Source organism: Clostridioides sp. ES-S-0010-02 (genome assembly GCA_020641055.1).
Taxonomy (GTDB): Bacteria; Bacillota; Clostridia; order Peptostreptococcales; family Peptostreptococcaceae; genus Clostridioides.
In genome coordinates, this window is record CP067345.1 from 22,501 (window position 1) to 80,034 (window position 57,534).

At 33.8% G+C, this 57,534-nt stretch carries 65 protein-coding genes, 15 tRNA genes, 3 rRNA genes and 1 other annotated feature (2 of these 84 cut by a window edge); all 83 genes read right to left on the minus strand.

The annotated features are described in order from the left end of the window. Positions 1-73: transfer RNA gene (locus JJC01_00160), tRNA-Ile, on the minus strand; it reaches 1 nt to the left of the window's first position. A 4-nt stretch (positions 74-77) separates the two neighbouring features. Further along, a tRNA-Pro gene (locus JJC01_00165) sits at positions 78-154 on the minus strand. Between the two features lie 10 nt (positions 155-164). Further along, positions 165-255, minus strand: a tRNA-Ser gene (locus tag JJC01_00170). Positions 256-278: 23 nt separating this feature from the next. Further along, positions 279-367, minus strand: a tRNA-Ser gene (locus tag JJC01_00175). A gap of 2 nt (positions 368-369) precedes the next feature. Next, positions 370-445, minus strand: a tRNA-Lys gene (locus JJC01_00180). A gap of 11 nt (positions 446-456) precedes the next feature. Then, positions 457-532, minus strand: a tRNA-Gln gene (locus JJC01_00185). Between the two features lie 9 nt (positions 533-541). Then, positions 542-618, minus strand: a tRNA-Arg gene (locus JJC01_00190). Between the two features lie 8 nt (positions 619-626). Beyond that, positions 627-700: transfer RNA gene (locus tag JJC01_00195), tRNA-Gly, on the minus strand. A 14-nt stretch (positions 701-714) separates the two neighbouring features. Then, a tRNA-Tyr gene (locus tag JJC01_00200) sits at positions 715-799 on the minus strand. Between the two features lie 14 nt (positions 800-813). Next, positions 814-888, minus strand: a tRNA-Thr gene (locus JJC01_00205). 18 nt (positions 889-906) lie between these two features. Continuing rightward, positions 907-983: transfer RNA gene (locus JJC01_00210), tRNA-Asp, on the minus strand. A gap of 5 nt (positions 984-988) precedes the next feature. Then, positions 989-1,064: transfer RNA gene (locus JJC01_00215), tRNA-Val, on the minus strand. Between the two features lie 5 nt (positions 1,065-1,069). Continuing rightward, positions 1,070-1,144: transfer RNA gene (locus tag JJC01_00220), tRNA-Glu, on the minus strand. 6 nt (positions 1,145-1,150) lie between these two features. Then, positions 1,151-1,225 (minus strand) — tRNA-Asn (locus JJC01_00225). Between the two features lie 7 nt (positions 1,226-1,232). Then, positions 1,233-1,349 (minus strand): 5S ribosomal RNA (gene rrf / locus JJC01_00230). A gap of 135 nt (positions 1,350-1,484) precedes the next feature. Beyond that, positions 1,485-4,378, minus strand: a 23S ribosomal RNA gene (locus tag JJC01_00235). 269 nt (positions 4,379-4,647) lie between these two features. Next, positions 4,648-4,723, minus strand: a tRNA-Ala gene (locus tag JJC01_00240). Between the two features lie 55 nt (positions 4,724-4,778). Further along, positions 4,779-6,278, minus strand: a 16S ribosomal RNA gene (locus JJC01_00245). The 16S, 23S and 5S rRNA genes sit together here with 15 tRNA genes alongside, the layout of an rRNA operon. A gap of 284 nt (positions 6,279-6,562) precedes the next feature. After that, a complete protein-coding gene (gene cwlD / locus JJC01_00250; GenBank protein UDN58389.1) occupies positions 6,563-7,267 on the minus strand; it encodes an N-acetylmuramoyl-L-alanine amidase CwlD in 705 nt (234 codons plus the stop codon). A gap of 505 nt (positions 7,268-7,772) precedes the next feature. Beyond that, positions 7,773-8,165 carry a 30S ribosomal protein S9 gene (rpsI, locus tag JJC01_00255; GenBank protein ID UDN58390.1) on the minus strand — a complete coding sequence of 131 codons (393 nt, stop codon included), beginning with the start codon at positions 8,163-8,165 and terminating at the stop codon, positions 7,773-7,775. A gap of 28 nt (positions 8,166-8,193) precedes the next feature. Then, complete coding sequence (gene rplM, locus JJC01_00260; protein ID UDN58391.1) at positions 8,194-8,625, minus strand: 50S ribosomal protein L13; 432 nt, start codon at positions 8,623-8,625, stop codon at positions 8,194-8,196. Positions 8,626-8,744: 119 nt separating this feature from the next. Beyond that, entirely contained in the window at positions 8,745-9,476 is a 732-nt protein-coding gene (truA, locus tag JJC01_00265; protein ID UDN58392.1) for a tRNA pseudouridine(38-40) synthase TruA, read from the minus strand. Positions 9,477-9,501: 25 nt separating this feature from the next. Then, positions 9,502-10,305 carry an energy-coupling factor transporter transmembrane protein EcfT gene (locus JJC01_00270; protein ID UDN58393.1) on the minus strand — a complete coding sequence of 268 codons (804 nt, stop codon included), beginning with the start codon at positions 10,303-10,305 and terminating at the stop codon, positions 9,502-9,504. After that, positions 10,299-11,165 carry an energy-coupling factor transporter ATPase gene (locus JJC01_00275; GenBank protein UDN58394.1) on the minus strand — a complete coding sequence of 289 codons (867 nt, stop codon included), beginning with the start codon at positions 11,163-11,165 and terminating at the stop codon, positions 10,299-10,301. The genes JJC01_00270 and JJC01_00275 overlap by 7 nt, the downstream gene beginning before the upstream one ends. After that, the gene (locus JJC01_00280) at positions 11,153-11,986 is read right to left on the minus strand and encodes an energy-coupling factor transporter ATPase (GenBank protein UDN58395.1); all 834 of its coding nucleotides are present in this window, start codon (positions 11,984-11,986) and stop codon (positions 11,153-11,155) included. The genes JJC01_00275 and JJC01_00280 overlap by 13 nt, the downstream gene beginning before the upstream one ends. A gap of 119 nt (positions 11,987-12,105) precedes the next feature. Continuing rightward, entirely contained in the window at positions 12,106-12,447 is a 342-nt protein-coding gene (gene rplQ, locus JJC01_00285) for a 50S ribosomal protein L17 (GenBank protein UDN58396.1), read from the minus strand. 20 nt (positions 12,448-12,467) lie between these two features. Continuing rightward, a complete protein-coding gene (locus tag JJC01_00290) occupies positions 12,468-13,415 on the minus strand; it encodes a DNA-directed RNA polymerase subunit alpha (GenBank protein UDN58397.1) in 948 nt (315 codons plus the stop codon). Between the two features lie 77 nt (positions 13,416-13,492). Then, a complete protein-coding gene (rpsD, locus tag JJC01_00295) occupies positions 13,493-14,116 on the minus strand; it encodes a 30S ribosomal protein S4 (protein UDN58398.1) in 624 nt (207 codons plus the stop codon). Positions 14,117-14,148: 32 nt separating this feature from the next. After that, a complete protein-coding gene (gene rpsK, locus JJC01_00300) occupies positions 14,149-14,547 on the minus strand; it encodes a 30S ribosomal protein S11 (protein UDN58399.1) in 399 nt (132 codons plus the stop codon). Positions 14,548-14,582: 35 nt separating this feature from the next. Continuing rightward, a complete protein-coding gene (rpsM, locus tag JJC01_00305; GenBank protein ID UDN58400.1) occupies positions 14,583-14,954 on the minus strand; it encodes a 30S ribosomal protein S13 in 372 nt (123 codons plus the stop codon). 152 nt (positions 14,955-15,106) lie between these two features. Next, a complete protein-coding gene (rpmJ, locus tag JJC01_00310) occupies positions 15,107-15,220 on the minus strand; it encodes a 50S ribosomal protein L36 (protein ID UDN58401.1) in 114 nt (37 codons plus the stop codon). A gap of 35 nt (positions 15,221-15,255) precedes the next feature. Beyond that, a complete protein-coding gene (gene infA / locus JJC01_00315; protein UDN58402.1) occupies positions 15,256-15,474 on the minus strand; it encodes a translation initiation factor IF-1 in 219 nt (72 codons plus the stop codon). A gap of 37 nt (positions 15,475-15,511) precedes the next feature. Beyond that, positions 15,512-15,781: a KOW domain-containing protein gene (locus JJC01_00320; protein ID UDN58403.1), complete on the minus strand. Its 270-nt coding sequence runs from the start codon at positions 15,779-15,781 to the stop codon at positions 15,512-15,514. A gap of 21 nt (positions 15,782-15,802) precedes the next feature. After that, entirely contained in the window at positions 15,803-16,549 is a 747-nt protein-coding gene (gene map / locus JJC01_00325) for a type I methionyl aminopeptidase (GenBank protein ID UDN58404.1), read from the minus strand. Then, positions 16,550-17,200: an adenylate kinase gene (locus tag JJC01_00330; GenBank protein ID UDN58405.1), complete on the minus strand. Its 651-nt coding sequence runs from the start codon at positions 17,198-17,200 to the stop codon at positions 16,550-16,552. A 16-nt stretch (positions 17,201-17,216) separates the two neighbouring features. Next, positions 17,217-18,485 carry a preprotein translocase subunit SecY gene (gene secY, locus JJC01_00335; GenBank protein ID UDN58406.1) on the minus strand — a complete coding sequence of 423 codons (1,269 nt, stop codon included), beginning with the start codon at positions 18,483-18,485 and terminating at the stop codon, positions 17,217-17,219. A 43-nt stretch (positions 18,486-18,528) separates the two neighbouring features. Continuing rightward, positions 18,529-18,972 carry a 50S ribosomal protein L15 gene (rplO, locus tag JJC01_00340; GenBank protein ID UDN58407.1) on the minus strand — a complete coding sequence of 148 codons (444 nt, stop codon included), beginning with the start codon at positions 18,970-18,972 and terminating at the stop codon, positions 18,529-18,531. Between the two features lie 32 nt (positions 18,973-19,004). Next, entirely contained in the window at positions 19,005-19,190 is a 186-nt protein-coding gene (gene rpmD / locus JJC01_00345; GenBank protein UDN58408.1) for a 50S ribosomal protein L30, read from the minus strand. 14 nt (positions 19,191-19,204) lie between these two features. Then, a complete protein-coding gene (gene rpsE / locus JJC01_00350; GenBank protein UDN58409.1) occupies positions 19,205-19,714 on the minus strand; it encodes a 30S ribosomal protein S5 in 510 nt (169 codons plus the stop codon). 20 nt (positions 19,715-19,734) lie between these two features. Next, positions 19,735-20,103 carry a 50S ribosomal protein L18 gene (rplR, locus tag JJC01_00355; GenBank protein ID UDN58410.1) on the minus strand — a complete coding sequence of 123 codons (369 nt, stop codon included), beginning with the start codon at positions 20,101-20,103 and terminating at the stop codon, positions 19,735-19,737. Positions 20,104-20,138: 35 nt separating this feature from the next. Beyond that, entirely contained in the window at positions 20,139-20,681 is a 543-nt protein-coding gene (gene rplF, locus JJC01_00360; GenBank protein ID UDN58411.1) for a 50S ribosomal protein L6, read from the minus strand. 30 nt (positions 20,682-20,711) lie between these two features. Continuing rightward, positions 20,712-21,110, minus strand: coding sequence for a 30S ribosomal protein S8 (rpsH, locus tag JJC01_00365; GenBank protein ID UDN58412.1), 399 nt, complete (start codon positions 21,108-21,110; stop codon positions 20,712-20,714). Positions 21,111-21,142: 32 nt separating this feature from the next. Next, positions 21,143-21,328 (minus strand): type Z 30S ribosomal protein S14, encoded by a 186-nt coding sequence (locus JJC01_00370; protein UDN58413.1) that lies wholly within the window; start codon positions 21,326-21,328, stop codon positions 21,143-21,145. 17 nt (positions 21,329-21,345) lie between these two features. Further along, on the minus strand, positions 21,346-21,888 hold the full coding sequence (gene rplE / locus JJC01_00375; GenBank protein UDN58414.1) for a 50S ribosomal protein L5: 543 nt from the start codon (positions 21,886-21,888) through the stop codon (positions 21,346-21,348). Positions 21,889-21,917: 29 nt separating this feature from the next. Continuing rightward, positions 21,918-22,223: a 50S ribosomal protein L24 gene (rplX, locus tag JJC01_00380; GenBank protein ID UDN60103.1), complete on the minus strand. Its 306-nt coding sequence runs from the start codon at positions 22,221-22,223 to the stop codon at positions 21,918-21,920. A gap of 23 nt (positions 22,224-22,246) precedes the next feature. Continuing rightward, positions 22,247-22,615 carry a 50S ribosomal protein L14 gene (gene rplN / locus JJC01_00385; GenBank protein UDN58415.1) on the minus strand — a complete coding sequence of 123 codons (369 nt, stop codon included), beginning with the start codon at positions 22,613-22,615 and terminating at the stop codon, positions 22,247-22,249. 25 nt (positions 22,616-22,640) lie between these two features. Continuing rightward, positions 22,641-22,895, minus strand: coding sequence for a 30S ribosomal protein S17 (gene rpsQ, locus JJC01_00390; protein ID UDN58416.1), 255 nt, complete (start codon positions 22,893-22,895; stop codon positions 22,641-22,643). Between the two features lie 23 nt (positions 22,896-22,918). Then, the gene (gene rpmC, locus JJC01_00395; protein UDN58417.1) at positions 22,919-23,122 is read right to left on the minus strand and encodes a 50S ribosomal protein L29; all 204 of its coding nucleotides are present in this window, start codon (positions 23,120-23,122) and stop codon (positions 22,919-22,921) included. A gap of 1 nt (position 23,123) precedes the next feature. Then, a complete protein-coding gene (rplP, locus tag JJC01_00400; protein ID UDN58418.1) occupies positions 23,124-23,555 on the minus strand; it encodes a 50S ribosomal protein L16 in 432 nt (143 codons plus the stop codon). A 35-nt stretch (positions 23,556-23,590) separates the two neighbouring features. Further along, entirely contained in the window at positions 23,591-24,424 is an 834-nt protein-coding gene (gene rpsC, locus JJC01_00405; GenBank protein ID UDN58419.1) for a 30S ribosomal protein S3, read from the minus strand. Positions 24,425-24,446: 22 nt separating this feature from the next. Then, positions 24,447-24,782: a 50S ribosomal protein L22 gene (gene rplV, locus JJC01_00410; protein UDN58420.1), complete on the minus strand. Its 336-nt coding sequence runs from the start codon at positions 24,780-24,782 to the stop codon at positions 24,447-24,449. Positions 24,783-24,813: 31 nt separating this feature from the next. Next, complete coding sequence (gene rpsS / locus JJC01_00415) at positions 24,814-25,095, minus strand: 30S ribosomal protein S19 (protein UDN58421.1); 282 nt, start codon at positions 25,093-25,095, stop codon at positions 24,814-24,816. A 34-nt stretch (positions 25,096-25,129) separates the two neighbouring features. Continuing rightward, a complete protein-coding gene (rplB, locus tag JJC01_00420) occupies positions 25,130-25,960 on the minus strand; it encodes a 50S ribosomal protein L2 (protein ID UDN58422.1) in 831 nt (276 codons plus the stop codon). A gap of 29 nt (positions 25,961-25,989) precedes the next feature. Beyond that, complete coding sequence (gene rplW / locus JJC01_00425; protein ID UDN58423.1) at positions 25,990-26,280, minus strand: 50S ribosomal protein L23; 291 nt, start codon at positions 26,278-26,280, stop codon at positions 25,990-25,992. Further along, positions 26,280-26,903 (minus strand): 50S ribosomal protein L4, encoded by a 624-nt coding sequence (gene rplD, locus JJC01_00430; protein UDN58424.1) that lies wholly within the window; start codon positions 26,901-26,903, stop codon positions 26,280-26,282. The genes rplW and rplD overlap by 1 nt, the downstream gene beginning before the upstream one ends. Positions 26,904-26,932: 29 nt before the next feature. Beyond that, positions 26,933-27,562 carry a 50S ribosomal protein L3 gene (gene rplC, locus JJC01_00435; GenBank protein UDN58425.1) on the minus strand — a complete coding sequence of 210 codons (630 nt, stop codon included), beginning with the start codon at positions 27,560-27,562 and terminating at the stop codon, positions 26,933-26,935. 93 nt (positions 27,563-27,655) lie between these two features. Then, positions 27,656-27,967, minus strand: coding sequence for a 30S ribosomal protein S10 (rpsJ, locus tag JJC01_00440; GenBank protein ID UDN58426.1), 312 nt, complete (start codon positions 27,965-27,967; stop codon positions 27,656-27,658). A gap of 370 nt (positions 27,968-28,337) precedes the next feature. Next, on the minus strand, positions 28,338-29,531 hold the full coding sequence (gene tuf, locus JJC01_00445; protein ID UDN58427.1) for an elongation factor Tu: 1,194 nt from the start codon (positions 29,529-29,531) through the stop codon (positions 28,338-28,340). Between the two features lie 91 nt (positions 29,532-29,622). Further along, positions 29,623-31,689 (minus strand): elongation factor G, encoded by a 2,067-nt coding sequence (gene fusA, locus JJC01_00450; protein ID UDN58428.1) that lies wholly within the window; start codon positions 31,687-31,689, stop codon positions 29,623-29,625. 48 nt (positions 31,690-31,737) lie between these two features. After that, a complete protein-coding gene (gene rpsG / locus JJC01_00455; GenBank protein ID UDN58429.1) occupies positions 31,738-32,208 on the minus strand; it encodes a 30S ribosomal protein S7 in 471 nt (156 codons plus the stop codon). 127 nt (positions 32,209-32,335) lie between these two features. Further along, positions 32,336-32,758, minus strand: a complete 423-nt coding sequence (rpsL, locus tag JJC01_00460) for a 30S ribosomal protein S12 (GenBank protein UDN58430.1) — start codon at positions 32,756-32,758, stop codon at positions 32,336-32,338. A gap of 287 nt (positions 32,759-33,045) precedes the next feature. Further along, positions 33,046-36,531 carry a DNA-directed RNA polymerase subunit beta' gene (rpoC, locus tag JJC01_00465; protein UDN58431.1) on the minus strand — a complete coding sequence of 1,162 codons (3,486 nt, stop codon included), beginning with the start codon at positions 36,529-36,531 and terminating at the stop codon, positions 33,046-33,048. Positions 36,532-36,572: 41 nt separating this feature from the next. After that, on the minus strand, positions 36,573-40,289 hold the full coding sequence (gene rpoB / locus JJC01_00470) for a DNA-directed RNA polymerase subunit beta (GenBank protein ID UDN58432.1): 3,717 nt from the start codon (positions 40,287-40,289) through the stop codon (positions 36,573-36,575). A gap of 462 nt (positions 40,290-40,751) precedes the next feature. Next, positions 40,752-41,540, minus strand: coding sequence for an SDR family oxidoreductase (locus tag JJC01_00475; GenBank protein UDN58433.1), 789 nt, complete (start codon positions 41,538-41,540; stop codon positions 40,752-40,754). A 405-nt stretch (positions 41,541-41,945) separates the two neighbouring features. Next, the gene (gene rplL / locus JJC01_00480; GenBank protein UDN58434.1) at positions 41,946-42,311 is read right to left on the minus strand and encodes a 50S ribosomal protein L7/L12; all 366 of its coding nucleotides are present in this window, start codon (positions 42,309-42,311) and stop codon (positions 41,946-41,948) included. A 58-nt stretch (positions 42,312-42,369) separates the two neighbouring features. Next, complete coding sequence (locus JJC01_00485) at positions 42,370-42,876, minus strand: 50S ribosomal protein L10 (GenBank protein ID UDN58435.1); 507 nt, start codon at positions 42,874-42,876, stop codon at positions 42,370-42,372. Between the two features lie 42 nt (positions 42,877-42,918). Beyond that, positions 42,919-43,047 (minus strand) — a sequence feature (ribosomal protein L10 leader region). A 51-nt stretch (positions 43,048-43,098) separates the two neighbouring features. After that, on the minus strand, positions 43,099-43,797 hold the full coding sequence (gene rplA / locus JJC01_00490; protein UDN58436.1) for a 50S ribosomal protein L1: 699 nt from the start codon (positions 43,795-43,797) through the stop codon (positions 43,099-43,101). A 70-nt stretch (positions 43,798-43,867) separates the two neighbouring features. Then, complete coding sequence (gene rplK, locus JJC01_00495; GenBank protein ID UDN58437.1) at positions 43,868-44,293, minus strand: 50S ribosomal protein L11; 426 nt, start codon at positions 44,291-44,293, stop codon at positions 43,868-43,870. A gap of 39 nt (positions 44,294-44,332) precedes the next feature. Beyond that, entirely contained in the window at positions 44,333-44,875 is a 543-nt protein-coding gene (gene nusG, locus JJC01_00500; GenBank protein ID UDN58438.1) for a transcription termination/antitermination factor NusG, read from the minus strand. A 19-nt stretch (positions 44,876-44,894) separates the two neighbouring features. Further along, positions 44,895-45,116, minus strand: a complete 222-nt coding sequence (gene secE / locus JJC01_00505; protein UDN58439.1) for a preprotein translocase subunit SecE — start codon at positions 45,114-45,116, stop codon at positions 44,895-44,897. Between the two features lie 23 nt (positions 45,117-45,139). Further along, complete coding sequence (gene rpmG / locus JJC01_00510; protein UDN58440.1) at positions 45,140-45,289, minus strand: 50S ribosomal protein L33; 150 nt, start codon at positions 45,287-45,289, stop codon at positions 45,140-45,142. Positions 45,290-45,538: 249 nt separating this feature from the next. After that, a complete protein-coding gene (tuf, locus tag JJC01_00515; protein ID UDN58441.1) occupies positions 45,539-46,732 on the minus strand; it encodes an elongation factor Tu in 1,194 nt (397 codons plus the stop codon). Positions 46,733-46,805: 73 nt separating this feature from the next. Next, a complete protein-coding gene (gene sigH / locus JJC01_00520) occupies positions 46,806-47,453 on the minus strand; it encodes an RNA polymerase sporulation sigma factor SigH (GenBank protein UDN58442.1) in 648 nt (215 codons plus the stop codon). A gap of 64 nt (positions 47,454-47,517) precedes the next feature. Continuing rightward, positions 47,518-48,045 (minus strand): NYN domain-containing protein, encoded by a 528-nt coding sequence (locus tag JJC01_00525; protein UDN58443.1) that lies wholly within the window; start codon positions 48,043-48,045, stop codon positions 47,518-47,520. 6 nt (positions 48,046-48,051) lie between these two features. After that, positions 48,052-48,786, minus strand: a complete 735-nt coding sequence (gene rlmB / locus JJC01_00530) for a 23S rRNA (guanosine(2251)-2'-O)-methyltransferase RlmB (GenBank protein ID UDN58444.1) — start codon at positions 48,784-48,786, stop codon at positions 48,052-48,054. A gap of 12 nt (positions 48,787-48,798) precedes the next feature. Beyond that, complete coding sequence (locus JJC01_00535) at positions 48,799-49,557, minus strand: FAD-dependent thymidylate synthase (protein ID UDN58445.1); 759 nt, start codon at positions 49,555-49,557, stop codon at positions 48,799-48,801. A 105-nt stretch (positions 49,558-49,662) separates the two neighbouring features. Beyond that, a complete protein-coding gene (locus tag JJC01_00540) occupies positions 49,663-50,058 on the minus strand; it encodes a Mini-ribonuclease 3 (protein ID UDN58446.1) in 396 nt (131 codons plus the stop codon). A gap of 2 nt (positions 50,059-50,060) precedes the next feature. Further along, positions 50,061-51,458 carry a cysteine--tRNA ligase gene (locus JJC01_00545; protein UDN58447.1) on the minus strand — a complete coding sequence of 466 codons (1,398 nt, stop codon included), beginning with the start codon at positions 51,456-51,458 and terminating at the stop codon, positions 50,061-50,063. A 141-nt stretch (positions 51,459-51,599) separates the two neighbouring features. Beyond that, positions 51,600-51,755 (minus strand): hypothetical protein, encoded by a 156-nt coding sequence (locus JJC01_00550; protein UDN58448.1) that lies wholly within the window; start codon positions 51,753-51,755, stop codon positions 51,600-51,602. Positions 51,756-51,976: 221 nt separating this feature from the next. After that, positions 51,977-53,458: a glutamate--tRNA ligase gene (locus JJC01_00555; protein UDN58449.1), complete on the minus strand. Its 1,482-nt coding sequence runs from the start codon at positions 53,456-53,458 to the stop codon at positions 51,977-51,979. Between the two features lie 360 nt (positions 53,459-53,818). After that, positions 53,819-54,346: a hypothetical protein gene (locus JJC01_00560; GenBank protein UDN58450.1), complete on the minus strand. Its 528-nt coding sequence runs from the start codon at positions 54,344-54,346 to the stop codon at positions 53,819-53,821. 191 nt (positions 54,347-54,537) lie between these two features. Then, entirely contained in the window at positions 54,538-55,983 is a 1,446-nt protein-coding gene (locus JJC01_00565; GenBank protein ID UDN58451.1) for a proline--tRNA ligase, read from the minus strand. A 122-nt stretch (positions 55,984-56,105) separates the two neighbouring features. Then, positions 56,106-57,534 carry the 3' portion of a proline--tRNA ligase gene (locus JJC01_00570; GenBank protein UDN58452.1) on the minus strand. It continues 287 nt past the right edge of the window, so the window shows 1,429 of its 1,716 coding nt (coding positions 288-1,716); its start codon lies beyond the right edge, outside the window; it ends in the stop codon at positions 56,106-56,108.

The following is a 57,534-nucleotide window of genomic DNA, read 5'->3' on the forward strand; positions in this document are numbered from 1 at the left end:
GGACCTTCAGGGACTCGAACCCCAGACCTACCGGTTATGAGCCGGGCGCTCTAACCAACTGAGCTAAAGGTCCTGGTTGGTCGAGGTGAAGGGACTCGAACCCCCGGCCCCATGGTCCCAAACCATGTGCGCTACCAAACTGCGCTACACCTCGTTTTTTTAAATGGCGGAGAAGGAGGGATTCGAACCCTCGCACCGGTTACCCAGCCTAATCCCTTAGCAGGGGATCCTCTTGAGCCACTTGAGTACTTCTCCAAATTTAGTCCTATTATTTAGTTTGGCGGAGAGGGTGGGATTCGAACCCACGGCCCCTTTCGAAGTCACTGGTTTTCAAGACCAGCTCCTTAAACCACTCGGACACCTCTCCATTGGTGATCTATCCGCGACTCGAACGCGGGACACCCTGATTAAAAGTCAGGTGCTCTACCGACTGAGCTAATAGACCATGTTTTTATTTGGCTGGGGATGCAGGACTCGAACCTACGCATACATGAGTCAAAGTCATGTGCCTTACCGACTTGGCTAATCCCCAATATATATGTGGTGAGCGCACAGGGATTCGAACCCCGGACACACGCCTTAGAAGGGCGTTGCTCTATCCAGCTGAGCTATGCACCCACGCTTTTTGGAGCGGGTGAAGGGGATCGAACCCTCACAGCTGGCTTGGAAGGCCAGAACTCTACCATTGAGCTACACCCGCATATTTAATTTAATTGGTGGAGGATGGTGGATTCGAACCACCGAAGTCGATGACAACAGATTTACAGTCTGCCCCCTTTGGCCGCTCGGGAAATCCTCCGTATTAATTTTACATGGAGCTGGTGATAGGAATCGAACCTACAACCTGCTGATTACAAGTCAGCTGCTCTACCGTTGAGCCACACCAGCATTTTTCATATTTTATTTTGGCGACCTGGAAGGGGTTCGAACCCTCGACCTCCAGCGTGACAGGCTGGCATTCTAACCAACTGAACTACCAGGCCGCAAATGGTGGGACCAGCAGGGCTCGAACCTGCGACCCCCTGCTTGTAAGGCAGGTGCTCTCCCAGCTGAGCTATGATCCCACAAATGGTGACTCGTAGGGGAATTGAACCCCTGTTACCGCCGTGAAAGGGCGGTGTCTTAACCTCTTGACCAACGAGCCATTTATTGGCTCCAAGGGTGGGGCTCGAACCCACAGCCTACCGGTTAACAGCCGGTTGCTCCACCGTTGAGCTACCTTGGAACATCTAACGTGGCTATGTCCTACTCTCCCAGGCAGTTTCCCACCAAGTACCATCAGCGCTAGAGAACTTAACTTCTGTGTTCGGAATGGGAACAGGTGTATCTTCTCTGCTATTATAACCACATTTCTTTTTTGTTGCTAGGACAAGTATAATATTAACATTTTTTGTTATTTTTGTCAATACTTTTTTCATACTTTTTTTCAGAGTTAACACTCTAAAAACTACATATATATTTTAGTCAATGAACATCAAATAATATTGGTCAAGTCCTCGACCTATTAGTATCGATAAGCTAAATACATTGCTGCACTTACACCTTCGACCTATCAACCAGATAGTCTTTCTGGGGTCTTACCCTTGCGGTGGGAAATCTTATCTTGAAGTTGGCTTCGCGCTTAGATGCTTTCAGCGCTTATCCATTCCGTACATAGCTACCCAGCCATGCCCTTGGCAGAACAACTGGTACACCAGAGGTACGTCCATCCCGGTCCTCTCGTACTAAGGACAGGTCTCCTCAAATTTCCTACGCCTGCGACGGATAGGGACCGAACTGTCTCACGACGTTCTGAACCCAGCTCGCGTACCACTTTAATGGGCGAACAGCCCAACCCTTGGGACCTACTACAGCCCCAGGATGTGATGAGCCGACATCGAGGTGCCAAACCTCCCCGTCGATGTGGACTCTTGGGGAGATAAGCCTGTTATCCCCAGGGTAGCTTTTATCCGTTGAGCGATGGCCCTTCCACGCAGAACCACCGGATCACTAAGTCCGATTTTCATCCTTGCTCGACCTGTATGTCTTGCAATCAAGCTCTCTTTTGCCTTTACACTCTACGTACGATTTCCGACCGTACTGAGAGAACCTTTGAGCGCCTCCGTTACCTTTTGGGAGGCGACCGCCCCAGTCAAACTGCCCACCTGACAGTGTCCCAAGACCAGATTCATGGCCTATGGTTAGAGTCCCAGTACTACAAGGGTGGTATCCCAAGGATGGCTCCGCCAAAACTGGCGTCCTGGTTTCAAAGCCTCCCACCTATCCTGTACATGTAGTACCAAGACCCAATGTCAAGCTACAGTAAAGCTCCATGGGGTCTTTCCGTCCTGTCGCAGGTATCCGGCATCTTCACCGGAATTACAATTTCACCGAGTCTGTTGTTGAGACAGTGCCCAAATCGTTACGCCTTTCGTGCGGGTCGGAACTTACCCGACAAGGAATTTCGCTACCTTAGGACCGTTATAGTTACGGCCGCCGTTTACTGGGGCTTAAGTTCACTGCTTCGATTGCTCTAACAGATCCCCTTAACCTTCCAGCACCGGGCAGGCGTCAGCTCCTATACATCGTCTTGCGACTTAGCAGAAACCTATGTTTTTGGTAAACAGTCGCTTGGGCCTATTCTCTGCGGCCACCGTATGGTGGCACCCCTTATCCCTAAGTTACGGGGTCATTTTGCCGAGTTCCTTAACAACAGTTCTCTCGCGGGCCTTAGGATACTCTCCTCACCCACCTGTGTCGGTTTGCGGTACGGGTACCTTTAACCTCGATAGAGACTTTTCTTGACAGTGTGAAATCAGCTACTTCGCTACTAAATTTCGCTCCCCATCACATCCCAGCATTATCAAAGCGGATTTACCTACTCTGACTGCCTCAATGCTTGGACACACATAACCAACAGTGTGCTTAGCTTATCCTACTGTGTCATCCCATCTCTCAAACGGTTATCGGTAGTACAGGAATATCAACCTGTTGTCCATCACCTACGCCTTTCGGCCTCAGCTTAGGTCCCGACTAACCCAGGGCGGACGAACCTTCCCTGGAAACCTTGGGTTTACGGCCTGTGGGATTCTCACCCACATCTCGCTACTCATGCCAACATTCTCACTCCCATACTGTCCACATGTCCTTACGGTCATGCTTCAACCCGTATGGGAAGCTCCCTACCCATCATTACTGATGCCGTAGCTTCGGTAGTAAGTTTTAGCCCCGGAAATCTTCGGCGCAGGATCACTCGACCAGTGAGCTATTACGCACTCTTTGAATGAGTGGCTGCTTCTAAGCCAACATCCTGGTTGTCTGTGCAATCCCACATCCTTTACCACTTAACTTACATTTAGGGACCTTAGCTGACGATCTGGGCTGTTGCCCTTTCGACTATGAATCTTATCACCCACAGTCTGACTCCCAAGTATAAGATGACGGCATTCGGAGTTTGATAGTCTTCGGTAGGTGCAATACCCCTAGGACATTCAGTGCTCTACCTCCGTATCTCTCACCTTGAGGCTAGCCCTAAAGCTATTTCGGGGAGAACCAGCTATCTCCGGGCTCGATTGGAATTTCACCGCTACCCACAAGTCATCCCCGAGCTTTTCAACGCTCGTGGGTTCGGACCTCCACGAAATTTTACTTTCGCTTCATCCTGCTCATGGGTAGGTCGCCCGGTTTCGGGTCTACGTCAAGTAACTGAACGCTCAGTTAAAACTCGCTTTCGCTACGGCTCCACACCTTAAGTGCTTAACCTTGCTACTTAACGTAACTCGTTGGCCCGTTCTACAAAAGTACGCGGTCACACAAGAAATGTGCTTCCACAGCTTGTAAGTGCAGGGTTTCAGGTTCTATTTCACTCCCCTCCCGGGGTTCTTTTCACCTTTCCCTCACGGTACTATACGCTATCGGTCACTAGGTAGTATTTAGCCTTGGAGGGTGGTCCCTCCTGCTTCCCACAGGGTTTCACGTGTCCCGTGGTACTCTGGATCATATCTGAAGTTTTCTCGTTTGACATACAGGACTATTACCTTCTGTGGTGGGTCTTTCCAAACCTCTTCAATTACGATACCTCTTCGTTTAAGATATGTCCGCAACCCCAATAAAGAAAACTTTATTGGTTTGGGCTATTCCGCGTTCGCTCGCCGCTACTTACGGAATCGAATTTCTTTCTCTTCCTTCAGGTACTTAGATGTTTCAGTTCCCTGAGTTCCCCTCATTAAGCTATGTATTCACTTAATGATACTTAGACATTACTCTAAGTGAGTTTCCTCATTCGGAAATCTTCGGATCAAAGTTTACGTGCAACTCCCCGAAGCTTATCGCAGCTTATCACGTCCTTCATCGGCTCCTAGTGCCAAGGCATCCGCCCTGCACCCTTAATAACTTGACCAGTTAAAAGGTTTGATAGATTAGAAGCTATCAACTTCGATAATTTTTAAAAGTTATCAGCTTTATATATTACAAATTAGATGTCATATCACTAAATATATATATGCAGTTTTCAAAGTGCTAACGCACGTCGCCAACAAACAAACTTCACATGTGTTCAGTTTATTCTGTTGCTTAAAGTGCTAACGCACATAGCTTGTCTAAAGATAAGCTAAAAGTGCATGTAAGAGGCTACTAGATAAATCAAAGATTTAAGTAATATACTCTTAATGGTGGAGATGAGGAGAGTCGAACTCCTGACCCCTTGCTTGCAAGGCAAGTGCTCTCCCAACTGAGCTACACCCCCAAATATGAAGTTCATAAAGAACTTTCAAAATTAAACAGTAGGCAATTCTCCTTAGAAAGGAGGTGATCCAGCCGCACCTTCCGATACGGCTACCTTGTTACGACTTCACCCCAGTTATTGATTCCACCTTCGACGACTTCTTCCAAAAGGTTAGATAATCGGCTTCGGGCGTCTCCAACTCCCGTGGTGTGACGGGCGGTGTGTACAAGACCCGGGAACGCATTCACCGCAGCATTCTGATCTGCGATTACTAGTAACTCCAGCTTCATGTAGGCGAGTTTCAGCCTACAATCCGAACTGAGAGTAGCTTTAAGGGATTAGCTCCACCTTACGGCTTGGCAACCCTCTGTACTACCCATTGTAGCACGTGTGTAGCCCTAAGCATAAGGGGCATGATGATTTGACGTCATCCCCACCTTCCTCCAGGTTATCCCTGGCAGTCTCTCTAGAGTGCCCAACTTAATGATGGCAACTAAAGACAAGGGTTGCGCTCGTTGCGGGACTTAACCCAACATCTCACGACACGAGCTGACGACAACCATGCACCACCTGTCACCAATGTCCCCGAAGGGAACTCTCCGATTAAGGAGATGTCATTGGGATGTCAAGCTTAGGTAAGGTTCTTCGCGTTGCTTCGAATTAAACCACATGCTCCGCTACTTGTGCGGGTCCCCGTCAATTCCTTTGAGTTTCACTCTTGCGAGCGTACTTCCCAGGCGGAGTACTTAATGCGTTAGCTGCGGCACCGAGGGGTAACCCCCGACACCTAGTACTCATCGTTTACAGCGTGGACTACCAGGGTATCTAATCCTGTTTGCTCCCCACGCTTTCGTGCCTCAGCGTCAGTTACAGTCCAGAGAGCCGCCTTCGCAACTGGTGTTCCTCCTAATATCTACGCATTTCACCGCTACACTAGGAATTCCACTCTCCTCTCCTGCACTCAAGTCTCCCAGTTTCAAGAGCTTACTACGGTTGAGCCGTAGCCTTTCACTCCTGACTTGAAAGACCGCCTACGCACCCTTTACGCCCAGTAAATCCGGATAACGCTAGCCCCTACGTATTACCGCGGCTGCTGGCACGTAGTTAGCCGGGGCTTCCTCCTCAAGTACCGTCATTATCTTCCTTGAGGACAGAGTTTTACGACCCGAAGGCCTTCATCACTCACGCGGCGTTGCTGCATCAGGCTTTCGCCCATTGTGCAATATTCCCCACTGCTGCCTCCCGTAGGAGTTTGGACCGTGTCTCAGTTCCAATGTGGCCGATCACCCTCTCAGGTCGGCTACTGATCGTCGCCTTGGTAAGCCGTTACCTTACCAACTAGCTAATCAGACGCGGGTCCATCCTGTACTGGCTCACCTTTGATATTCAAGAGATGCCTCTCAAATATGTTATCCCGTATTAGCATACCTTTCGGTATGTTATCCGTGTGTACAGGGTAGGTTACCCACGCGTTACTCACCCGTCCGCCGCTCTTTACCGAAGTAAATCGCTCAACTTGCATGTGTTAGGCACGCCGCCAGCGTTCATCCTGAGCCAGGATCAAACTCTCAAATAAAAGTTTATCAGGCTCAGATACTATTGTTATCTAAATATCTGGCTTTATGGTTTGTTTCTTGTTTATAAATTAACCTACTGTTTAATTTTCAAAGTTCTTTTGTCTTATTTTTGTGCTCCTTTTGGGCACTCATATATAATACCATCTATGTTATTCCAAGTCAACGCTTTTTTAACTTTTATTTTAATTATTTTTTTGTCAAAACAAAAATAGCTTATATTAGTGCATTTTTAAACACCTCAATACAAGCTATTTACATATTTAGACTTATTTTTATAATTATTTCAACTTAGATATTTCTGTATACCTATGTATATTGCCCATGCTATCTTTTCTTGATATGTTTCATCTGTCAAAAGTTTACATTCTTTTTCATTTGATAGAAAACCACATTCTATTAATACTGATGGAATATTATTTTCTTTCAAAAGGTATATGTCATCTCGTGGCTTAACTTCTCTGTTATTTGTTTTATCTACTACTCTTTTAAGTTCTTCTTGAATACACTTTGATAATTCCTTGCTATCTTGCTTATCTTTAGGATAAAATGTCTGAGCTCCATAGTATTTAGATTGTTCGAATGCATTTAGATGTATGGATACAAACATATTAGCATTGGAATTAGAGATTATTTCTTTTCTATTTTTCAAGTTCTCATTATATTTTTGTCTTGTTGTTTTATTATTTTCTTCTTTATAGAGGCTACTGTCATCTTCTCTAGTTAATATTACAAGACCTCCACTTGATTCTATAAGCTCTCTAAGCTTAAGTGTTATTGCTAAGTTGATATCTTTCTCAGATGTGCTCTTATCCTTGTTTAATGCGCCTGGGTCAATACCTCCATGACCAGCATCTAGAATTATTGTTTTATTTGTTATTGGCATATATTTAATAACATCTTCAGAAATATTTTTCACTTCAAATATTGATACTATTACTAGACATACCATAACAAAACTAAAAATTATATGTTTTATGTACTTTCTCACAACATCACCCTGTATATGTATACTTATAAAAACACTATAATATTCCAAATATTAGTACAAACATTTAAATTTCACTTTAGTATTTATCTATCTCTATTTTTTAATATTAATATATGATTACATAAGTATGCTATATTCACATATACTCTAAATTCCCATTTTTAATTAGTATCGTATAACAGGTATAATAAATTATGACAATTTACATTATGAATTATATTATTTAATAACCTAAATTCTATTACTTATAAAATGTAAAATTTTTAATTATATTTACTGTAAATTTCTTTATCCATTTCTCAATAGAACTATAATCTCAATAACTTTAACATATAATCTTTTATTACAATAAAAAGGATGTTTTTCAATAGAAAAACATCCTAATAAGATATCTTATTATTTTATTGTATATCAATCATTAACTTAAACCCAACATTTCAACATACTTCCATATTTTCTGGATAACAGAAAATAAAGGATTTTGCTTTTCCAAAAAAATAAATAATTATCTTTTTGAGAATTGTGGAGCTCTTCTTGCTGCTTTTAATCCGTATTTCTTTCTTTCCTTCATTCTAGCATCTCTAGTTAAGAAACCTTCTTTCTTTAAGGCAGGTCTTAAATCTAAATCAGCTTTTAATAAAGCTCTAGATATACCATGTCTTATAGCTCCAGCTTGTCCAGTGAATCCTCCACCTTCAACTTTTACTATAACATCATATTTATTTTCATTACCAGTTAAAACTAATGGTTGTTTAACATCTCTTATTAATGTTTCATAGTTAAAATAATTTTCTAATGCTCTTCCATTTACTAATATATTTCCTTCACCTGCAACTAGTCTTACTCTAGCAACAGAACTTTTTCTTCTTCCAGTTCCATAATATTGAACGTTAGCCATTATAAACTCCTCCTTTCACCTATTAATCTTATTTAAAGTTTAAAACTTCTGGATTTTGAGCTGCATGAGTGTGTTCAGCACCTGCAAATACTCTTAATCTAGTCATCATTCTACTTCTTAATTTGTTTTTAGGTAACATACCATTTACAGCATGTGCTATAACTTCTTCTGGTTTTTTATCCATCATATCTCTATAAGATATTTCTTTTAATCCACCTACATAACCAGTGTGGTATCTGTAATATTTTTGATCTAATTTTTTTCCACTTAAAACTACTTTTTCTGCATTTACTACAACAACAAAATCTCCACCATCAACGTGAGGAGTAAATGTTGGTTTATGTTTACCTCTCAATACTGTCGCAATTTCTGTTGCTATACGACCTAATGTTTTTCCTTCAGCATCAACTAAGTACCATTTTCTTTGTACATCAGCTGGCTTAGCTATATAACTTTTCATAACTGTCCCTCCTTAACTACTTTTCATAAAAATTTTTTACCGTTTATGTCAAGTCCGGGGCAAGTGGACTTATTAACACATTCTCATATATTTTAATACATGTAGCCTGGTGTGTCAAGTTAATAATGAACTTTTTTAAGAAATAATCCTTGTGCTGGAGCTGTATGTCCACATCTTGATCTGTTTTTAGATTCTATTATATCTAAAAATGATTCATTAATTCTACCACGTCCTATATCAACAAGTGTTCCAACAATAATTCTCACCATATTATATAAGAACCCATCTCCACTAATTTCTAAAGTAATCAAATCATCTGTTTTTTTTATATTTATATCATATATTGTTCGTATTGTATCTTTTACAGATGAACCAGAACTCATAAAACCTTTAAAATCATGTGTACCCAATAGACTTTTTGATTCTATACACATTTTTTCAAAATCAAGTTCATACTTTACTTGATATGATATGCTGTTAAGTATTGGGTGTCTAAACTTACTGTTATATATTAAATATTTATATGTTTTTCCTTTTGCACTATATCTTGAATGAAAGTCATCATTAACTTCACATGCTTCTATAACTGATATGTCTTTTGGTAATTTAGCATTTAGTGCCATTGGTACACTTTCTATACTTATACTTGAACTAATTTTAAAATTTGCAGTTTGTGCAAGAGCATGAACCCCTGAATCAGTTCTACCTGAGCCTATAAGTTTAACTTCTTCATTCATTATCTCATATATAGCCTTTTCAATTGTACCTTGTATCCCTAGAGAATCTGGTTGCTTCTGCCATCCACAATAATTTCTACCATCATATTGGATTGTAATCTTTATATTTCTCATATTTTACCTCACCTATATGCTTCTATTAAATCGCTATAAATCTAGTAGCTATGATTAATCCTAAATAAATAACTTGAAACACACATGCTATATAATCTGCTTTTACTATAACAGACTCCCTCATTTTTGTTCTATTGTGTCCACCTCTATAACATCTAGCTTCCATGGCCATAGCCAATTCATCAGCTCTTCTAAATGCACTAACAAATAGTGGAACTAAAAGAGGTACTAGATTTTTAGCTCTATTTATAAGATTTTTACTTTCAAAGTCTGCACCTCTAGACATTTGAGCCTTCATTATTTTATCTGTTTCGTCTAATAATGTAGGAATAAAGCGCAAAGCAATTGTCATCATCATTGCAAGCTCATGAACTGGTAAACCAATTTTCTTAAAGGGATTCAATAATCGCTCTATACCATCTGTCAATTCTATTGGTGAAGTTGTTAAAGTAAGTAATGATGTCCCAATTACTAAAAATATAAGTCTTATTGCCATAAAAATTGCTTGTCTCAAGCCTTGACTTGTTATTGTTAAAAATCCAAATGACCATATCTCATCACCTGGTAAGAAAAATATATTTATAATAAATGTAAATAAAATAATCCACTTAAGAGGTTTTACACCCTTAACAATATACTTAACAGGTATATTAGCTAACTTTATCATACCTAATAAACATAATAAAACTATCATATAAGGCCAAAATTTATTTACTACAAATATAGATACCATAAATACAATTGTTGCTACAAGTTTTATCCTTGGATCTAATTTATGAATAGCAGAACTTGTTGGGTAGTATTGCCCTATAGTTATATCTTTTAACATAATCCTCGCCCTCTCACAACTCTTAATATTTCCTGTTTTGCTTCTTCTAAAGTCAATATATCTTCACTAATGTCAAAACCTTGTTCTCTTAATTTCAATGCAAGTTCTAAAACCTGTGGAATATCTAAACCAATTTCTTTTAATTTAATAGCATTTGATTTAAATACATCTCTAGGAGTACCCATAAATTCTATTTTACCATGATTCATAACAATTAACGTTTGTGCCAACTTTGCCATATCATCCATACTATGTGATGACAATATTATAGTCATATTGTTTTTTTCATGTAAGTTTTTTATTAAATTAAAAATTTCATCTCTTCCACCAGGATCAAGACCTGCAGTTGGTTCATCTAATATAAGTACTTCTGGGTTCATTGCTATAACTCCAGCTATTGCAACTCTACGCTTTTGACCTCCTGATAATTCAAATGGAGATTTATCTTTAAATTCCTCATAGTCAAGTCCTACAGCTTCCATCGATGCTTTTACCCTATTATGTATCTCAGCCTCTTCTAAACCTAAATTAGCGGGTCCAAAAGCTATATCCTTATCAATTGTTTCTTCAAATAATTGATATTCTGGATATTGAAATACAACACCTACTCTTTTTCTTATCTCAGTTAAGTTTAAATTCTTATCTGTTATGTTAAAATCATTTATAAAAATCTCTCCTGAGGAAGGTTTTAATAATCCATTTAGATGTTGTATCAGTGTAGACTTTCCTGAACCTGTATGACCTATAAGTCCAACAAAATCTCTATCTTTAATCTCAAAAGATACATCATCAAGTGCTTTACTTGCAAAAGGCATCCCTTCATTATATATATGTGTTAAGTTCTTTACTATAATTGACATAATTCCATCACCATCTCATCCACAGTTAATATATCACTACTAATATTTATACCTTCTTCTATTAATAAACTAGACAACTCTGTCATACAAGGCACATCTAAACCGATTTCCTTTAACATCTCTATTTTACTAAATACTTCTTTAGGAGTCCCTTCTAAAAGTTTCTTACCTTTCTCCATAACGACAACTCTATCAGCTTCCACAGCTTCTTCCATAAAGTGAGTTATATGTAAAACAGTTATATTTTCTTCTTTATTAAGCCTTTTTATTGTTTTCATAACTTCTTTTCTTCCAGATGGGTCTAACATCGCTGTTGCTTCATCAAATATTATACACTTGGGTCTCATGGCAATTATGCCTGCTATTGCAACCCTCTGTTTTTGGCCACCTGATAACAAATGTGGTTGTCTACCTCTCAAATCATACATACCTACACTTTTTAAAGACTCTTCTACAATTCGTCTTATCTCTTTTGGCTCTATACCTAAGTTTTCAGGACCAAAAGCTACATCTTCTTCTACTATTGTGGCAACAATTTGATTATCTGGGTTTTGAAATACCATACCTGCTGTTTGCCTTATATCCCATAATCTTTCTTCTTCTTTGGTGTCCATTCCATCAATGAGAATATTTCCTTCTGTAGGCATAAGAATAGCATTTAAGTTTTTAGATAAAGTAGACTTGCCAGAACCATTATGTCCTATTATCGCAACAAATTCTCCCTTTTTAACATCTAAGCTTAAATTATCTATTGCTTTAAGTTTTGCTTCATCTGTAATATACTCAAATGAAATATTGTTTACTTTTATTATATTATCCATTAATTCATACTCCTTTTAGTAAGCAATAACTTATAAAAATCATTTTACACATTATTATATCACACCTTAGTCAAAAAAATAAAAAAAAGATTAAGCCATCAAGCCTAATCCTTTCCTTACTATACTAATTCTATAAAAGCCATTTCAGCAGCATCGCCTTTTCTTGGCCCTATTTTTATTATTCTAGTGTATCCACCATTTCTCTCAGCATATTTTGGAGCTAAATCTGTGAATAAGTTATTAACTACTGTTTCATCCATAACATAAGCTAAAACTTGTCTTCTAGCATGAAGATCTCCTCTTTTAGCAAGAGTTATCATCTTTTCAGCCATTCTACGAGTTTCTTTAGCTCTAGTTACTGTAGTTTCTATTCTTCCACTTCTTAGTAAACAAGTTACTAAGTTTCTTAACATAAGGTTTCTGTGAGCTGTTTCACGTCCTAATTTACGGTACTTAGCCATTCTTATCCCTCCTTTGCTCGCTATTCTTCACTTGGTTTTAATCCTAGCCCAAGTTCCTCTAGTTTTTGTATTACTTCTTCTAATGACTTTTTACCTAGGTTTCTAACCTTCATCATATCGTCTTCAGACTTATTAGCTAATTCTTCAACTGTATTAATTCCCGCTCTCTTTAAACAGTTGTATGATCTAACTGATAAATCTAATTCTTCTATAGTCATTTCAAGAACTTTTTCTTTTTGATCTTCTTCTTTTTCTACCATGATTTCAACACTACTTACATGTTCAGTTAAGTCTATAAATAGATTTAAATGCTCAACTAATACTTTTGCAGCTAATGATATACCTTCTTGAGGGTTTATACTACCATTAGTCCAAACTTCTAGTACTAATTTATCATAATCTGTTTTTTGACCAACTCTTGTGTTTTCTACATGATAACTAACTTTCTCAACAGGAGTATATATTGAATCCACAGGTAAAACACCTATTGGAACATTCTCTGTTTTATTTTCTTCAGCAGAAACATAACCTCTACCTTTATCTACAAATATTTCCATATTAAACTTGGCATTATCATCTAATGTAGCTATTGCTAAGTCTTTGCTTAATATTTCAACATCTGGAGGACAGATTATATCTGAACCTGTGATAGAGCATGGTCCTTGAGCCTCTATTTTAAGTGTTCTACTTCCTTCACCATCTATAGTTGCTGAAAGCTCTTTTAAAGTTAATATTATCTCTGTAACATCTTCTTTAACACCAGGTATTGTAGAGAATTCATGAAGAACTCCATCTATTTTTATAGCATTTACTGCTACACCTGGTAAAGATGATAATAATATTCTTCTTAGTGCGTTACCTATAGTTATTCCATATCCTCTTTCTAGAGGTTCTATAACAAACTTACCATATCTATAGTCTTCGCTAAGCTCAACTATATCTACTTTTGGCTTTTCTATTTCTATCATGGACAAAACCCTCCTTAAAATTCAGTAATCCACTGAGGGTAAACAAAATTTTAAAATAATTTTTAAAAGTGTGCTTATTATTTAGAGTAAAGTTCTATGATTAAGTGCTCTGCTATTTCAAGATCTATATCTTCTCTTGTTGGAACACCAACTACTTTTGCTGTCATTCCTTCTACATTAGCTTCTAACCATTTAGGAGCTATTCTTGAGTTAACTTCTACTAAATTTTTGAATTTTGCAGAAGATCTTGATTTTTCTTTAACTTCTATCACATCTCCAACTTTAACTGTTAATGAAGCTATATCTACTTTATTTCCATTTAAAGTGAAATGACCATGAGTTACTAATTGTCTAGCTTCTTTTCTAGAAGATGCTAGTCCCATTCTGTAAACTACATTGTCTAATCTTCTCTCTAATAAACTTAATAAATTCTCACCTGATTTTCCAGGCATGTTTTCAGCACGTTCGTATAAGTTTCTAAATTGAGTTTCTAAAACTCCATATATTCTTTTAACTTTTTGTTTTTCTCTTAATTGTAATCCATAGTTAGAAACTTTCTTTCTCCCTTGGCCATGTTGACCTGGAGCATAGTTTCTTTTAACTATAGCACATTTATCTGTATAACATCTATCACCTTTAAGGAATAATTTCATTCCCTCTCTACGGCATTGTCTACATGATGCACCTGTATATCTTGCCATTTATCTACACCTCCTATTTGTACTCTTATTAATTACACTCTTCTTCTCTTTGGTGGTCTACATCCGTTATGTGGGATTGGAGTAACATCTTTTATCATAGTTACTTCTAGTCCAGTTGCTTGTAAAGCTCTTATAGCAGCTTCTCTTCCTGAACCTGGCCCCTTTACGAATACCTCAACACTTTTTAATCCGTGTTCCATCGCAGCTTTTGCAGCTGTTTCAGCAGCCATTTGAGATGCAAATGGAGTTGATTTTCTTGACCCTTTGAATCCTAATTGTCCTGAACTTGCCCAAGATATAGCATTTCCATGAACGTCAGTTAAAGTTATTATTGTATTGTTGAAAGTTGACTGTATATGAGCATGACCACGTTCTATATTTTTACGTTCTCTTCTTCTAACACGTGTAACTTTCTTTTTTGGTTTAGCCATTTTCCTTTTCCCTCCTTCATCTAATTATTATTTAATTATTTTTTCTTTTTACGAGATACTGTTTTTCTAGGACCTTTTCTAGTTCTAGCATTAGTTTTAGTTCTTTGTCCTCTTAATGGAAGACCTTTACCATGTCTAATTCCTCTATAACATTTTATATCTCTTAATCTCTTTATGTTTAAAGCAATTTCTCTTCTTAAGTCACCTTCAACTAAGAAATCGTCATCTATAACTTTTCTTAACTCATTAACTTGATCTTCTGATAAATCTTTTATTCTTGTATCTGGATTTATCTCAGCTTTAGCTAATATTTCGTTAGCAGTTGCTTTACCTATACCATATATATAAGTTAAGCCTATCTCCGCTCTTTTTTCTCTAGGTAAATCTACCCCAGCTATTCTTGCCATGATCGCACCTCCTACACATAGTTTTTAGTGTTTAAAACTTCATATCATATATCAATCCTACGTCAGATTGTTCAACGATTTTAACGTTCTTTTGTTAACATCACAATATAGTATTATACTATAAAATTTAACAAAATACTAGTAATAATTTCTTATCCTTGTTTTTGCTTATGCTTTGGATTTTCACAGATAACCATTACTTTTCCTTTTCTTTTTATTACTTTGCATTTTTCACATATTGGTTTTACTGATGGTCTAACTTTCATTATTAATCCCTCCTTAGACTAAATATCAAGATAGTCTACTTCTTACGCCAAGTGATTCTTCCTCTTGTAAGGTCATATGGAGAAAGTTCAACATTCACCTTATCACCTTCAAGAATTCTTATGAAGTTCATTCTTAGCTTTCCAGAAATGTGGCATAATATCTCATGTCCATTTTCTAGTTTAACTTTAAACATAGCATTAGGTAAAGCTTCTGAAACTGTACCTTCTAATTCTATAACATCTTTTTTGGCCATTAACTAACCAGCCCTCCATTTCAATAAGTTAAATTATCTAATTTAACTTAGTAAGTTCAGCTCTTAAAAAAGAATCTGTAATCTCTTGTCCAGATACTACTCTTTTTCTAACTTCATCATTAATAAAATTATATTTTTTTAAGTGCTTAACTTTCTTTAACTTAGGTTTGTCAAGTTTTCTTTTCTTTCCATCAGCTATTAATACATATTCATTATTAATTATCTTGACTACGAAAAATAAATTTCCTTGATCTCGACCTAATGAAACCTTAACAACTTGACCTATACTTAAATTATCTGATAGCACTTTTTTCACCTACTTCTTAATTTACAACTTTGTCAATATCAAAGGTTCATGTTCAGTAATTGCTATCGTATGCTCATAATGAGCTGATTTTTTTCCATCTATTGTAACAGTCGTCCACCCATCTGATAGAGTCTTTACATGATAACGACCTGCATTAACCATTGGCTCTATAGCAACAACCATTCCTTCTCTAAGTCTTGGTCCTTTTCCTGGGAGTCCATAATTAGGTACCTGTGGATCTTCATGAAGATTTGCTCCAACTCCATGTCCTACCAAATCCCTAACTACTGAGAAACCATGTTTCTCAACGTGTGTTTGTACTGCGTGTGAGATATCCGAAAGTCTATATCCTAATTTAGCAAATTTTATTCCTTCATAGAAGCTTTCTCTAGTTACTTCTATTAATTTCCTATCTTCTTCAGATATCATGCCTACTCCATGAGTTTTCGCAGAATCACCATGATATCCTTTATAATAGGCTCCTATATCTAAGCTTACAATGTCTCCTTCCTTTAATAGAGTCTCACCTGGAATTCCATGTACAACTTCTCTATTGATAGAAGCACATATACTTCCTGGAAAACCTCCATATCCTTTAAAAGAAGGTTCAGCATTGTATTTTCTTATATTCTCTTCAGCTATTTTATCTAATTCTAAAGTAGATATTCCCGGAGAAATAGCTTTTCTTAAAACTTCATGAGTATCAGCAACAATTTTGCCTGCTTCTCTTAAAAGTTCTATTTCTTTCTTTGATTTCAAGATAATCATTTATTTTCCACTTCCTAAAGCTGCAACAATATCTTCAAATACTTTATCTATTGCTTGGTCACCTTTTATATCAGCTATTATACCTTGTTTGCTATAATAATCTACTAAAGGCTTAGTTTCATCTAGATAAACTTGTATTCTCTTAGATACAGTTTCTTCATTATCATCAGCTCTTTGATACAATTCTCCTTGGCATACATCACATACACCTTTTACTTTAGGAGGATTAAACTCAACATGATAAGTAGCTCCACAAGACTTGCATATTCTTCTACCAACTGCTCTAGATACTAATATGCTCTTATCAACTTCAATATTGACAACTTTATCCAGTACTATACCAGCATTTTTTAAGAATACATCTAAATGCTCACCTTGTGCTACATTTCTTGGAAATCCATCCAACATAAATCCATTTTTACAGTCTTCTTGAGATATTCTATCAGTAACTAAACCTACAGTTAACTCATCTGGTACTAATAAACCTTGGTCCATGTATTCTTTAGCTTTTTTTCCAAGTTCTGTTCCCTCTTTTATATTCTTTCTGAATATATCTCCTGTTGATATATGAGGTATATTGTATTTTTCTACTATTCCTGCCGCCTGAGTACCTTTACCAGCACCTGGAGGTCCAAGTAATATTATTCTCATATTATCCATCTCCATTTTATTTTAAGAAACCTTGATAGCTTCTCATAACTAAGTTTGACTCTAACTGTCTCTTAAGCTCCAAAGCAACCCCAACAACGATTAGCAATGAAGTTCCAGCTAGACTCATATTGACATTCATATAATGTGTTGTAAGAGCTGGTACCATAGCAATTATTGCTAAGAAAGTAGCTCCAGCTAAAGTTAATCTTGTTAAGATTCTATTTAAATAATCCATAGTAGGTTCACCTGGTCTAATACCTGGTATAAATCCACCATTATTTTTCATATTTTTAGATATATCTTCTGTATTGAATGATACAGTTGTATAAAAATATGAGAAGAAAATTATAAGTAGAATTTCAATTGATCTGTATGTCCAAAATCCTTGTTCTGTTGCCATACTTAAGTATTTTTGAACAAAAGCTTGAGCATCTGCCCCCATAAACATAGCTATTGTTTGTGGAAAAGCTAAAAGTGAACTAGCAAAAATTATAGGCATAACTCCTGATTGGTTAACTTTCATTGGTATATGAGAACTTTGTCCTCCATACATTTTTCTTCCAACAACTCTTTTAGCATATTGTACAGGTATCTTTCTAGTCGCTTCTTGTATAAATGTAACCCCTGTAACTGTAAGTAATATAACTACAATTAGAAGTATTATTACCCAAGGTGCAACTTGACCAGATTTAACTTGTTGTGCGATTTTAATAACATCTGTTGGTATTCTTGATATAATACCTGCAAATATTATTACTGAACTACCATTACCAATTCCTTTTTCGGTAATTTTGTCCCCAATCCACATTACTAACATACTTGCTGAAACTAATGTTATTACAACAGTTGTGATAAAAAACACACTATTTGATATTAAAGCACTTCTTACAATTCCTAATGTAATTCCCAAAGCTTGTACAACTGCTAGAGCTAGTGCTGTATATTTAGTGTACTTATTGATTTTTTTCTTTCCTTCTTCACCAGATTTTTGAAGTTCTGCTAAACTTTCAAAACCTACTGTTAGAAGCTGTATTATGATTGATGCAGTAATATATGGACTTATACCCAAAGCAAATAGTGAAAAGTTACTAAATGCTCCACCAGTAAACATATTATACAGAGAAAGTAGACTATTGCCGCCTACCATCTTTTGTATAATACTAGTGTCTATACCTGGAACTGGTATTGTAGTACCTATTCTGAATATCACGATCATCATAAGTGTATACATTACTTTTTTTCTTACTGCTTTAATCTTCCAAGCTTGTTTTAATTTTGACAGCACGCTAATTCACCCCGCCTGTACTGGCTAGGAGATTAGCAGGTTATTATACTAACTCTGCTTTTCCACCAGCTTTTTCTATTTTTTCTTGAGCTGAAGCTGTAAATTTAGCAGCTTTAACAGTTAAAGCTTTTTCTAAATTACCTTCACCTAAGATTTTAATTCCATCTTTACCTATTTTGCTTATAGTTTTAGTAGATTTTAATAATTCTGCAGTTATTTCTGTTCCATTTTCAAATCTGTTTAAAACTTCAACATTAACTTCTGTGTAAACTTTCTTAAATATGTTATTGAAACCTCTCTTAGGAAGTCTTCTAGCTAGTGGCATTTGTCCACCTTCGAACCCTACTCTTACTCCACCACCAGAACGAGACCATTGACCTTTTTGTCCACGTCCTGCAGTTTTACCTTGTCCAGTTGCAGTACCTCTACCTAATCTTCTCTTAGCTCTCACTGCACCTTCAGCAGGTTTTAACTCATGTAACTTCATGGATTGCACCTCCTTGCACTACTTTTTAAAAATTATTCAGCTATTTCAGTTACTTCTAATAAATGACTTACTTTTTTTATCATACCTCTTACTTGAGCATTGTCTTCTTTTACAATAACTTGTTCTCTTTTTCTTAATCCTAACGCTTCAACATTCTTTTTTTGGTTAGGAGTAGTTCCTATAACACTTCTAACTAATTTTATTTGTAATTTAGCCATTTTACACTACCTCCTTACCCTAGAAGTTCTTCAACTTTTTTACCTCTAAGTTTAGCTATATCTTCAACTGTTTTTAGAGAATTAAGTCCTTCTATTGTAGCATTTACCATATTTCTTGGATTGTTAGATCCTAAAGATTTAGCTCTAACGTCTTTTAGTCCAGCTAACTCAAGTACGGCTCTAGCAGGTCCCCCAGCTATTACTCCTGTACCTTCTACAGCAGGCATTATTAATATATTTCCAGCACCAAAGTGTCCGCGTACTTCGTGAGGAATTGTAGTCCCAACCATTGGCACTACTATTAGATTTTTCTTAGCATCTTCAACTGCTTTTTTTATAGCATCTGGTACTTCCATTGCTTTCCCAGCACCTATACCAACGTGTCCGTTTTCATCTCCAACAACTACTAACGCTGCAAATCTGAAGTTTCTACCACCTTTTACAACCTTAGTAACACGTCTTACTTCAACAACTTTTTCTTGTAAGTCAAGTTGTCCTGCATCTATCGGCTTACGACGTAGCATGTATTTTTCCCTCCTTCGTATTAGAACTTAAGACCAGCTTCTCTAGCACTTTCAGCTAATTCTTGAATTCTTCCATGATATAAGTATCCACCTCTGTCAAATACAACTTCAGTGATTCCTTTTTCAACAGCTTTTTTAGCAACTAATTCTCCAACTTTCTTAGCTGCTTCCTTATTTCCTGTATGATTAACAGCACTCTTAACTTCTGCTTCTAAAGAAGATGCAGCAACTAGAGTTACTCTGTTTGTGTCATCTATTATTTGAGCATATATATTGTTAGCACTTCTAAATACACATAATCTTGGTCTTTGAGCAGTACCGCTTATTTTTCTACGAACTCTCTTATGTCTTTGAAGTCTATTAGCATTTTTATCAGCCTTTTTTAACACCTAGCTCACTCCTTTCTAGCGTTTAAGTTTTGGTATTATTTTTTACCAGTTTTTCCTTCTTTACGTCTGATTACTTCATCAACGTATTTTATACCTTTACCTTTGTATGGCTCTGGCTTTCTCCAAGCTCTTATTTTAGCAGCATAGTTTCCTACTAATTGCTTGTCTATACCTTTTACTATTAACTCAGTTTGGTTTGGAGCTTCAACAGTTATTCCTTCTGGATCTTCCATTTCAACTGGATGAGAGAAACCTAAGTTCATAACTAATTTTTTCCCTTGTTTTTGAGCTCTGTATCCAACACCTTTTAGTTCTAATTTCTTTTCGAAACCAGTATTTACACCTACAACCATATTATCTAATAAAGTTCTAGTTAATCCGTGTAAAGATCTGTGTTTTTTATTATCAGTTGGTCTTTCAACCATTATTGTATTTTCTTCTTTTTTTATATTTAACTCAGCACTTAATTGTTTAGTTAAAGTTCCCTTTGGACCTTTTACTGTAACTAAATTTCCTTCAGCTATAGTAACTTCAACACCTGCTGGTATTATTATTGGCTTAACACCTATTCTTGACATGGTCGCACCTCCTTACATTGTTCATATTAATTACCAAACGTAGCAGATTACTTCTCCACCAACATTTTCTTTTCTAGCTTGCTTGTCAGTTAATATTCCTTTTGAAGTAGATATTACTGATATTCCTAATCCATTTAATACTTTTGGTATTTCGTGGTTAGCAGCGTAAACTCTCATTCCAGGCTTAGATATTTTCTTAAGACCTGTGATAACTCTTTCGCCTTCTTGTCCGTACTTTAATTGTATTCTTATGATACCTTGTTTTCCATCTTCTATAACATCATAACCTCTTATGAAACCTTCTTCTAATAAGATTCTAGCTAACTCTTTCTTCATATTAGAAGCTGGAACATCTACAGTTTCATGCTTAACAACATTAGCATTTCTTATACGAGTAAGCATATCTGCAATTGGATCTGTCATTGTCATTTTGTAGCCCTCCTTCCATTCTAATCAAGCTTCTACCAGCTTGCTTTTCTAACACCAGGTATTTGACCTTTATAAGCTAATTCTCTAAAGCATATACGGCATATACCAAATTTTTTCAAAACTGAATGCGGTCTTCCGCATATAGTACATCTAGTGTATTCTCTAGTAGCGTACTTTTGCTTTCTTTGTTGTTTAACAACCATCGCTTTTCTAGCCACGGGAATCCCTCCTTTGCTTACTTAGAAAATGGCATTCCTAATAATTTTAATAATTCACGAGCTTCTTCGTCAGTTTTTGCTGTAGTAACGAATATTATATCCATTCCTCTTACTTTATCAATTTTATCATATTCTATTTCAGGGAATATTAATTGTTCTTTAACTCCTAAAGCATAGTTTCCTCTACCATCAAAAGCATTAGGGTTAACACCTCTAAAGTCTCTAACTCTTGGTAAAGAAACTGATACTAATTTGTCCATAAAGTAGAACATTTTGTCAGCTCTTAATGTAACTTTTGTTCCTATTGGCATTCCTTCTCTTAGTTTGAAGTTAGCAACAGATTTTCTAGCTTTAGTTATAACAGGCTTTTGTCCTGATATTATTTCTAATTCTTCAACGCCTTTTTCTAATCCTTTTGGATTTTCTCTAGCGTCACCTATACCCATGTTAATAACTATTTTGTTTAACTTAGGTATCTCCATTACGTTTTTATATCCAAATTTCTCCATTAAAGCAGGAGCAACTTCTTTCATGTATTTTTCTTGTAATCTAGAAGCCATTTAAGGTCCCTCCTTTCAAGCAATATTTATTATAATTCTTTTCCGCTCTTTGCTGATACTCTTACTTTTGTGCCATCTTTTACTTCATATCTTACTCTAACGCCTTTTCCTGTTTCAGGATCAAATGGCATTACATTAGATATGTGTATTGGGGCTTCTTTGTTTATTATTCCACCTTGTTGGTTAATAGCACTTGGTTTTTGATGTTTAGTTATTACGTTTACACCTTCAACTAATACTTTATCAGCTTTAGGGTATACCTTTAAAACTGAACCTTTTTTACCTTTATCTTTACCTGCTATAACTACAACAGTGTCACCTTTTTTAACACGCATCATGTCCTATTGCACCTCCTTAATTATAGTACTTCTGGAGCAAGAGAAACTATTTTCATGAATTCATTGTCTCTTAACTCTCTAGCAACAGGCCCGAATATACGAGTTCCTACTGGAGTTTTATCGTCCTTTATTATAACAGCAGCATTTTCATCAAAAGATATATAGCTTCCGTCATTACGTCTTACGCCTTGTTTGCTTCTTACTATAACAGCTTTAACAACCTTACCTTTTTTTACAACTCCACCAGGTGTTGCACTTTTAACAGTAGCAACTATAACGTCGCCTATGTTACCATATCTTCTTTTACTTCCGCCTAGAACACGTATACATAAAAGTTCTTTAGCTCCTGAGTTATCAGCAACTCTTAGACGTGATTCTTGTTGTATCATATCGTAATCCCTCCTTCTTCAAAAACTACTTAACTTTCTCAACAACTTCAACTAGTCTGAATCTCTTATCTTTAGATAAAGGTCTAGTTTCCATTATTTTAACTCTATCTCCGATGTTACATATATTCTTTTCATCATGAGCCTTAAATTTCTTAGTTCTCTTAACACGTTTATTATATAGTGGATGACGTACGAACTCTTCAACAGCTACTACTATTGTTTTATCCATCTTATCACTAACAACACGGCCTATTCTAACTTTTCTTCTTCCTCTTTCCATGTTTAAAAAGCCTCCTTTCCAAATTAAGCTCTAGTTTCGTATAACTTTCTTTCAGCAAGAACAGTTTTAACTTTTGCTATATCCTTCTTAACAAACTTTATTCTAGCTGTATTTTCTAATTGACCAGTAGCTAATTGGAATCTTAAGCTAAATAATTCACTTTTGAAGTCGTTTAATTTGTTCATTAGCTCTTCGCTTGTTAAATCTCTTAATTCTTTAGCTTTCATCCTATTCACCACCCTTTACTTCTAAATCTTCTTTTTTAACAAATTTACATTTGATTGGTAATTTATGTGCAGCAAGTCTCATAGCTTCTCTTGCTTTATCTTCAGAAACACCTGCTAATTCAAACATAACTCTTCCTGGCTTAACTACAGCTACCCAATATTCTGGAGAACCTTTCCCTGCACCCATACGAGTTTCTGCTGGTTTTCTTGTTACTGGTTTATGAGGGAATATTTTTATCCAAACCTTTCCCCCTCTTTTTATATATCTAGTCATCGCGATTCTGGCAGCTTCTATTTGATTAGAAGTTATCCAAGAAGCTTCTAAAGCTACTAATCCAAACTCACCATAAGTAACTTTGTTACCTTTATGAGCTTGCCCAGCCATACTTCCTCTATGAACTCTACGACGCTTTACTCTTTTTGGCATTAACATGAGTATTTTTCCTCCTTCCTTGAACCTAACTATTATTAATTTCCTTTGTTTTCAGTTCTTTGAGGTCTTGATCCACCTTGAGGTCTTTGTCCACCTTGAGGTTTTTGTCCTCTGTAGTTTCCTCTGTTATCGTTTCCTCTTCTATCATTTCCTCTTCTATCGTTTCTTCTGTTATCTCTCTTGTTGTCTCTTCTGTCGCTCTTTCTGCTTTCTTCTCTTGGATTTACACCATCTCTAGTTGGTAAAACTTCACCATTACATATCCAAACTTTTATACCTATTTTTCCATAAGTAGTATCAGCTTCAGCGAAACCATAATCTATATCTGCTCTTAAAGTTTGTAGTGGCACATTTCCTTCACTATAACCTTCAGTTCTAGCCATTTCAGCTCCACCTAATCTTCCTGAAGCAGAAACTTTTATCCCTTTAGCACCAGATTTCATTGCTCTTTGTATAGCTTGTTTCATTGCTCTTCTGAAAGCAACCCTTCTTTCTATAGCTAAAGCTATATTTTCAGCTACTAATTGAGCATTTTTATCTGTACTTCTTACTTCTACTATGTTAACTATTATACTTTTCTTTGTCATTTTTTCTAATTCAACTTTTAATGCTTCGATTCCAGCACCAGCTCTTCCTATAACTACTCCTGGCTTAGCAACATGTAAGTCCATTTTTATTTTATTAGCTGATCTTTCTATTTCTATTCTAGCAACTCCAGCTGAGTATAATCTTTTCTTTAAGAATTTACGTATATTATGGTCTTCTAATAATAAGTTTCCGAACTCTTTTTTATCAGTAGCGAACCATCTTGAGTCCCAATCTTTTATAACACCGACCCTTAAGCCGTGTGGATTAACCTTTTGACCCATTACTTTCCCTCCTATCTATTAATTATTTTTTTTCTTTCACAACAACCTCTATATGAGAAGTTCTTTTTCTTATTGTAGTTGCACGACCCATAGCTCTAGGCATGAATCTCTTCATTGTTGGCCCTTGATTAGCAACTATTGATGCTATATATAATTTTTCAGTATCCATTTCGTGATTGTTTTCTGCGTTAGCTTTAGCTGACTTTACAACTTTAGCTATTATTGAAGCTGCTCCTCTTGGAGTGAACTTTAATATCGCTAATGCTTCATCAACATTCTTTCCTCTAACAAGGTCACAGATTTGGCCTGCTTTTCTTGGTGATACACGTACATATTTAGCAGTAGCTTTTGCTTCCATTGTTATTCCTCCTTTCTTAGTCATAATTTAATTATTTTCTCTTATTAGATTTTTCGTCATCCTTATGTCCTTTGAAAGTTCTAGTAGGAACGAACTCACCTAATTTGTGTCCAACCATATCTTCTGTTATATATACTGGAACATGTTTTCTTCCATCATGAACAGCTATAGTGTTTTCTACCATTTGTGGAAATACAGTTGAAGATCTTGACCAAGTTTTTATAACTTCTTTATTTCCGCTAGCATTCATAGCTTCTATTTTCTTTAAAAGTCTTGCATGGACAAAAGGTCCTTTTTTAGTTGATCTTGACATTTATATTCCTCCTTTCCGAGCAAAAATAAATTTACTACTTAGTTCTTCTTGATACTATTAACTTATTTGAAGCTTTGTTTTTCTTTCTAGTTTTGTATCCAAGAGCTGGTTTACCCCATGGAGTAACAGGAGATGGTCTACCTATTGGAGATCTACCTTCCCCTCCACCGTGTGGATGGTCATTAGGGTTCATTACAGAACCTCTTACAGTAGGTCTTATTCCCATATGTCTTTTTCTACCTGCTTTACCAATAACTACGTTACCGTGCTCTATATTTCCAACTTGTCCTATAGTAGCTTTACAGTTTATGCTTACTAATCTCATTTCACCTGATGGTAATCTTAATAAAGCATTTTTTCCTTCTTTAGCCATTAATTGTGCAGAAACTCCAGCAGATCTAACTAATTGAGCTCCTTTTCCTGGCTTTAATTCTATATTATGAATGATAGTACCAACTGGCATATCTTTTAATGCTAAACAGTTTCCTGGTTTTATATCAGCACCTAATCCTGATAAGATAGTATCTCCAACGTTGATTCCAACTGGAGCTAATATATATCTTTTTTCTCCATCAGCATAGTTTAATAATGCAATATTTGCAGTTCTGTTTGGATCATATTCTATAGTAGCAACCTTAGCAGGTATACCATCTTTATCTCTTTTAAAATCTATTATTCTATATTTTCTTTTTTGTCCTCCACCTCTATGACGAACAGTTATTCTACCATGTACGTTTCTACCAGCATTTTTCTTTAAGTTAACTAAAAGAGATCTTTCTGGTTGGTTACATGTTATTTCCTCAGAAACTAAAACTGTCATTTGTCTTAAGGCAGGAGAAGTTGGTCTAAACTTTTTTATAGCCATCTGTTTTCCCTCCTTCGTTTGTTATAATATTACATTCCTTGGAAGAATTCTATTTCTTTACTATCAGCAGTTAATTTAACTACTGCTTTCTTAAAGCTTGCTGTTCTTCCTTGAGTTCTACCCATTCTTTTAACTTTTCCATCGTAGTTTAAAGTATTTACTTTATCAACACTAACTCCGAATACTTTTTCTACTGCTTTTTTTATTTCAGTTTTGTTCGCATCTTTAGCCACAACAAAAGTGTATTTTTTTTCACCCATTTCAGCCATACTGTGCTCAGTTACAACTGGTCTTATTATTACATCATGTGGATTAGTCATTATGCGTACACCTCCTCCACTTTTTTAACAGCATCTGTAGTTATTATAAATGAATCATATTTTAATATATCATATACATTCATAGTATTAACTAATGCAGTTTGAACACCTTCTATATTTCTAGCTGATTTTATTACATTATCATTTTTATCAGCTATAACTACTAAAGCTTTTTTAGCAGCATTTATATTATTTAATATTTGAGCAAATTCTTTAGTTTTAGGAGCATCCATGTTTAATGCATCTAATACTATAACTTCACTATTTTGTATTTTTGAAGATAAAGCACTCTTCATAGCTAATCTTCTTACCTTCTTAGGTAATGTATATTTGTAACTTCTTGGTTTAGGTGCAAAAGCAACTCCTCCACCTACCCATTGTACAGATCTTGTAGAACCTTGTCTTGCTCTACCTGTTCCTTTTTGTTTCCAAGGTTTTCTTCCGCCACCTCTAACTTCTGCTCTAGTCTTAGCAGATTGAGTTCCTTGTCTCTTATTTGCTAATTGATTTTTTACAACTTCATATAAAACATGTCCATTAACTTCTACGCCAAATATAGAATCTGATAATTCTATTTCTCCAACGTTTTGTCCACTAACATTTAGTACATTTAATTTTGGCATTGTTATTCCTCCTTTCTCTAGGTTAGTCATTATTTAGAAACCTTTACAGCTTCTTTTATAGTTACTACTGAACCTTTAGCTCCTGGTATAGCTCCCTTAACTAATATAAGGTTCTTATCAGCATCTACTTTAACAACCTCTAAGTTTTGAACTGTTACCTTTACGCTTCCCATGTGTCCAGCTAATTTTTTGTTTTTAAATACTCTACCTGGGTAAGAACAAGCTCCCATTGAACCTGGTCTTCTGTGGTATCTAGAACCGTGAGATTCAGGACCTCTACTTTGTCCATGTCTTTTTATTGGACCTTGGAATCCCTTACCTTTACTTATTCCAGTAACATCTATTTTTGCACCTGCTTCAAATACATCAGCTTTTATTTCTTGTCCAACTGTGTATCCTTCTACAGAATCTACTCTAAACTCTTTTAAATGTTTCTTTAAAACATTAGCAGCAGCTAAGTGTCCTTTTTTAGGCTTGTTTAAAGATTTTTCTTTAGCATCTTCAAAACCTATTTGTATAGCATTGTATCCATCTTTATCAACTGTTTTTATTTGAGTAACGACCATAGGTCCTGCTTCAACAGCTGTTACAGGTATAACTACACCTTTATCAGTGAATATTTGAGTCATACCAACTTTTTTTCCTAATATTCCATTCATATTAGCACCTCCTATAATTCTTACAGCGGATTACATCATTTTAGAAGTAATCATTCTAAGATAGTTACCTATAGGATAATATCTTAGGGGTTCTTATAATTTTATTTCTATATCTACACCTGCTGGTAAGTCTAATCTCATTAATGAGTCAACTGTTTTAGGTGTTGGATTAGCTATGTCGATTAGTCTTTTATGAGTTCTTATTTCAAATTGTTCTCTAGAGTCTTTGTACTTATGTACGGCTCTTAATATAGTTACAATTTGTTTTTCTGTTGGTAGAGGCACAGGTCCTGAAACTTGTGATCCAGCCTTTTTAGCAGTTTCAACTATTTTACCTGCTGAAAAATCTAATAATTTGTGATCATATGATTTTAATCTTATTCTTATTTTTTCATTCTTAGCCATTTTGTTTTCCCTCCTTTATCACGTGTTTAATTTTCAAGTTGCGTACAACTAATACCGATACACTGCTCCGGGTGTGTTGTAACTTTCAAATCGACATCAGTTCGTATTTCACTAGGATTTAATTTTTATTTTCTTAATCTCTCAAGCACACTATTATATTTTATATCATCTGTTACATTTTTTCAAGTTTTTTTTATGTTTTTTTCAATTTTATTTTCTCTTACAACATTATAACCTTAAACTTGATTATGAATCTATCTCAAGGCACTAGTTTAGTATATATGCTTTATTGCTACTTGTCAACAAAAAACAAAAAAGAGAGGTTAAACCCCCTCTTTTTTTATATGAAATCAATTAGCTTAGTAAAAGATTATTCGATTATTGTAGCAACAACTCCTGAAGCTACTGTTCTTCCACCTTCTCTTATTGAGAATCTTAATCCTTCTTCTACAACTATTGAATTTATTAAGTCTACTTCCATTGTTACGTTATCTCCAGGCATTACCATTTCTATTCCATCTGGTAACTTACAAGCTCCTGTTACATCTGTTGTTCTGAAATAGAATTGTGGTCTATATCCATCAAAGAATGGTGTATGTCTTCCACCTTCTTCTTTTTTAAGTACATATACTTCTGCAGTAAATTTTGTGTGTGCTTTTACTGATCCAGTCTTTGCTAGTACTTGTCCTCTTTCTATTTCGTTTCTTTGTACTCCTCTTAATAATGCTCCTATATTATCCCCTGCTTGTGCTTGGTCTAATAATTTTCTGAACATTTCTACTCCTGTTACTACTACTTTTCTTGGTGCTTCTGTTAATCCTACTAATTCTACTTCGTCTTGTACTTTTAATACTCCTCTTTCCACTCTTCCTGTTGCAACTGTTCCTCTTCCTGTGATTGAGAATACGTCTTCTACTGGCATTAAGAATGGTTTGTCAGTATCTCTTTCTGGTGCTGGTATATATTCATCTATTTGCTCGAATAATTCTACTATTTTATTTCCCCACTCACTCTTTGGATCTTCTAATGCCATTAATGCTGATCCTCTTACTATTGGAGTATCATCTCCTGGGAAATCATATTCTGTTAATAAATCTCTTACTTCCATTTCTACTAGTTCTAATAACTCTTCATCATCTACCATGTCACATTTGTTTAAGAATACTACTATATATGGTACTCCAACTTGTCTTGATAATAGTATATGCTCTCTTGTTTGTGGCATTGGTCCATCTGTTGCTGAACAAACTAATATTGCTCCGTCCATTTGTGCTGCTCCTGTTATCATGTTCTTAACGTAGTCAGCATGTCCTGGGCAGTCAACGTGTGCGTAGTGTCTGTTTGGAGTTTCATACTCAACGTGTGCTGTTGATATTGTGATTCCTCTTTCTCTTTCTTCTGGAGCTTTATCTATGTTTGCGAAATCTACTGCTTCTCCTAATTGGTATCTGTCATATAATGTTTTTGTTATTGCTGCTGTTAATGTAGTTTTACCGTGGTCAACGTGTCCTATTGTCCCTATATTAACATGAGGTTTTGTTCTTTCGTATTTAGCTTTAGCCATTTTGAATTTCCTCCCTTTATCTTGTGCAAGACGAGACAAGTCTCGTCTTGCTGATTATTTTTTATATTTATATTATTAATTAATTTTTAAATTATTTTCCTTCAGCTATCTTTTTAGCAACTGAAGCTGGAACTTGTTCATAGTGATCGAATATCATTGTATAAGTTGCACGACCTTGAGTTGAAGATCTTAGGTCTGTAGAGTATCCAAACATTTCTGAAAGTGGAACAAATGCATTTATAACTTGTGCACCACTTCTTGCTTCCATTCCTTGGATTAATCCTCTTCTTGAGTTTAAGTCACCCATAACATCTCCCATGTAATCTTCTGGAGTAACAACTTCTACTTTAAAGTAAGGCTCTAAAAGAACTGCATTACCTTTCTTCATAGCATCTTTGAATGCCATTGAACCAGCCATCTTGAACGCCATTTCAGAAGAGTCAACTTCATGGTAAGAACCATCATATAACTCAACAGCAACGTCTACAACTGGATATCCAGCAACTATACCAGATTGCATAGCTCCTTGTATACCCATGTCAACTGGACCAACATATTCTTTTGGTACAGATCCACCAACAGTTTTGTTTGTGAATTTGTATCCTTCACCTGGCTCTTGAGGAGCAACTCTAATCTTAACGTGACCATATTGTCCTCTACCACCTGATTGCTTAGAGTACTTGTATTCAACATCAACTGGTTGAGTTATAGTTTCTCTATATGCAACTTGTGGAGCACCAACTTTGGCTTCTACTTTAAATTCTCTTAATAATCTATCTACTATTATCTCTAAGTGTAATTCACCCATACCAGATATTATAGTTTGTCCTGTTTCTTGGTCAGTTTTAACTGTGAAAGTTGGGTCTTCTTCAGCTAATTTTTGAAGAGCTATACCCATTTTTTCTTGAGCTGCTTTAGAACTTGGTTCTATAGCAACAGATATAACTGGCTCAGGGAATTCCATAGATTCAAGTATTATTGGATTAGCAGGATCACATAATGTGTCTCCAGTAGTAGTATCTTTTAATCCTACTGCTGCTGCTATATCTCCAGCATAAACTTTAGTTATTTCTTCTCTTGTATTGGCATGCATTTGTAGTATACGACCAATTCTTTCTCTCTTATTCTTAGTTGCATTTAAAACATAAGAACCAGATTCTAATGTTCCAGAGTAAACTCTGAAGAACGCTAGTTTTCCAACAAATGGGTCAGTCATTATTTTGAATGCTAATGCAGAGAATGGCTCTTCATCAGAAGAATGTCTTTCAGCTTCCTCTCCATCTTCCAATATACCTTTTATAGCTGCTATATCAGTTGGTGCTGGTAAGTAATCTAAAACTGCATCTATTACTAACTGAACACCTTTGTTTCTATAAGCTGTACCACAGAAAACTGGGTTCATCTCACACGCTATAGTAGCTTTTCTTATAGCAACTTTTAGTTCATCTATAGTAGGTTCTTCACCTTCAAGATATTTCATCATTAACTCTTCGTCAGTTTCAGCTACTGCTTCAACTAATTTTTCTCTCCACTCTGTAGCTAATTCTTTCATATCCTCTGGTATGTCTGTTTCTTCCATTTCAACACCTAAGTCGTCTTTGTATATAACAGCATCCATTTTTAATAAGTCTATTATACCTATAAATGAATCTTCTTTACCTATTGGTAATTGCATAGGAACTGCATTAGAATTTAATCTAGATTTCATCATGCTTACAACATTGTAGAAATCTGCTCCTAATATATCCATTTTATTTACAAAAGCTATTCTAGGTACTCCATAAGTTTCAGCTTGTCTCCATACATTCTCAGATTGAGGTTCAACCCCACCTTTTGCACAGAATACAGCAACTGAACCGTCAAGAACTCTTAGAGATCTTTCAACTTCAACTGTGAAGTCCACGTGTCCAGGAGTATCTATTATATTTATTCTATGGTCTTTCCATGAAGCAGTAGTAGCGGCAGAAGTTATTGTTATACCTCTTTCCTTTTCTTGCTCCATCCAGTCCATTTGAGAAGCCCCTTCATGAGTTTCTCCTATCTTATGAGTTTGCCCAGTATAAAACAGGATTCTTTCTGTAGTAGTAGTTTTCCCTGCATCTATATGAGCCATGATTCCTATATTCCTAGTTCTTTCCAAAGGAAACTTTCTAGCCATGGTTATCCTCCTTATGATATCCTCAATTTTATAAGATATCTATATATCCTACCATCTATAATGAGCAAATGCTTTATTAGCTTCTGCCATTTTATGAGTATCTTCTTTTTTCTTAACTGAAGCTCCTGTGTTGTTAGCTGCGTCCATTATTTCTTTAGCTAATTTATCAACCATTCCTTTTTCTCCACGAGCTCTAGTGTATTTTACTAACCATCTTAAACCTAATGTTTGTCTTCTTTCAGGTCTAACTTCGATTGGTACTTGGTAGTTTGCCCCACCAACTCTTCTTGCTTTTACTTCTAAAACAGGCATTATATTATCCATTGCCTTATTAAATACTTCTAAAGCATCTTCTCCTGTTTTTTCAGCAATAACTGTGAAAGCATCATAAACTATTGTTTGAGACTTTCCTTTTTTTCCGTCTACCATTAAATTATTTATTAATTTAGTAACTACCTTACTCCCATACATAGGATCTGGTAAAACTTCTCTCTTTGGAACATTACCTTTTCTTGGCATTTCGCTTCCCTCCTTAATTATTTAACTTAAATCATAGGTACTCGACATAAATTATTTAATGCCGTGATGCCATAAATATCTATATATATATTTAAAGCACCGAACTATAATCAATCATTAATTGTTTTTATTTTTTAGCGTCCTTAGGTTTCTTAGCACCATACTTAGATCTTGATTGTCTTCTCTTATCAACACCTGCTGTATCTAAAGTACCTCTTAGTATATGGTATCTAACCCCTGGAAGGTCTTTTACTCTTCCGCCTCTTATAAGAACAACACTATGCTCTTGTAAGTTATGTCCTTCTCCTGGTATATAAGCAGAAACTTCTATACCATTAGTTAATCTAACTCTGGCAACTTTTCTTAAAGCTGAGTTAGGTTTCTTAGGAGTAACTGTTTTTACTGAAGTACAAACCCCTCTTTTTTGTGGAGCACTAGCGTCAGTTACTTTCTTGTTTAAAGAGTTGTAACCTTTTTGTAATGCTGGAGCAGTAGATTTCTTTTCAACTGCTTTTCTACTTTTACGAACTAATTGGTTAATTGTTGGCATCATCTGCACCTCCTTCCAAATTTTCGATCTTATCAGTGACCGCCAACTACATCAATATGAATACTCATACTGACTGATTGTAACATTTGTTACTTACAATTTAATGTCTATAACACATGAATATGTGATATTAGCATTTTTCTAGCTTGATGCTTTTAGTTCTTGTTTATTGCCATTTAAAAGTCACTAAGAGCTCATATAAGCCCTTAGTGTACTTTTAAACAACACACTTTACTATTTTAACACCACAAATAATGGTTGTCAAGATTTCTTTACTCTATCTGCCATTAATCTTCAATTTTTTCAACAGCTATATTTCTATACTTCTTCATTCCTGTTCCTGCTGGTATTAGCTTACCTAATATAACATTCTCTTTAAGCCCTATTAGGTGGTCTTCTTTACCTTTTATTGCAGCTTCTGTTAATACTCTTGTTGTTTCCTGGAATGAAGCTGCTGATAAGAATGAATCAGTTGCAAGAGATGCTTTAGTTATACCAAGTAATACTCTTTTAGCAACTGCTGGTCTTAAGTCTTTAGCTATAGCTTCTTCGTTACATCTATTAAATGTTAATACATCTTCATATCCACCTGGTAATAAATCTGTATCTCCTGGGTCTTCAACTTTAACTTTAGATAGCATTTGTCTTACTATAACTTCTATATGCTTATCGTTAACATCAACCCCTTGAAGTCTATAAACCCTTTGAACTTCTTTAACTATATATTCTTGAACACCTTTAACACCTTTTACTCTTACTATATCATGAGGATTTATAAATCCTTGTGTTAAAGGATCTCCAGCTTCTAATATCTGTCCTTGCTTAACTTTTAATCTAGAACCATATGGTATCACATATGTTTGAGTTTCGCCTTCTTCTGGTATTACATTTACTTCTTTTCTCTTTCCAGTTTCATCTATTTCAACTCTACCAGATACTTCAGTTATTACAGCTAAACCTTTTGGTTTTCTAGCTTCGAATAATTCTTCAACCCTTGGAAGACCTTGAGTTATATCGGCTCCTGCAACCCCTCCAGTATGGAATGTACGCATTGTAAGCTGAGTACCCGGCTCACCTATAGATTGAGCTGCTATTATACCAACTGCTTCACCTATATTAACTTCTTTTCCTGTAGCTAAGTTTCTACCATAGCACTTAGAACAAACTCCATGATTAGTTTTACAGTTAAGAACTGTTCTTATCCTAATTTTTTCAATTCCTAAATCTACTATAGTTTCTGCTTCATCTTCTTGTATCATAGCATCAGCTTCAACTATAACTTCACCAGTTTCAGGATTTAATATAGGGTCTATAGTATATCTTCCTACAATTCTATCATATATTTCTTCTATAACTTCATTTCCTTCTTTTATAGCATAAATTTCTGTAGTATCTTCTGTTCCGCAATCTACTTCTCTTACAATAACATCCTGACTTACATCAACAAGTCTTCTTGTTAAGTATCCAGATTCAGCCGTACGTATAGCTGTATCGGCAAGACCTTTTCTGGCACCATGTGAAGATGTAAAGTATTCAAGTACTGATAAACCTTCACGGAAATTAGATTTAACTGGTATCTCAACTGTTTTACCAGATGCATTGGCCATAAGACCACGCATACCTGCTAGCTGTCTAATTTGGTTTTTAGAACCTCTGGCTCCTGAATGTGCCATTATATATATATTGTTTAATCTATCTAGTCCACCCATAAGAGCATCAGTAACCTTATCAGTTGTTTCTGTCCATGTCTCTATAACTTTTTCATATCTTTCTTCATTAGATATTAAACCTCTTCTGTATGCTTTTTCATATTTATCAACTTTTTCTTCTGCCTCAGCTATAAATACTTTCTTTTCTTCTGGAACACTCATATCAGCAACAGCAACTGTTATACCACCTAATGTAGAATATTTAAATCCTAGAGATTTTATATAATCTAGTAATTCCGCTGTTTCTGTATTTCCATGTTTTCTAAAGCACTTATCTATTATTTTACCAAGAGATTTTTTATCTGCTAAGAAGTCAACTTCTAGAGCAAATGGGTTTTCATTTCTATCTACAAATCCTAAATCTTGAGGTATGCTTTCATTAAATATAAATCTACCAACTGTACTTTCAACTAATGAACTTCTTCCATCTTCAAGAGTCACCTTTAGTTTTACTAACGCATGTAGATGAACTGATTTATTGTAATAAGCAAGTAATAGCTCATTAAAGTCTTTAAATACCATTCCTGTTCCTTTAGCATCATCTTGTGCTTCTATTGTTAGATAATAACAACCTAAAACCATATCCTGAGATGGAGTAGTTATAGGAGAACCATCTTTAGGAGCAAGAATGTTGTTTACAGAAAGCATTAAGAATCTTGCTTCTGCTTGTGCTTCTACTGATAAAGGTACATGGACTGCCATTTGGTCACCATCGAAGTCTGCATTGTAAGCTGTACACACAAGTGGATGTAGCTTTATAGCTTTACCTTCAACCAAGATTGGTTCAAATGCTTGTATACCTAATCTATGCAGAGTCGGCGCACGGTTAAGAAGAACTGGATGGCTTTTTATAACATCTTCTAAAACATCCCAAACTTCTGGCTTAACTTTTTCTACTATAGATTTTGCACTTTTTATATTATGTGCATATCCTTCTTTAACTAGTTTATCCATAACAAATGGCTTAAATAGTTCTAGTGCCATTTTCTTTGGAAGACCACATTGATAGAATTTAAGTTCTGGTCCAACAACTATAACAGAACGTCCTGAGTAGTCAACACGCTTACCAAGTAAGTTTTGACGGAAACGACCTTGTTTACCCTTTAACATATCTGATAAAGACTTAAGTGGTCTATTTCCAGGCCCTGTTACAGGTCTACCTCTTCTACCATTATCTATTAATGCATCAACTGCTTCTTGAAGCATTCTCTTTTCATTTCTTACAATTATATCTGGAGCTCCAAGCTCTAATAATCTCTTAAGTCTATTATTTCTGTTTATAACTCTTCTATATAAATCATTTAAGTCTGAAGTTGCAAATCTTCCACCATCAAGTTGTACCATTGGTCTTAAATCTGGTGGTATTACTGGTATCGCATCTAAAATCATCCATTCTGGTTTATTCCCAGATTTTTTAAATGCTTCTACAACTTCTAATCTTCTTATTGTTCTAACTTTCTTTTGTCCTGTACTGTCTTTTAATTCCGCTCTTAGGTCTTTGCTTTGTTGCTCTAAGTCTATGTTTTGTAACAATATCTTTACAGCTTCAGCACCCATACCTACAGTAAAAGTATATCCATATTTTTCAAGAGCAGTTCTATACTCTTTTTCTGTCAATAACTGCTTCTCATTCAATCCAGTTTCTCCTGGATCAACTACTACATATGAAGCAAAGTATAGTATTTTTTCCAATGATCTTGGTGACATATCAAGTAAAAGTCCCATTCTACTTGGTATACCTTTAAAGTACCAGATGTGAGACATAGGAGCTGCTAGCTCTATATGTCCCATTCTTTCTCTTCTTACTTTCGATTTAGTTACTTCTACTCCACATCTATCACAAACTACACCTTTGTATCTAACTCTTCTATATTTACCACAATGGCACTCCCAGTCTTTTTGTGGTCCAAATATTCTTTCACAGAAAAGACCATCTTTTTCTGGTTTTAAAGTACGGTAATTTATAGTTTCTGGCTTTTTAACTTCTCCTCTAGACCATTGTCTTATTTTTTCTGGAGAAGCCAATGCTATTTTTATCGACTCGAAATTGTTTAATTCAAACAAGGAGTTCTCTCCCTTCTATTTGAGATTTACATTAATTAAATTTACATATCAAAGTCATCACCATCAAAGTCTATTTCTTCTTCAAATAAATCTTCTTCAGCAAATTCTTCTAAATTCTCTATATCCTCATCTTCTACGGTTTCCGTAAAATCATCTTCAATTTCTTCTATTATATTACTTTCTTCAACTTCTCCCATGTTATTTACAACATCTAGTTCAAATTCACCTATTGTGTCATCTTCATCTACAGATTCTCTTACTTCTATTTCTTGATCTTCATCTGTTAATACTTTTACATCTAAGCATAAACTTTGAAGTTCTTTTATAAGAACCTTAAATGATTCTGGGATTCCTGGCTCAGGTATGTTTTCACCTTTAACTATAGCTTCGTAAGTTCTAACACGACCTACAACATCATCAGACTTAACAGTAAGTATTTCTTGAAGTATGTGAGCAGCTCCATATGCTTCTAGAGCCCAAACCTCCATCTCTCCAAATCTTTGTCCACCAAATTGTGCTTTACCACCTAGTGGCTGTTGAGTAACTAATGAGTATGGTCCAGTACTTCTTGCATGTAGTTTTTCATCAACTAAATGATGTAGTTTTAAGTAGTACATATATCCAACAGTTATTCTATTATCAAAAGTTTCACCTGTTCTACCATCATATAAAGTTAATTTACCATCTCTAGGATATCCAGCTTCTTCAAGAGCATCCATTATATCATACTCATTGGCACCATCAAATACTGATGTTGCAACATACCATCCTAAAGTCTTAGCAGCAAGTCCTAAATGAACCTCTAAAACCTGACCGATGTTCATACGTGATGGTATACCTTGTGGGTTAAGTATTATATCTAGTGGAGTTCCATTTTCCATAAATGGCATATCTTCTTCTGGTAATATTCTTGAGATAACCCCTTTATTCCCATGACGACCAGCCATTTTATCTCCAACTTTTATTTTTCTCTTTTTAGCTATATAACATCTTACTAATTCATTTACTCCTGGAGATAAATCATCTCCATTTTCTCTAGTAAATACTTTTACATCAACTATTATACCAGATTCACCATGAGGTACTTTAAGTGAAGTATCTCTAACTTCTCTAGCCTTTTCACCAAATATTGCACGAAGTAATCTTTCCTCAGCAGTAAGTTCAGTTTCCCCTTTTGGAGTTACTTTACCAACTAGTATATCTCCTGAATCTACTTCTGCACCTATTCTTATTATACCTCTGTCATCTAAGTTCTTAATTGCACTATCTCCAACATTAGGTATATCTCTAGTTATTTCCTCTGGCCCTAGTTTTGTATCTCTAGCTTCACATTCATATTCTTCTATATGAATTGTTGATAATCTATCTTCTTTAACTAATCTTTCATTTATTAATATGGCATCTTCGTAGTTATAACCTTCCCAAGTCATGAATGCTATAAGACAGTTTCTTCCAAGTGCTACTTCTCCTAAATCAGTTGCTGGACCGTCTGCTATAACATCTCCTTGCACTATTTGCTCACCTTTAGTTATTATAGGTGTTTGATTTATACAAGTACCTGAGTTTGAACGTTTAAACTTAAGTAGATTATATCTATCTCTGTTTCCATCTTCTCTTTTTATAATTATCTCATCTGCTGTTACTCTTTCTGCTATACCAGAATTTCTAGCAACAACAACTGCTCCAGAGTCTTTTGCAGCTCTATATTCTATACCAGTTCCTATAATTGGTGCTTCTCTTCTAACTAGAGGCACTGCCTGACGTTGCATGTTCGCTCCCATAAGGGCACGGTTGGCATCATCATTTTCTAAGAAAGGTATCATAGCAGTGGCAACAGATACAACCTGCTTAGGAGATATATCCATGTAATCTACTCTGCTTTCAGGAACCATTTCAACAGCACCATTTACAGTTCTACAAACAACTCTATGGTTTACGAATTTACCATTGTCTGTTAATGGCTCATTTGCCTGAGCTCTTACGAATAAATCTTCTTCATCAGCAGTTAAATAATGTATCTCATCAGTAACTGTTGATGTTACTTTATCAAATTTTCTATATGGTGATTCTATAAATCCAAACTCATTTATTTTCGCATAAGTTCCAAGAGAGTTTATAAGACCGATATTTGGTCCTTCTGGAGTCTCTATCGGACACATTCTACCGTAGTGTGAATGGTGAACGTCACGCACTTCGAATCCAGCTCTTTCTCTTGAAAGACCTCCAGGCCCAAGAGCTGATAGTCTTCTCTTATGTGTTAACTCAGATAAAGGATTTGTTTGGTCCATGAACTGAGATAACTGAGAACTACCAAAGAATTCTTTTATTGCAGCTGAAACTGGTCTTATGTTAACTAACGCTTGAGGCGTTATAGCTTCCATATCTTGAACTGTCATTCTTTCTTTTATGACTCTTTCCATTCTTGAAAGACCAATTCTAACTTGGTTTTGTAATAATTCTCCTACAGATCTTATTCTTCTATTTCCTAAATGGTCTATATCATCAATGTTTCCTATATTATAGAAGATATTGAATTCATAACTTATTGAAGCTATTATATCGTCTAATAATATATGTTTTGGTATAAGTTCTTTAATTCTTGATTTTATAGCTTCTTTTATTTCTTCTTCATCACTATATCCATCTAAAATTTCTTTTAATGTTGGATAATGCACTTTTTCTTTTATGTTTAAATCATCTATGTCAAAATCAATATGAGACTTAATGTCTACAAAATTATTTCCTATAACTCTAACTTTCTTATCATCATCCATTAATAGATTTACTACATTTATACCTGCATTTTGTATATCTTTAGCTAACTCATAGCTTATTTTTTCTCCAGCTTTTACAAATACTTCTCCTGTTTCAGGATTTATTATGTCTTCTGCTGAAATTCTATTCATAATTCTATAGCATAAAGCAAGCTTTTTATTAAATTTGTATCTACCAACTTTTGCTAAATCATATCTCTTTGGATCAAAGAATAAAGCATTTAGTAAAGATGATGCACTTTCTACAGTAGGTGGTTCACCTGGTCTTAATTTTTTATATATCTCAACAAGACCTTCCTCTACTGTCTTAGTATTATCTTTTTCTAATGTGGCAGATAATCTTTCGTCTTCTCCTAAAAGGTCAATTATTTCTGCATCTGTCCCTATTCCTAAAGCTCTAAGTAAAACTGTAACTGGTTGTTTTCTTGTTCTATCAACTCTTACAGATATTACATCGTTAGAATCTGTTTCATATTCTAACCATGCTCCTCTATTAGGAATTACAGTAGATGAAATTAATCTCTTACCTGTTTTGTCTCTCTCTTCCGCATAGTAAACACCAGGAGATCTAACTAATTGACTTACGATAACTCTTTCTGCCCCATTTATAACGAAAGTTCCTCTTTCTGTCATTAAAGGGAAGTCACCCATAAATACTTCTTGTTCTTTTATTTCACCTGTTTCTTTATTTATAAGTCTTACCTTAACTTTTAGAGGTGCACAATATGTAGCATCTCTCTCTTTACACTCTTCTATATCGTACTTTGGTTTATCGTCTAAAGAGTAGTCAACAAATTCCAATATAAGATTACCAGTATAATCTTCTATTGGTGAAATATCATCAAACACTTCTTTTAAACCTTCTTTTAAAAACCACTCATAGGAATCTACTTGAATTTCTATAAGATTTGGCACATCAGCTATTTCCTTAATTTTAGAAAAGCTCATTCTAGTTCTTTTACCTATCGTGACAGGATGTGGCATTCACTTTTCACCTCTCAATAATTAAAAATAAAACAATAGTTCATTCTAACGCATCTAATAATTTTAGCATAATGTCAAGTATTTTTCAATATATTTTTTATCTTATATGTAAACTATGCATTATTTTTGATTTTTTGTAAATTATTTTAAGCATATATTATGTATTATGTACAATTCTCCAATATAAAATCCAATTTTTTCATTTATCGGTTTAATTTTCTAGAAAAAGTTACATTCTAATACCATACCCATATTTAATTATAATTTCATAAATAAGTACTAGTAAATAATTATATTTATACAAAAGCTGTTAAATATACAAAATAAAGACCATAAATGAATTTAATCTGGAGTTTTAAATCTTAAACTATTTCCATCATAAATTATATCTACAGTCTTTATAAAAATAGAATTTCTACTATAATTAAGTTTTTTATTTTTACTATTATATTAGTAATATAATTATCCTAATATATTATCTGCAAACTGTGGCGTAGGTAAACCAAATCCTCCAGCTACTTCAAGTAAGTCTCCTGTTATAAAGGATGAATCATCACTAGCATAGAATAAAACAGCTTTTGCTATGTCTTCTGGTTTCCCTATACGATTTAAAGGAACATGCTTTAGGAACTCCTTTATGAATTCTGGAGACATATTATCTAAAGCAGCTTTGGTTGCAATAAGGCCTGGAAGTACAGCATTACATCTAACATTGTCTTTTGCATATTGTGTTGCTATATTTTGAGTTAATGAGTTGATTGCTGATTTTGATACACAATAAGCTATTCTAGATAGGTCAGGCAATACTGAACCTATACTAGATATATTTATTATACTTCCCTTGCCATTCTTTATCATATGAGGAATAGCAGCTTTACATGGTAAATATACACTTTTTAAATTAGTATTTACTGTATCAAAGAAATTATCTGTATCTCCAGTTAAAAGGTCTTTATCAAGTGAGGGATTTGTCGAACCAAAATTATTTACAAGTATATCTATCTTACCTTCTTTTTTAACTACATCTTCTATCATTGAAGTAAACGTTTCTTCTTCACGAGCATTAAAATAAACAAACTTAGCACACCCGCCTTCTGCACTTATTCTGTCTATAACTTCATTAGCCAATTCTTCTGAACGAGCTGCTAAATATACAACTGCTCCATTTTGTGCCAATATTTCAGCTGATGCTAATCCAATACCTTTAGTTGCTGCAGTAACCACTGCAACTTTACCTTGTAATTTTTCCATTATTAACTCCTCCTTAAATGCATTTCTTAAAATCTACATATTTCGATTTTTAGAAGTATTTCACTCATTTTAAATTTGTATTTGTTAATTAATTATTTATTACATTTTATTTTTAAAGTATTTTTGTAAATTTTAAAAACAATATGTAGTTTTATATAATTTGTCTTTTATTATATCACCTTATATATGCACATTACAATAATTGTTTATATTTTAATTTAACATCTGTATTTAACATAGTAAAAACATATTCTTTAATAGTATTAAATTAAAATCTCATTACAAACTATATGATACCCTTAATTTAATACTATTATATAAATTTTTTTTATTTTATAGAAATATTCTATTCACAATTTTTTATAAATAAAAAAAGATACCCAAATGGGTATCTTTTTAAAGAAACTACTTAACTTCTACTTTAGCTCCAGCAGCTTCTAATTTTTCTTTTATTTGATCAGCTTCTTCTTTAGAAGCTCCTTCTTTAACTGTCTTAGGAGCATTGTCAACTACTTCTTTAGCTTCTTTTAATCCTAATCCTGTTATTTCTCTAACTGCTTTTATAACTCCAACTTTTGAAGAACCAACCTCAGCTAATACTACATCAAACTCAGTTTTTTCTTCAGCAGCTGGTCCACCAGCAGCTGCACCAGCTACCATTACTGGAGCTGAAGCTGATACGCCGAATTTTTCTTCAGCAGCTTTAACTAATTCATTTAATTCTAAAACTTTCATATTTTCTATAGCTTCTAATATTTGTTCTATTGTCATTTTTAGCACCTCCGAATTTTCTTTTCAAATTAATATTTATAATTTTTTAGTTAAGCAATTAAGCTTCTTCTTGACCTTCTGCCTTTTTCGCTATTGCATCTATTAAGTATGCAAAGTTTGATATTGGAGCTTTTAAGCTACCAAGTAATTTAGCGATAAGAACTTCTCTTGATGGTATGTTAGCCATTTCAACAATCTTAGCTTCGTCATAGAATACACCTTCTACAACACCCATCTTTAATTTCATCTTTGGATGAGAATCCATGAATCCTTTTAATATTCTAGCTGGAGCAACTGGATCATCATATCCAAATGCTATAGCATTAGTACCAATTAATAATTCTTCATTGAATTGCTCTATACCAACTTCTTTAGCTGCTCTTCTAACTAAAGTATTTTTATATACTTTGTAATCTACACCAGCTTCTCTCATTTGTTTTCTTAACTCAGTTACTTCTTCAACTGTTAACCCTTTGTAATCAACAACAACGGCAGCAGAAGATTTTTGTAACTTTTCAACTATTTCAGAAACAACTTCTGATTTAATTTCTATAGCTTTTCTCATCTAGATGTGCACCTCCTTCACCAAATAGGCTTAGTATTTACCGCAACATTATAAAAAGCTTTTGTTGCCAAAAGTAGACATCAAAAGCTTTAGTAATCTCAATTTATCTAAAACCTCGGTGGGATATTAAGCTTTCGCACCCACTATCTACGGCAAATCTATTCTTTTTTACATTGACAAATGATATGATAACATTTTTGTCAACCTGTGTCAACAGTTTTATTATTCAGCTGTTCTTGCTGGGTTTATTTTAACTCCAGGTCCCATTGAAGAAGCTACAGTTATACTTCTTAAATATTGTCCTTTAGCAGCAGCTGGTTTAGCTTTTATTATAGCATCCATTAATGCAGCAAAGTTTTCAGATAATTTTTCTCCACCAAATGATACTTTTCCTACTGGAACGTGTATTATGTTAGTTTTGTCTAATCTGTATTCAACTTTACCAGCTTTTATTTCATCTATAGCTTTAGCTACATCAAATGTAACTGTTCCTGATTTAGGGTTTGGCATTAAACCTTTTGGTCCTAATACTCTACCTAATCTACCTACTACACCCATCATGTCTGGAGTAGCAACTACTATATCAAAATCAAACCAGTTTTCACCTTGTATTTTTTGAACTAATTCTTCAGCTCCTACAAAATCAGCACCAGCTTGTTCAGCTTCCTTAGCTTTTTCACCTTTAGCAAAAACTAAAACTCTTTTAGTTTTACCAGTTCCGTGAGGTAATACAACTGCACCTCTTACTTGTTGATCAGCATGTCTTGAGTCAACACCTAATTTAATGTGTGCTTCTACTGTTTCGTCAAATTTAGCTCCAGCTATATCTGAAACTAATGTTAATGCTTCTGATGCATCATAGAACTTAGTTCTATCTACTTTTTGTAATGCACCTGCATATCTTTTACCTTTTTTAGCCATTTTATTTTCCTCCTTGTGGTTAATCTCGGCTTTTCGCCTCCCACTTTATAAAAAAAAGTGTATCTTTTAATTAGTCTTCTACTACAACACCCATGCTTCTAGCAGTACCAGCTATCATACTCATAGCAGCTTCTACTGATGCAGCATTTAAGTCAGGCATTTTTAATTCAGCTATTTCTCTTACTTGAGCTGAAGTTATTTTAGCAACTTTCTTTTTGTTTGGTTCTCCAGAACCTGATTTTAAGTTTAATGCTTTTTTAATTAAAACTGCAGCTGGTGGAGTTTTTGTTATAAAACTGAATGATCTATCTTGATATACAGTTATAACAACTGGTATTATCATTCCAGCTTGATCTGCAGTTTTAGCATTAAATTCTTTTGTGAATCCCATTATATTAACACCATGTTGTCCTAATGCTGGTCCAACTGGTGGCGCTGGAGTAGCCTTTCCTGCAGGTATTTGTAATTTTATTTGACCTATAACTTTTTTAGCCATTTTGAGCGCACCTCCTCAGATTTTTCTATAATAATAGTATTAGATTTTTTCTATACCTTCAAGCTCTATTACAAATAGAGTCCTTTTACCAAATGCATTTATGCATACTTTAACTTCTCTGTTTTCTAAGTCAATTTCTTCTATGTTTCCTACTTGTCCACTAAATGGTCCTTGAGATACCTTTACTGTATCTCCTATTTCAAAGTCAATATCACTATTTACTACTTTAGGTTCAGTTGTATCTATACCCATAGCTTTAACTTCTTCTTCACTTAATGGTACTGGTTTTGAACCAGGTCCAACGAAACCTGTAACTCCCTTAGTATTTCTTACTACATACCAAGATTCATCAGTTATTATCATTTTAACCAAAACATAACTTGGATAAACTTTACGTTGTCTAGTTTTTTCTTTTCCAGTTTTAGTAGTTTCCACTACCTCTTCTGTTGGAACAACTACTTGTCTTATGCAGTCTTCCATACTTCTTGTTTTAACTGCTTTTTCTATTGTAGCTTTAACTTTATTTTCATGTCCCGAATAAGTATGAACTACATACCAACTTGCTTCTTGTAATTCTGACATTTAACTTACCTCTTTTCGTCTATTTTAGTAATAACGCTAGTGCACCAGATAATATAGTGTCTATACCCCATACTAATATAGTGCATGAAATAACTACAGTTAAAACTATACCTGTGTTTTTAAACAATTCTTTTTTTGTCGGCCATGTAACTCTTTTCAATTCTTGTTTAGTTTCTTTTAAATAACCAAATAAACTGAATCTCTTTTTAGTTTTTGCACCGTCATTTGTTTGGGCAGCCATTCCATACTCACATCCTTATAAAACTATTTTGTTTCTTTATGAGTTGTATGCTTTTTACAGAATCTACAATATTTTTGTAATTCTATTCTGTCTGGATTATTTTTCTTATTCTTAGTAGTGTTGTAGTTTCTTTGCTTACACTCTGTACATGCTAAAGTTACTTTAACTCTCATCTGATACACCTCCAACTTTGTAATACAATAATATATATTGTTAATATATGTGAATATAATATCTTTAAAATATGTATTTATTAAAAATCTACAGTATTTAAGATATTATTAACTTCCTATAATCATTACCTTGTATAAGTTATCACAAAATCCTATGCTGTGTCAATGTTTTTGTATTTCTATGTTAAAAAAAGAGGAGCATAACCCCTCTTTTTATTATTCTTTAATCCATCAGTTTAGTAATAAGAATTACTCTATTATTGTAGCAACAACTCCTGAAGCTACTGTTCTTCCACCTTCTCTTATTGAGAATCTTAATCCTTCTTCTACAACTATTGAATTTATTAAGTCTACTTCCATTGTTACGTTATCTCCAGGCATTACCATTTCTATTCCATCTGGTAACTTACAAGCTCCTGTTACATCTGTTGTTCTGAAATAGAATTGTGGTCTATATCCATCAAAGAATGGTGTATGTCTTCCACCTTCTTCTTTTTTAAGTACATATACTTCTGCAGTAAATTTTGTGTGTGCTTTTACTGATCCAGTCTTTGCTAGTACTTGTCCTCTTTCTATTTCGTTTCTTTGTACTCCTCTTAATAATGCTCCTATATTATCCCCTGCTTGTGCTTGGTCTAATAATTTTCTGAACATTTCTACTCCTGTTACTACTACTTTTCTTGGTGCTTCTGTTAATCCTACTAATTCTACTTCGTCTTGTACTTTTAATACTCCTCTTTCCACTCTTCCTGTTGCAACTGTTCCTCTTCCTGTGATTGAGAATACGTCTTCTACTGGCATTAAGAATGGTTTGTCAGTATCTCTTTCTGGTGCTGGTATATATTCATCTATTTGCTCGAATAATTCTACTATTTTATTTCCCCACTCACTCTTTGGATCTTCTAATGCCATTAATGCTGATCCTCTTACTATTGGAGTATCATCTCCTGGGAAATCATATTCTGTTAATAAATCTCTTACTTCCATTTCTACTAGTTCTAATAACTCTTCATCATCTACCATGTCACATTTGTTTAAGAATACTACTATATATGGTACTCCAACTTGTCTTGATAATAGTATATGCTCTCTTGTTTGTGGCATTGGTCCATCTGTTGCTGAACAAACTAATATTGCTCCGTCCATTTGTGCTGCTCCTGTTATCATGTTCTTAACGTAGTCAGCATGTCCTGGGCAGTCAACGTGTGCGTAGTGTCTGTTTGGAGTTTCATACTCAACGTGTGCTGTTGATATTGTGATTCCTCTTTCTCTTTCTTCTGGAGCTTTATCTATGTTTGCGAAATCTACTGCTTCTCCTAATTGGTATCTGTCATATAATGTTTTTGTTATTGCTGCTGTTAATGTAGTTTTACCGTGGTCAACGTGTCCTATTGTCCCTATATTAACATGAGGTTTTGTTCTTTCGTATTTAGCTTTAGCCATTTTGAATTTCCTCCCTTATCTTTCGATATAAATTAATTTTGCTCACAATAAGCTTATGGTAAGTATTTTACTATTAATCATTTCTGTTTTCAAGATGTTTTTCTAATTTTCTCTTAACCCTTTGTAAAGCGTTATCTATTGACTTTACATCTCTTTTAAGTTTGTCCGCTATGAACTGGTATGACTTTCCATTCAAATACAATTCTAGGACTTCTAATTCCAAGTCGCTTAATAATTCGTTCATCTTTGATTCTATATTTTTTAATTCTTCTTTACTAATTATAAGTTCTTCTGGATCTGTTACTATACTTGTAGCTATTATATCTAAAAGTGTTCTGTCTGACTCTTCATCATATATTGGTTTATTCAAAGAAACATATGAATTTAAAGGTATATGTTTTTGTCTTGTTGCAGTTTTTATAGCAGTTATTATTTGTCTTGTTATACATATCTCTGCAAAACATTTAAATGAATTTGTCTTACTTCCATCAAAATCTCTAACTGCCTTATAAAGGCCTATCATTCCTTCTTGTATTATATCTTCTTTATCTGCTCCAATTAAAAAATATGACTTTGCTTTTGCCTTTACAAAATTTCTGTATTTGGTAATAATATACTCTAGTGCTATCTTATCCCCTTCACTTGCTTTTAATACAATGTTATACTCATCTTGCTGACAATTGTCTATTAACTCATAACTTTTTTCTTTTGCTACCAACATGTAAATCTCCCCCATATATAAAACAAATTTATAGGTATATTATAGTCTAAAGAACCTAGTAATTTCAACGCTTTCTACGAATGTTCTCAAGTTTCGACAATGTTTCTTCATCTAACCTTTCCTCCAACCAATTTCGCTGAATTTTTTTCCTTAAACCGCTATTTTTTTCCTTCATTTTATTCTTGGAACGATCTAATTCTAACTTTAATTCTCTAGCAGACATTCTCATAGCACCTTTTCCTAAAATCATTTGTTGCTCTGCATAGTCATTAGTAGCTACTTTTACATCATCATATTTTGATAGAGAAGTTATAAATTTTTCTATATAACTATCCGCTGTTTGGTGCTCTCTTGTATAAACTATTGTTATGTGTTTTCTTTTTTCAACTTTTTCTCGGGAATTCTTAACATTATAAGCATCAAAAACTATTATAGTCTTATATCCCATGAACTCAGAAAATTCTATAATATCATCAATAAGTTTTTCTCGAGAATCCTCTAAATCCTCTTTCGCCAGTTCTTTTAAATTATCCCACGCATTTATAATATTATAGCCATCTATTATTAAGTAGTGATTTATGTTTCTTCTCATGCTTATTTACTTTTTATCCAGTCTTTGTCTGAATATTTCATATAAAAGTATACCACCTGCTACAGATGCATTTAAAGATGTAACATTACCTATCATGGGCATTTTTACTATAAAGTCACAGTTTTGTTTAACCAATCTAGATATTCCAAAACCTTCACTTCCAATTACTACACCTAGAGGTCCTGTAAGATTTTGTTTATAAAAAGTTTCTCCATCCATATCAGCAGCTGCAATCCACAGCCCTTCATCTTTCAGTCTTTTTATTGTATTGACTATATTGGTTACCTTACAAACTGGCATATACTCTACAGCTCCAGCAGAAGCTTTTGTAACTACAGGAGTTATGTGCACAGACCTTCTTTTTGGGATAATAACTCCATGTGCTCCTACTGCATCTGCTGTCCTTATTATTGAACCTAAGTTATGTGGGTCTGTTATTTCATCTAGTATAATAAAAAATGGGTCTTCATTTTTACCTTTTACTGAGTCTATTAACTCATCTAATTCATAATACTTATATTCACTTGCATAAGCTATTACACCTTGATGCGAATGACTTGTGCTTACTTCATCTAACTTATGTTTATCAACATATTGTATAATTATATTCTTCTCTTTGGCCATTCCTATTATTTTCTTAATTGAACCTTCTTTAGCTGAGTTTGCAATTAATATTTTGTCTATTTCTCTATCACTCTTTATAGCTTCTATTACAGGATTTCTTCCTTCAATACTTGCCAAACTATTCACCACCTACAAGGATTTAAATTTTTCTCTAACTTGAACTATATCACCACAAGTCATAGTTCCTTCTGGACAACTTCCATTTACACAGCTTGGACCAGTCTTTTTAAATAATATAGGAGCAACTTTTTTAACTTCTCTTAACATTTCTACAGCTAAGTTTCTTATTTCCCATTGTGCTCTTTCACAGCATCTATGTTCAAAGAAATTAAATAAACTTCTAGCGTTTATAGTAAATACCATTTTTGTTTCACATGCATTTGGAAATACATATCTAGCATCCTCTATTGCTTTTTTCTCAGCTTGTCTCTTTGCTGTTTTCTCATTTTTTCCTTCTTTTATTAGTTCATCATAATGCTTATCAAATAATATCTCCACTAATTTGTCATAATCTTCTTGGTCCTTTTTCATTGAGTTAACAAATAACTCTTTTGCTTTTTCTATTTTATCTATTTCAGGAGGAATTATGTACTCAAATTGGTCTAATTTAACATATCTTTGACTTTGTTGTGAAAAACTAGCTATACGATGTCTAACAATTTGATGCGAACAAGCTCTTGAAATACCTTCTATTGAAAACGTAAAAGATGCATGTTCTAATATTGAACCATGCCCTATATTTAATAACATATTTAAAAATTTTTCTATACTTTCTTCTGTTAAGTCTTTTTCTATTTCGTCTGTCCCAACTGGTGAATAACATAACTTAGCTGCCATAGCTATTACTTTTTCGGGTTCAGGTGTATGTGATATTAATTTTACTTTCATAAATTTTTGTCCTTTCTTATTACTAATTTCTATATATTTATTATACATTAGTTATAAAAAAAGTGTTGCCTTATTAATTATTATTAAGACAACACTCTTTAATATTTACATATCTCTTTCAATAATTTTAATTCCTTTATTGATAATATATTGAAGTCTCTCTATTTCATTATTCAAATACAAATATCCAATTAATGCTTCAAATCCAGTTGCATGTTTATAGTCTATAATATCTGCATTTTTAGGAGAAGTGTTTGATTTTTGATTTCTTCCCCTTTTATAAATTTTACTCTCTTCCTCTGTTAATTCACTTTCGATTTCATGAATTATTGATGCTTGAGCTTTAGCCTTTACATACTTTATGGCTAACTTATGCAAATCATTAACTTTTCGCTGTGTATTTTGTCTAATCAAGTGTTCTCTTATATATGTCTCATACACTGTATCACCTAAATATGCTAAAACTAGTGGTGACATAGTAACTAATTCAGTTTTTTCCATTTTTATACCCTTTTCCACTTAACACCTTGTCTTGTGTCTTCTAGTACAATTCCCATATCTAATAATTGTTGTCTTATATCATCCGCTAATTGGAATTCTTTATTTTTCTTTGCGTCAGTTCTCTTTTGTATTAATTCTTCAATGTCTTTATCTAGCACAGTATCCTTTTTCTTATTTACAATATTCAATACTCCTGTAAGCTCATTAAATTCATCTAAACACTTCTTAGCTAACTCTAAAGAAGAATTTTCGTCTACATTAGAATTTATCAACTTAGCCAATTCAAATATAATACTTACTGCATCTGCTGTATTAACATCATCATCCATAGCATCTATAAATCTTTGTCTAAAGTTATCTAATTCTTTAACAAGCTCTACTTCTTTTTCTGTTAGAGATGATTCTTTTAAATTACTTAATGTAAACTCTAATTTTTCTTTGGTATTATACAATCTTTCAAGACCAGCTTTAGCTTGATTTAACATTTCATCACTAAAGTTTACTGGATTTCTATAATGTGCTGATAACATGAAAAATCTCACTATTTCTAAATCATATAGCTTTGATATATCTCTTACTGTAAAGAAATTCCCTTTTGATTTACTCATTTTTTCATCATTTATATTTATATATCCATTATGCATCCAATATTTTGAGAATGTTTTTCCACTTCTAGCTTCACTTTGTGCTATTTCGTTTTCATGGTGTGGGAATGTTAAATCTTGACCACCTGCATGTATATCAATTGTCTCACCTAAGTATCTCTTAGACATAACAGAACATTCTATATGCCACCCTGGTCTACCTTCTCCCCAAGGACTCTCCCATCCTGGTTCTCCTTCTTTTTTTGCTTTCCAAAGAACAAAATCCATAGGATGTCTTTTTTGGTCATTAACTTCAATTCTAGCTCCAGCCTCTAAGTCTTCTTGTTTTTGGCCTGAAAGTTTTCCATATCCTTCAAATTTATTTGTATCAAAATATACATCGCCATTTACTGCATATGCATATCCTTTATCTTCTAATTCTTTTATAAAATCTATAATTTGTTGTATATTATCTGTAACTTGAGGATGAACAGTAGCTCTCTTAATTCCTAATCCATCACAATCTACAAAATACTCTTTTATGTATTTAGTAGCAACTTCTTCTGGAGATATTCCTTCTTCGTGGCTTCTATTTATAATCTTGTCATCAACATCTGTAAAGTTTTGTACATAAGTTACGTCATATCCTCTATACTCTAAATACCTTCTTAGAGTATCAAATATTATAAATGGTCTTGCATTACCTATGTGGATATAGTTATAAACTGTTGGACCACACACATACATTTTTACCTTTCCTTCTTCTAATGGAACAAATTCTTCTTTTGCTCTAGTTAATGTATTATAAACTTTCACACTCATCACCTCACTGTATTTTTATAAATTATTTTCTTAACATCATATATTATATTATAGTTGAAAATTGCAATAAATAATAGTACTACTATCATTTTTCATACTATCCTTCAAATTACATAATAATACTATCACTATTTTCTATTGTTCCTCTAAAAATATCTTTTTTTGAGAAGAACATTTTTCAAAAGTCTCTTCTGTAATCATTTTTTCGTCTTTTAACTTTTCTAAAATTGTAACATATTCTAAGCATAGCTCCTTTAATTCCTTTTTAACATCATCAATATTACTATACATAGTAATTACCCCCTTAATAATTAAATCAAACTAAAATAATAGATTACCTTCTTCTATGCTTAATATTTTTATTAGTTTATTATTCATATTTTATTTATATTTTTGCTTTGCTTTTTATATATTAAATTTATTGACCTAAATACCTTCATTTTGTTAGCCATATCTTTTCACCAAATACTAACACAAAAAAAGTCCGCATCTAAATTAGCGGACTTTTATGACTATAATATATGATTTTTTACATAAGCTATTCTATTTAAGCAAGTTTCTTTTCCTAAAACTTCCATTACTTTTGGTAAATCTGGGCCATGCATTTGTCCTGTCAAAATTATTCTTGACCCCATAAATAAATTTTTCCCTTTTATTTTATACTCTTTTTGTATCTCTTTAAGCATTGTTTGACCAAACTCAGCATTTAATATTTCTGCTTTTTCTATTTTTTCTTGTAAGGCATCTATTAAAGTAGGTATATGTTCTAATTTTAGGAAGTCACTTCCTTCTTCAGTTTCTATCTCTACATTATCTCCAAAGAATATACTCGCATGCTCAGTAACTTCTTTTACATATTGTAATTTTTCTTTAAGCACTGATATCATACTCTTTAAAAATTCATACTTACTAGTAGCTTCTGCTTCTGTTATAAACCCATCTTCTATTAAAAATGGTATAGCTAAATCTGTTAGGTAAGCATCATCACCGTCTTTTATATAATGTTGATTAACCCAGTTTAACTTTTCAGTATCGAATACCCCTCCACTTTTAGATACTCTTTCAACAGAGAAAGCTTTTTCTAACTCTTCCATTGTAAATAACTCTTGATTATCTTCTGGAGACCAACCAACTAATGCTACATAGTTTACTAATCCTTCTGGTAAATATCCTTTTTTCTTAAAATCTTCAACTGCTACATCACCTTGTCTCTTACTTAATTTTTTCTTTTCTTTATTAAGTATATTTGGTAAATGTACAAATACTGGCGCTTCCCATCCAAATGCTTCATATAAATAAACATGTTTTGGAGTAGATGATACCCACTCTTCTCCTCTTATAACATGTGTAATTTTCATTAGATAATCATCTACCACTACTGCAAAATGATAAGTTGGGAATCCATCTGTTTTCATCAAAACTTGGTCATCTAAATCATTAGTATTGAATTCCATGTCTCCTCTAACTAAATCAGTAAATTTAATTATATGATTTTCTGGTAATTTTAATCTTATAACATATGGTACTCCTGCTTTTATATTAGCTTCTACCTCTTCTTTAGATAAGTTTTTGCAGTGACCATCATATTTAGCAGTTTCTCCTGCTGCCTTTTGAGCATCTCTTACTTCATCCAATCTTTCCTTTGTACAGAAACAATAATAAGCTTTTCCACTATCTAAAAGTTGTTTTATATATTCTTGATATATATCTAATCTTTGAGATTGAATATATGGTCCATATTCTCCTTTTTGTATTACTTTTTCATTATCATCTAATATAACTCCCTCATCATGATTGACGCCAGCCCATTTCATAGCATTAAGCATATTTTCTATAGCACCTTCTACCAATCTACTTTGGTCTGTATCTTCTACTCTTAATATATATTCTCCGCCCATTTTCTTTGCAAATAAATAGTTATATAAAGCAGTCCTTAAACTACCTATATGTACAAATCCTGTTGGACTTGGTGCAAACCTTACTCTTATATTCATTTTTACTTCCTCCTGATATTTTATTCAATATAACTATAATATTAAACTAGTACATTGTTTTGCAAGTTTATTTTTAATCAAACTTAATAATAATATCCTTTTTATTCAAAAATACACATGTTTATTATATCAGAAAATACTAGATTTAATTTCATAAATCTTTCTTTTAATCCATTTATTTTTCCAAAAATTAAAGGTATTATTTATAACTATTCATAAATGCTTATTATCAATTTTTTAGAAATCTATACAATAAATGTGATATCAAAAATAGTAATATAGTTCCTATAATTTGAAAAATCAAAAATACATCTACTGTAAATTTCATAACATTTAAACTCCTAAATCTATATTCTCTTTCTACATTATCATCTGTAATATATATATTTTTCTTTCATAATTTCTAACAATCAAAAGTAGTTCACTTCCATCCTCTTTTTTTACATGCAAATAGTTATCACCTATGGATGTTTTTATAGGATAATTTCTAAATGCTTCTTCTATATGTTTCTTATGATTAGAATCGTCTTTAACATCACTTAAAGATAAAGTTTTACTTTTAAAATTTTTAACCTGCTCATTTATATTATTTATATTTTTATCATCTATACTATTACCTATATGTAAGTTTTTTATTTTATCAAATTTAGTATCTGAATATTTATAAATAATAAAACTTTCTCCATCTCCAAGGAAGCTTTCTTCTGATATTAATACTACCTTTTCCTCACTGGGTGAAGGTATTTTGATGTCCCAATATTCATTAAATTCCTTTGTAGCATTGGATAAATAAACTGAAACCCACATCAATATGCAAACAAGTAAAAAAGAGCCGATAATTGTGATAACAATAATATTCAATGTTTTTTTTATACATTTATTAATCATCTTAGCATACTCCTTTATTTTTTAGGCACATATATTACATATTCTACCATAAGAATAAAGTAAATTTAGATAATTATATTAAAATTATTATTAATCTTAACCGAATAGTAAAAAACAAAAAACTGGGATGTAAAGTATTAAATACTTTACATCCCAGTTTTTTGTTTTTACATTTATTTAAATATATGATTCTAGTATGCTTTTGCCATTACTACCATATGCTCTGCTTCTTTTCCACAATATACACACTTGTGACCTAAGTTTTCTTGTTCAAAAGGTAAGCATCTTATAGTTGCCCCTGTTTCTTCCTTAACCTTTGCCTCACATTCAGCATCTCCACACCACATAGTTTTTATGAATCCTGGTTTTTCTTCCAAAGCTGTTCTAAATTCATCCATATTTTCAACTACAGATGTGTTATCTTCTCTATGTTTTCTTGCTCTTTCAAACATAGCATTGTGTATAATATCAAATAAATCATATACAGCATCAGCTAATCCTTCTAAAGGCATAGCACTCTTTTCTAGAGTATCTCTTCTAAATATCATAGCTTGATTATTTTCTATATCTTTTGGTCCAATTTCAATTCTTATTGGTACACCTTTCATTTCCCACTCATTAAATTTCCATCCAGTTGTATAGTTATCTCTATCATCAACCTCTACTGTTACTCCTTTAGCTTTTAAATCTGCATATATTTTATCAACAGTTTCCATTACATTGCCTTTTTTAGCAGCTATAGGAACTATAACAACTTGTATTGGAGCTACTCTTGGTGGTAAGACTAATCCTCTATTATCACTATGAGTCATTATAAGCCCACCTATAAGTCTTGTAGATGCTCCCCAAGATGTATGATATGGATTAGCTAAGTTGCCTTCTCTATCTGCAAAAGTAATATCAAACGCTTTTGTAAAGTGTTGTCCTAAGAAGTGACTTGTACCTGATTGTAATGCTTTCCCATCATGCATCATAGCTTCTATAGTATATGTTCTCTCACCACCTGCAAATTTTTCACTTTCACTTTTTTGACCAGATACAACTGGCATTGCAAGTAATTCTTCACATAAAGCTTTATATATTTCTAATTGTTGTATTGTTTCTTGTTGTGCTTCTTCTGCTGTTTCATGTAATGTATGACCTTCTTGCCATAAGAATTCAGATGTTCTTAAGAAAGGTCTAGTTGATTTTTCCCATCTAACAACTGAACACCATTGATTATAAAGATATGGTAACTCTCTATATGATTTTAGCCATTTAGCATACATTGTACATATTATAGTTTCTGAAGTAGGTCTTACACATAGTCTTTCTTCTAGTTTTTTATTTCCTCCATGTGTTACCCATGCAACTTCTGGAGCAAACCCCTCAACATGCTCTGCTTCTTTGTTTAATAAACTTTCTGGTATCAATAATGGAAAATAACAGTTTTTATGTCCAGTTTCTTTGAATTTTTTATCCATAAATTCTTGCATTTTTTCCCATAAAGCATATCCATATGGTTTTACAACCATAAATCCTTTTACTGGTGCATAATCAACTAAATCAGTCTTAGTTATAACATCTGTATACCATTGTGGAAAATCATCTTCCATCTTTGTTATTTCTTCAACAAATTGTTTTTCATTTTTTGCCATCTTAATTACCTCCTCATTTATTATGTTTTTATACAAAAACACCCTTTTATCTTTTTATATAGATAAAAGGGCATTTATAAAGTACAACTCTGATTATCTATACAGTAGCTTTCTTTAAATTATTATCCTAACTTAACATTGTTTTTGATAAATTCTGCTTTTACTTTTTCACTTATTTCTTCTATTTTAATTAATTCTTTATCTTCTTCGTATCTAAGTTTAAATTCTACTTTACCTTCATCAATATTTTTACCTACTGTAATTCTCATAGGTATTCCTATTAATTCTGAATCATTGAATTTAACACCAATTCTTTCATCTCTATCGTCTAACAAGACTTCTACACCCATATCTTGTAAATCATTATATATCTTTTCAGCTAATGACATTTGTTCCTCATTTTTCATATTTGCTGGAACTATCACAACATGATATGGAGCTACTGATAAAGGCCAAATTATGCCTTTTTCATCATTATGTTGCTCAATTATAGCTGCTGCTGTTCTTTCTACACCTATACCATAGCATCCCATTATTATAGGTTTTGATTTACCATCTCTATCAATAAAGTTTGCATTCATAGCTTCTGAGTATTTAGTTCCTAACTTAAATATATGTCCTACTTCAACACCTCTAGCTATTTCAAGAGGTTTACCACATACTATACATTTGTCACCTTCTTGAACATTTCTAAAGTCTCCAACTATACCCTCAAAATCTCTTCCATAGTTAGCATTTCTTATATGATACTCAGTCTTATTAGCTCCAACAACTATATTTCTTTGCTCAACAATTTCTTTATCTATAAAGACATAATCAGCATTTACTCCTATTGGTCCAGCAAACCCAACCTCTGCATTAGTTACTTTTCTTACAACGTCGTCTGTAGCAAGTGCAAATTCTATAACAGAACCTATTGCATTAGATACTTTAACTTCATTAACCTCTCTATCTCCTCTTACAACAACTACAACTGTTTTCCCATCTGCTTCATACACTAAAGTCTTAGCAAATTTATCTGGAGAAGCATTTAGGAATTCTTCTAATTCTTTTATTGTAGCTGCTCCTGGTGTATGAACTTCTTCTAATTCCTTCATTTCTTCTTTTTCTGATACTGCATTACAAGACTCTGCTCTTTCTACATTGGCTGCATAATCACATCCACTACAGAATACAACTTCATCTTCTCCAACTTCTGATTTAACCATAAATTCAGCTGATGTAGAACCTCCTATAGCTCCTGAATCTGCTTGAACTGGACTGTTATCTAATCCACATCTATCAAATATACTTACATATGCATCAAACATATCTTGATATGATTTATCTAATCCTGCTTCATCTACATCAAAACTGTATGCATCCTTCATTGTAAAAGTCTTAGTTCTCATAACACCAAATCTTGGTCTTCTCTCATCTCTATACTTAACTTGTATTTGATACAAATTAAGTGGTAATTGTTTATATGAAGTAATCTCTTGTCTTATTATGTCAGTAAAAGCTTCTTCATGTGTTGGCCCAAGGCAGTACTCTCTTTCTGTTCTATCTTTT

Excerpts from the sequence above, each read along its gene's own strand:
- rpsI (UDN58390.1), bottom strand. The coding sequence starts at position 8,165 with ATGGCTAACGTTCAATATTATGGAACTGGAAGAAGAAAAAGTTCTGTT.
- rplM (UDN58391.1), bottom strand. The coding sequence starts at position 8,625 with ATGAAAAGTTATATAGCTAAGCCAGCTGATGTACAAAGAAAATGGTAC.
- truA (UDN58392.1), bottom strand. The coding sequence starts at position 9,476 with ATGAGAAATATAAAGATTACAATCCAATATGATGGTAGAAATTATTGT.
- JJC01_00270 (UDN58393.1), bottom strand. The coding sequence starts at position 10,305 with ATGTTAAAAGATATAACTATAGGGCAATACTACCCAACAAGTTCTGCT.
- JJC01_00275 (UDN58394.1), bottom strand. The coding sequence starts at position 11,165 with ATGTCAATTATAGTAAAGAACTTAACACATATATATAATGAAGGGATG.
- JJC01_00280 (UDN58395.1), bottom strand. The coding sequence starts at position 11,986 with ATGGATAATATAATAAAAGTAAACAATATTTCATTTGAGTATATTACA.
- rplQ (UDN58396.1), bottom strand. The coding sequence starts at position 12,447 with ATGGCTAAGTACCGTAAATTAGGACGTGAAACAGCTCACAGAAACCTT.
- JJC01_00290 (UDN58397.1), bottom strand. The coding sequence starts at position 13,415 with ATGATAGAAATAGAAAAGCCAAAAGTAGATATAGTTGAGCTTAGCGAA.
- rpsD (UDN58398.1), bottom strand. The coding sequence starts at position 14,116 with ATGGCAAGATATACAGGTGCATCATGTAGACAATGCCGTAGAGAGGGA.
- rpsK (UDN58399.1), bottom strand. The coding sequence starts at position 14,547 with ATGGCTAAACCAAAAAAGAAAGTTACACGTGTTAGAAGAAGAGAACGT.
- rpsM (UDN58400.1), bottom strand. The coding sequence starts at position 14,954 with ATGGCAAGAATAGCTGGGGTAGATTTACCTAGAGAAAAAAGAGCGGAG.
- rpmJ (UDN58401.1), bottom strand. The coding sequence starts at position 15,220 with ATGAAAGTTAGACCATCAGTAAAACCAATATGTGAAAAATGCAAAGTA.
- infA (UDN58402.1), bottom strand. The coding sequence starts at position 15,474 with ATGGCCAAAAAAGATGTTATAGAATTAGAAGGTACAGTTTCAGAAGCT.
- map (UDN58404.1), bottom strand. The coding sequence starts at position 16,549 with ATGATTATCTTGAAATCAAAGAAAGAAATAGAACTTTTAAGAGAAGCA.
- JJC01_00330 (UDN58405.1), bottom strand. The coding sequence starts at position 17,200 with ATGAGAATAATATTACTTGGACCTCCAGGTGCTGGTAAAGGTACTCAG.
- rplO (UDN58407.1), bottom strand. The coding sequence starts at position 18,972 with ATGAAGTTACATGAGTTAAAACCTGCTGAAGGTGCAGTGAGAGCTAAG.
- rpmD (UDN58408.1), bottom strand. The coding sequence starts at position 19,190 with ATGGCTAAATTACAAATAAAATTAGTTAGAAGTGTTATAGGAACTACT.
- rpsE (UDN58409.1), bottom strand. The coding sequence starts at position 19,714 with ATGCTACGTCGTAAGCCGATAGATGCAGGACAACTTGACTTACAAGAA.
- rplF (UDN58411.1), bottom strand. The coding sequence starts at position 20,681 with ATGTCAAGAATAGGTGTTAAGCCAATAATAATACCAGCAGGTGTTGAA.
- rpsH (UDN58412.1), bottom strand. The coding sequence starts at position 21,110 with ATGACAATGACAGATCCAATTGCAGATATGCTTACTCGTATAAGAAAT.
- rplE (UDN58414.1), bottom strand. The coding sequence starts at position 21,888 with ATGGCTTCTAGATTACAAGAAAAATACATGAAAGAAGTTGCTCCTGCT.
- rplX (UDN60103.1), bottom strand. The coding sequence starts at position 22,223 with ATGCGTGTTAAAAAAGGTGACACTGTTGTAGTTATAGCAGGTAAAGAT.
- rplN (UDN58415.1), bottom strand. The coding sequence starts at position 22,615 with ATGATACAACAAGAATCACGTCTAAGAGTTGCTGATAACTCAGGAGCT.
- rpsQ (UDN58416.1), bottom strand. The coding sequence starts at position 22,895 with ATGGAAAGAGGAAGAAGAAAAGTTAGAATAGGCCGTGTTGTTAGTGAT.
- rpmC (UDN58417.1), bottom strand. The coding sequence starts at position 23,122 with ATGAAAGCTAAAGAATTAAGAGATTTAACAAGCGAAGAGCTAATGAAC.
- rplP (UDN58418.1), bottom strand. The coding sequence starts at position 23,555 with ATGTTAATGCCAAAAAGAGTAAAGCGTCGTAGAGTTCATAGAGGAAGT.
- rpsC (UDN58419.1), bottom strand. The coding sequence starts at position 24,424 with ATGGGTCAAAAGGTTAATCCACACGGCTTAAGGGTCGGTGTTATAAAA.
- rplV (UDN58420.1), bottom strand. The coding sequence starts at position 24,782 with ATGGAAGCAAAAGCTACTGCTAAATATGTACGTGTATCACCAAGAAAA.
- rpsS (UDN58421.1), bottom strand. The coding sequence starts at position 25,095 with ATGTCAAGATCAACTAAAAAAGGACCTTTTGTCCATGCAAGACTTTTA.
- rplB (UDN58422.1), bottom strand. The coding sequence starts at position 25,960 with ATGGCTATAAAAAAGTTTAGACCAACTTCTCCTGCCTTAAGACAAATG.
- rplW (UDN58423.1), bottom strand. The coding sequence starts at position 26,280 with ATGACTAATCCACATGATGTAATAATAAGACCAGTTGTAACTGAGCAC.
- rplD (UDN58424.1), bottom strand. The coding sequence starts at position 26,903 with ATGCCAAAATTAAATGTACTAAATGTTAGTGGACAAAACGTTGGAGAA.
- rplC (UDN58425.1), bottom strand. The coding sequence starts at position 27,562 with ATGAATGGAATATTAGGAAAAAAAGTTGGTATGACTCAAATATTCACT.
- rpsJ (UDN58426.1), bottom strand. The coding sequence starts at position 27,967 with ATGGCTAAGAATGAAAAAATAAGAATAAGATTAAAATCATATGATCAC.
- tuf (UDN58427.1), bottom strand. The coding sequence starts at position 29,531 with ATGGCTAAAGCTAAATACGAAAGAACAAAACCTCATGTTAATATAGGG.
- fusA (UDN58428.1), bottom strand. The coding sequence starts at position 31,689 with ATGGCTAGAAAGTTTCCTTTGGAAAGAACTAGGAATATAGGAATCATG.
- rpsG (UDN58429.1), bottom strand. The coding sequence starts at position 32,208 with ATGCCAAGAAAAGGTAATGTTCCAAAGAGAGAAGTTTTACCAGATCCT.
- rpsL (UDN58430.1), bottom strand. The coding sequence starts at position 32,758 with ATGCCAACAATTAACCAATTAGTTCGTAAAAGTAGAAAAGCAGTTGAA.
- rpoB (UDN58432.1), bottom strand. The coding sequence starts at position 40,289 with ATGCCACATCCTGTCACGATAGGTAAAAGAACTAGAATGAGCTTTTCT.
- JJC01_00475 (UDN58433.1), bottom strand. The coding sequence starts at position 41,540 with ATGGAAAAATTACAAGGTAAAGTTGCAGTGGTTACTGCAGCAACTAAA.
- rplL (UDN58434.1), bottom strand. The coding sequence starts at position 42,311 with ATGACAATAGAACAAATATTAGAAGCTATAGAAAATATGAAAGTTTTA.
- JJC01_00485 (UDN58435.1), bottom strand. The coding sequence starts at position 42,876 with ATGAGAAAAGCTATAGAAATTAAATCAGAAGTTGTTTCTGAAATAGTT.
- rplA (UDN58436.1), bottom strand. The coding sequence starts at position 43,797 with ATGGCTAAAAAAGGTAAAAGATATGCAGGTGCATTACAAAAAGTAGAT.
- rplK (UDN58437.1), bottom strand. The coding sequence starts at position 44,293 with ATGGCTAAAAAAGTTATAGGTCAAATAAAATTACAAATACCTGCAGGA.
- nusG (UDN58438.1), bottom strand. The coding sequence starts at position 44,875 with ATGTCAGAATTACAAGAAGCAAGTTGGTATGTAGTTCATACTTATTCG.
- secE (UDN58439.1), bottom strand. The coding sequence starts at position 45,116 with ATGGCTGCCCAAACAAATGACGGTGCAAAAACTAAAAAGAGATTCAGT.
- rpmG (UDN58440.1), bottom strand. The coding sequence starts at position 45,289 with ATGAGAGTTAAAGTAACTTTAGCATGTACAGAGTGTAAGCAAAGAAAC.
- tuf (UDN58441.1), bottom strand. The coding sequence starts at position 46,732 with ATGGCTAAAGCTAAATACGAAAGAACAAAACCTCATGTTAATATAGGG.
- sigH (UDN58442.1), bottom strand. The coding sequence starts at position 47,453 with ATGTTGGTAGCAAAAGAAAAAAGTTATGAGTTAATAGACAATTGTCAG.
- JJC01_00525 (UDN58443.1), bottom strand. The coding sequence starts at position 48,045 with ATGAGAAGAAACATAAATCACTACTTAATAATAGATGGCTATAATATT.
- JJC01_00535 (UDN58445.1), bottom strand. The coding sequence starts at position 49,557 with ATGAAAGTAAAATTAATATCACATACACCTGAACCCGAAAAAGTAATA.
- JJC01_00540 (UDN58446.1), bottom strand. The coding sequence starts at position 50,058 with ATGGAAAAAACTGAATTAGTTACTATGTCACCACTAGTTTTAGCATAT.
- JJC01_00550 (UDN58448.1), bottom strand. The coding sequence starts at position 51,755 with ATGTATAGTAATATTGATGATGTTAAAAAGGAATTAAAGGAGCTATGC.
- JJC01_00555 (UDN58449.1), bottom strand. The coding sequence starts at position 53,458 with ATGAATATAAGAGTAAGGTTTGCACCAAGTCCAACAGGATTTGTACAT.
- JJC01_00560 (UDN58450.1), bottom strand. The coding sequence starts at position 54,346 with ATGATTAATAAATGTATAAAAAAAACATTGAATATTATTGTTATCACA.
- JJC01_00565 (UDN58451.1), bottom strand. The coding sequence starts at position 55,983 with ATGGCAAAAAATGAAAAACAATTTGTTGAAGAAATAACAAAGATGGAA.